General features: G+C 66.2%; 37 protein-coding genes, 1 tRNA gene, 1 other RNA gene and 3 pseudogenes. 13 read left to right on the top strand and 29 right to left on the bottom strand.

The annotated features are described in order from the left end of the window. A pseudogene (locus tag BSTEL_RS12365) lies at positions 1-384 on the top strand (MATE family efflux transporter); the annotation flags it as partial. A gap of 4 nt (positions 385-388) precedes the next feature. On the opposite strand, the gene BSTEL_RS08820 reads toward BSTEL_RS12365, so the two are convergent. The 11 genes and pseudogenes from BSTEL_RS08820 to BSTEL_RS08865 all read right to left on the bottom strand — a co-directional run bounded on the left by BSTEL_RS08820 (position 389) and on the right by BSTEL_RS08865 (position 12,701). Continuing rightward, a complete protein-coding gene (locus tag BSTEL_RS08820; RefSeq protein WP_034529716.1) occupies positions 389-2,278 on the bottom strand; it encodes a [protein-PII] uridylyltransferase family protein in 1,890 nt (629 codons plus the stop codon). 322 nt (positions 2,279-2,600) lie between these two features. Further along, positions 2,601-2,939, bottom strand: a complete 339-nt coding sequence (locus BSTEL_RS08825) for a P-II family nitrogen regulator (protein WP_034529718.1) — start codon at positions 2,937-2,939, stop codon at positions 2,601-2,603. A 1-nt stretch (position 2,940) separates the two neighbouring features. Then, the gene (locus tag BSTEL_RS08830; RefSeq protein WP_034529719.1) at positions 2,941-4,227 is read right to left on the bottom strand and encodes an ammonium transporter; all 1,287 of its coding nucleotides are present in this window, start codon (positions 4,225-4,227) and stop codon (positions 2,941-2,943) included. Positions 4,228-4,654: 427 nt separating this feature from the next. Next, a pseudogene (gene ftsY, locus BSTEL_RS08835) lies at positions 4,655-5,727 on the bottom strand (signal recognition particle-docking protein FtsY); the annotation flags it as partial. Next, complete coding sequence (locus BSTEL_RS13055; protein ID WP_420796407.1) at positions 5,708-5,983, bottom strand: hypothetical protein; 276 nt, start codon at positions 5,981-5,983, stop codon at positions 5,708-5,710. The gene BSTEL_RS13055 and the pseudogene ftsY, both read right to left, overlap by 20 nt. 118 nt (positions 5,984-6,101) lie before the next feature. Next, entirely contained in the window at positions 6,102-7,100 is a 999-nt protein-coding gene (locus tag BSTEL_RS08840) for a ribokinase (RefSeq protein WP_051923014.1), read from the bottom strand. Positions 7,101-7,149: 49 nt separating this feature from the next. Further along, on the bottom strand, positions 7,150-7,545 hold the full coding sequence (rbsD, locus tag BSTEL_RS08845; protein WP_034529720.1) for a D-ribose pyranase: 396 nt from the start codon (positions 7,543-7,545) through the stop codon (positions 7,150-7,152). A 54-nt stretch (positions 7,546-7,599) separates the two neighbouring features. After that, a complete protein-coding gene (locus BSTEL_RS08850; protein ID WP_420796408.1) occupies positions 7,600-8,481 on the bottom strand; it encodes a D-ribose ABC transporter substrate-binding protein in 882 nt (293 codons plus the stop codon). Positions 8,482-8,794: 313 nt separating this feature from the next. Beyond that, on the bottom strand, positions 8,795-9,784 hold the full coding sequence (locus tag BSTEL_RS08855) for an ABC transporter permease (RefSeq protein ID WP_034529722.1): 990 nt from the start codon (positions 9,782-9,784) through the stop codon (positions 8,795-8,797). Positions 9,785-9,850: 66 nt separating this feature from the next. After that, complete coding sequence (locus tag BSTEL_RS08860; RefSeq protein ID WP_034529724.1) at positions 9,851-11,353, bottom strand: sugar ABC transporter ATP-binding protein; 1,503 nt, start codon at positions 11,351-11,353, stop codon at positions 9,851-9,853. Positions 11,354-11,648: 295 nt separating this feature from the next. Further along, positions 11,649-12,701, bottom strand: a complete 1,053-nt coding sequence (locus tag BSTEL_RS08865; protein ID WP_034529725.1) for a LacI family DNA-binding transcriptional regulator — start codon at positions 12,699-12,701, stop codon at positions 11,649-11,651. A 399-nt stretch (positions 12,702-13,100) separates the two neighbouring features. Here BSTEL_RS08865 and BSTEL_RS08870 point away from each other — a divergent pair, with 399 nt between their 5' ends. The 9 genes from BSTEL_RS08870 to BSTEL_RS08910 all read left to right on the top strand — a co-directional run bounded on the left by BSTEL_RS08870 (position 13,101) and on the right by BSTEL_RS08910 (position 24,879). Further along, positions 13,101-13,844, top strand: a complete 744-nt coding sequence (locus tag BSTEL_RS08870; protein WP_051923017.1) for a TetR/AcrR family transcriptional regulator — start codon at positions 13,101-13,103, stop codon at positions 13,842-13,844. 116 nt (positions 13,845-13,960) lie between these two features. Continuing rightward, a complete protein-coding gene (locus tag BSTEL_RS08875) occupies positions 13,961-15,034 on the top strand; it encodes a glycosyltransferase family 2 protein (RefSeq protein ID WP_051923019.1) in 1,074 nt (357 codons plus the stop codon). 1,208 nt (positions 15,035-16,242) lie between these two features. Further along, a tRNA-Lys gene (locus tag BSTEL_RS08880) sits at positions 16,243-16,315 on the top strand. 615 nt (positions 16,316-16,930) lie between these two features. After that, entirely contained in the window at positions 16,931-18,712 is a 1,782-nt protein-coding gene (locus BSTEL_RS08885) for a C69 family dipeptidase (protein WP_034529726.1), read from the top strand. A 151-nt stretch (positions 18,713-18,863) separates the two neighbouring features. Further along, entirely contained in the window at positions 18,864-20,444 is a 1,581-nt protein-coding gene (locus tag BSTEL_RS08890) for an amino acid ABC transporter substrate-binding protein/permease (protein ID WP_034529728.1), read from the top strand. Beyond that, entirely contained in the window at positions 20,444-21,202 is a 759-nt protein-coding gene (locus BSTEL_RS08895; protein ID WP_034529733.1) for an amino acid ABC transporter ATP-binding protein, read from the top strand. Before BSTEL_RS08890 ends, BSTEL_RS08895 begins: the two co-directional genes overlap by 1 nt. A 67-nt stretch (positions 21,203-21,269) precedes the next feature. Next, positions 21,270-22,808, top strand: coding sequence for a glucose-6-phosphate dehydrogenase (zwf, locus tag BSTEL_RS08900; RefSeq protein ID WP_034529736.1), 1,539 nt, complete (start codon positions 21,270-21,272; stop codon positions 22,806-22,808). Then, positions 22,805-23,806: a glucose-6-phosphate dehydrogenase assembly protein OpcA gene (locus BSTEL_RS08905; RefSeq protein WP_034529739.1), complete on the top strand. Its 1,002-nt coding sequence runs from the start codon at positions 22,805-22,807 to the stop codon at positions 23,804-23,806. The genes zwf and BSTEL_RS08905 overlap by 4 nt, the downstream gene beginning before the upstream one ends. Before the next feature lie 176 nt (positions 23,807-23,982). Continuing rightward, the gene (locus BSTEL_RS08910; RefSeq protein WP_034529742.1) at positions 23,983-24,879 is read left to right on the top strand and encodes a 6-phosphogluconolactonase; all 897 of its coding nucleotides are present in this window, start codon (positions 23,983-23,985) and stop codon (positions 24,877-24,879) included. Positions 24,880-25,670: 791 nt separating this feature from the next. Here BSTEL_RS08910 and gndA read toward each other — a convergent pair. The 6 genes from gndA to BSTEL_RS08940 all read right to left on the bottom strand — a co-directional run bounded on the left by gndA (position 25,671) and on the right by BSTEL_RS08940 (position 32,670). Further along, positions 25,671-27,125: an NADP-dependent phosphogluconate dehydrogenase gene (gene gndA / locus BSTEL_RS08915; RefSeq protein WP_034529744.1), complete on the bottom strand. Its 1,455-nt coding sequence runs from the start codon at positions 27,123-27,125 to the stop codon at positions 25,671-25,673. A gap of 182 nt (positions 27,126-27,307) precedes the next feature. Then, positions 27,308-27,844: a gluconokinase gene (locus BSTEL_RS08920; protein ID WP_034529746.1), complete on the bottom strand. Its 537-nt coding sequence runs from the start codon at positions 27,842-27,844 to the stop codon at positions 27,308-27,310. Positions 27,845-27,851: 7 nt separating this feature from the next. Continuing rightward, a complete protein-coding gene (manD, locus tag BSTEL_RS08925) occupies positions 27,852-29,099 on the bottom strand; it encodes a D-mannonate dehydratase ManD (RefSeq protein WP_034529749.1) in 1,248 nt (415 codons plus the stop codon). Between the two features lie 155 nt (positions 29,100-29,254). Next, on the bottom strand, positions 29,255-30,667 hold the full coding sequence (locus BSTEL_RS08930; RefSeq protein ID WP_034529752.1) for a mannitol dehydrogenase family protein: 1,413 nt from the start codon (positions 30,665-30,667) through the stop codon (positions 29,255-29,257). A 68-nt stretch (positions 30,668-30,735) separates the two neighbouring features. Beyond that, positions 30,736-32,148: a glucuronate isomerase gene (gene uxaC / locus BSTEL_RS08935; RefSeq protein ID WP_034529755.1), complete on the bottom strand. Its 1,413-nt coding sequence runs from the start codon at positions 32,146-32,148 to the stop codon at positions 30,736-30,738. Between the two features lie 87 nt (positions 32,149-32,235). Further along, the gene (locus tag BSTEL_RS08940; RefSeq protein ID WP_034529758.1) at positions 32,236-32,670 is read right to left on the bottom strand and encodes an HIT family protein; all 435 of its coding nucleotides are present in this window, start codon (positions 32,668-32,670) and stop codon (positions 32,236-32,238) included. A gap of 138 nt (positions 32,671-32,808) precedes the next feature. Between BSTEL_RS08940 and BSTEL_RS08945 the strand changes: the two genes are divergently transcribed. Beyond that, positions 32,809-33,897 (top strand): LacI family DNA-binding transcriptional regulator, encoded by a 1,089-nt coding sequence (locus BSTEL_RS08945; protein WP_084686227.1) that lies wholly within the window; start codon positions 32,809-32,811, stop codon positions 33,895-33,897. Positions 33,898-34,033: 136 nt separating this feature from the next. On the opposite strand, the gene BSTEL_RS08950 is transcribed toward BSTEL_RS08945, so the two are convergent. Continuing rightward, the gene (locus tag BSTEL_RS08950; RefSeq protein ID WP_034529759.1) at positions 34,034-35,539 is read right to left on the bottom strand and encodes an MFS transporter; all 1,506 of its coding nucleotides are present in this window, start codon (positions 35,537-35,539) and stop codon (positions 34,034-34,036) included. Positions 35,540-35,632: 93 nt separating this feature from the next. After that, the gene (locus BSTEL_RS08955) at positions 35,633-36,931 is read right to left on the bottom strand and encodes an MFS transporter (protein ID WP_034529760.1); all 1,299 of its coding nucleotides are present in this window, start codon (positions 36,929-36,931) and stop codon (positions 35,633-35,635) included. Between the two features lie 594 nt (positions 36,932-37,525). Between BSTEL_RS08955 and BSTEL_RS08965 the strand changes: the two genes are divergently transcribed. Beyond that, positions 37,526-40,576: a family 78 glycoside hydrolase catalytic domain gene (locus BSTEL_RS08965; RefSeq protein WP_476574992.1), complete on the top strand. Its 3,051-nt coding sequence runs from the start codon at positions 37,526-37,528 to the stop codon at positions 40,574-40,576. Positions 40,577-40,691: 115 nt separating this feature from the next. Here BSTEL_RS08965 and trpD read toward each other — a convergent pair whose 3' ends face one another. The 3 genes from trpD to hpf form a co-directional block, all read right to left on the bottom strand. Further along, positions 40,692-41,738 carry an anthranilate phosphoribosyltransferase gene (gene trpD, locus BSTEL_RS08970; protein ID WP_034529767.1) on the bottom strand — a complete coding sequence of 349 codons (1,047 nt, stop codon included), beginning with the start codon at positions 41,736-41,738 and terminating at the stop codon, positions 40,692-40,694. A gap of 204 nt (positions 41,739-41,942) precedes the next feature. Next, positions 41,943-44,864: a preprotein translocase subunit SecA gene (gene secA / locus BSTEL_RS08975; RefSeq protein ID WP_034529768.1), complete on the bottom strand. Its 2,922-nt coding sequence runs from the start codon at positions 44,862-44,864 to the stop codon at positions 41,943-41,945. 245 nt (positions 44,865-45,109) lie between these two features. Continuing rightward, on the bottom strand, positions 45,110-45,778 hold the full coding sequence (gene hpf, locus BSTEL_RS08980; RefSeq protein ID WP_034529771.1) for a ribosome hibernation-promoting factor, HPF/YfiA family: 669 nt from the start codon (positions 45,776-45,778) through the stop codon (positions 45,110-45,112). 268 nt (positions 45,779-46,046) lie between these two features. Between hpf and rnpB the strand changes: the two genes are divergently transcribed. Then, positions 46,047-46,423, top strand: an RNA gene (rnpB, locus tag BSTEL_RS11540) — RNase P RNA component class A. Positions 46,424-46,478: 55 nt separating this feature from the next. Here the strand turns inward: rnpB and BSTEL_RS08985 are convergent. The 7 genes and pseudogenes from BSTEL_RS08985 to BSTEL_RS09015 form a co-directional block, all read right to left on the bottom strand. Then, positions 46,479-47,126: a regulatory protein RecX gene (locus tag BSTEL_RS08985; RefSeq protein WP_084686229.1), complete on the bottom strand. Its 648-nt coding sequence runs from the start codon at positions 47,124-47,126 to the stop codon at positions 46,479-46,481. Then, on the bottom strand, positions 47,101-48,321 hold the full coding sequence (recA, locus tag BSTEL_RS08990) for a recombinase RecA (RefSeq protein ID WP_034529773.1): 1,221 nt from the start codon (positions 48,319-48,321) through the stop codon (positions 47,101-47,103). Before recA ends, BSTEL_RS08985 begins: the two co-directional genes overlap by 26 nt. Positions 48,322-48,633: 312 nt before the next feature. After that, positions 48,634-48,867, bottom strand: a complete 234-nt coding sequence (locus tag BSTEL_RS08995; RefSeq protein ID WP_034529776.1) for a DUF3046 domain-containing protein — start codon at positions 48,865-48,867, stop codon at positions 48,634-48,636. 4 nt (positions 48,868-48,871) lie between these two features. Then, positions 48,872-49,390, bottom strand: a complete 519-nt coding sequence (locus BSTEL_RS09000; protein WP_034529778.1) for a helix-turn-helix domain-containing protein — start codon at positions 49,388-49,390, stop codon at positions 48,872-48,874. A 94-nt stretch (positions 49,391-49,484) separates the two neighbouring features. Next, complete coding sequence (locus BSTEL_RS09005; RefSeq protein ID WP_034529780.1) at positions 49,485-50,081, bottom strand: CinA family protein; 597 nt, start codon at positions 50,079-50,081, stop codon at positions 49,485-49,487. Between the two features lies 1 nt (position 50,082). Continuing rightward, positions 50,083-50,726 (bottom strand): annotated as a pseudogene (gene pgsA, locus BSTEL_RS09010) (CDP-diacylglycerol--glycerol-3-phosphate 3-phosphatidyltransferase). Between the two features lie 82 nt (positions 50,727-50,808). Further along, positions 50,809-52,527 (bottom strand): DNA translocase FtsK (locus tag BSTEL_RS09015; RefSeq protein ID WP_034529795.1); only part of this gene is annotated, 1,719 nt, incomplete at its 5' end.

Here is a 52,527-nt window from a genome sequence, read left to right on the forward strand (position 1 = left end):
GGAGTGGCGATCGGCGCCGGCATGATCGCGGTCGGCTTCGCCGCCGCTCCCCTGTTCTCGCCGGACGCGGCCGTCCAGTCGCTGATCGTCGTCGGCATGGTCACGCAGGGCGTGTTCCTGCCGTTGTGTGGATGGATGTGGGCGCTCGACGGCATCCTCATCGGCGCCGGCGACTACCGCTATCTGGCCGCGACGTGCGGCGCGACCGCCGTCGCGTACCTGCTCGCGCTCGCCGGCGTCGGCGCGCTCGCCGGTACGGCGGCGTTCGACGCGCCGGCCGCGCGCATGGTCGCGTTGTGGGCGGTGCTGAACGTCGTGTTCATCGGATTGCGCGCGACGTTCAACGGAATCCGCGCGCACGGCGACGCGTGGATGGGTGATTGAGCGGCTACAGGTGATAGCGGGTGGCGGCGACCATCTGCTTGACGAGGGTCTCGCGCCACGTGCTCCAGCCGTATTTCTTCGTGATGGCCTCCTCGGAGGTCGCGCCGAGCGAGGAGCCGTCCGCACGCGTCAGATCGTAGAGCATGTCGAGCAGCATCGGATCATGGCGCAGACGGTTCGCGAGGTCGGAGCCGGTGTTCGGATCGTTCGGATTGCGGCCGGTCGCGAACTCGCTCAACGTGAGATGCTCGCGCACCAGCAGCGTCACCATGCGGATCGTGTCCGCGTCGTAGCCCATGCGCTTCAGGATCACCGGCGCGTGGCGCGCGCCCTCCGCCGCATGGTCGGCGACGCCGGGGCGCTTGCCGATGTCGTGCAGGATGCCGGCGAGCAATAGTGCCGTGTAGTGCGCGTCATCGTATTGCGGCACGCGGGTGCCCGCGCCGTCCACGACGCCCGCGGACCGGCCTTCGCGGTCCGCGGCCGACGGGAATCCGATGTCGCGCGTCAGGCGCGAGACGACCTCCACGGAATGACGGTCGATCGTGTAGCGGTGCGCCGCCGACACCGACGGACGATTGCGGATGCCCAGCCATTCCGGCATCCACTTGCCGGGGATGTCGTCGAAGTCGATCTCCTCCCACACGCGAATCAGCTCGGGGCCGGACGCGAGCAACCGCACGAACAGGTCGCGCGTCGTCGCATCCCACCGGTTGCTGTGGATCGGGCAGCGACGCAGATTCTCCAACGTGCCCGGATTGATCGGCAGTCCGCGCTGCGCCGCGGCGAGCGCGACGCGCAGCGCGAGCGAGGCGTCGCGCGACGGGTCGACGCCGGGCGCGAGCACGATCTCATGCTCGTGGACGGCCACGCCGGGCGCGACCACATCGAATTTCGGCGCCTCACGACGGCCGCCGGCACGTTGCGACATCATCTGGAAGAACGCGAACCGCGGCTTCTCGTGCGTGAGCGAATGTTCGGCGCGGGAGGCGGTCGAGTCGAGCGAGAACGCGATGCGACGGCCGATGCGCGCGAGCAGCGTCTGCAGGTCGTCGATCGACTTCGCCTCGCGCTCGCCGCCCGCGGGCAGGGTCGGATCGGCGAGGCCGAGCATCGCGGCGACCTTGTCCTGATAACGCACGAGCAGCAGGTTCGTGTCCTTGTTCGCGACGAGGTGGATGCAGTCGCGCACGTCGAGCAGCCGGTCGACCGCGTCGTCGTAGGCGCCGTGCGGACGGTCGGCGAGCCAGGAGACGGCGAGCGCGGAGACGAGCACCGAGTCGCGCAGGCCGCCGCGCGCCTCCTTGATGTCCGGCTGGTTGATGTATTGGAGGCGGCCGAACTCGTCGAGGCGGCTCGTGGCGGAGCCGAGCAGTTCGGGCAGGCGTTTGCGCGCGGCCTTGCGCCAGCGTTCGAGGATCGAATCGGCGGTGGTTTTGATGAGGTCGATGTCGCCGGCGACGGGCTCCACGTCGAGCCATCCCATCGCGGCGGGCAGATCATGGTCGGTCACGGATTCGCATTGCTGGCGGGTGCGCACCGAATGGTCGAGGTCGAGGCCGGAATCCCACAGCGGGTACCAGAGCTTGTTGGCGAGCTCGTTGAGATGCGCGTCGTTGAGGGCGTGCGGATCGTAGATGAGGACGAGGTCGAGGTCGGAGCTGGGGCCGATCTGGCCGCGGGCGAGCGAGCCGACGGCGGCGAGGCCGATGCCGCGGTCCGGCACGTCGAAGTCGACGTCCGCCTTCGCCTCGTCCCACAGGCGCGTCAGGCAGTCCAACGCCAGTTCGGTGCGTTCCCGGCGTTTCTTGGCGCCGTCGCGGTAGACGCCGTCCGCGTCCGGCTGGCTCATCGCCATGAATCGTTGCTTGAGACCATCGACCGCCGATGCCATTTCGCGTGTGCTCCTTGTTGCGTTCTTCGCGCCTTCCTCTGATGAGGGAGGTGGCCGCCGAAGGCGGACGGAGGGAGAGACCTCCCCCACCCGCTTCGCGGGAGCCCCCTCCAGAGGGGGCCGGGTTGTTGCCGACTCCGGCGGACCCCTTCAGAGGAGCCGGGTATGAGCGTATAAGAAAATCCCCGCACGGCTTTGGGGGCGGCGTGCGGGGACCTTTGTCTATTTGATGGCCCAACCCCTCCCGGCGGTCAGTGAACGATACGAGCCGGGAGGAGAAGGACGTCTGTGATGATCGGACCGGATGGGACCGGCCGACCGGTCAGATCGCGGCGGAACCGGACTCGCCGGTACGCACGCGCGTCACCGAGTCGAGCGGGGCGACCCAGACCTTGCCGTCGCCGATGGTGCCGGTGCCGGCGGCCTTGACGATCACGCCGACGAGCGTTTCGGCGTCGGCGTCGTCGGACAGGACCTCGACGCGGATCTTCGGAATCAGGTCGACGGTGTATTCGGCGCCGCGGTAGACCTCGGTGTGTCCGCGCTGGCGGCCGTAGCCGTTCGCCTCGGAGACGGTCAGACCGTGCACGCCGGCGGCCGCGAGGGCCTCCTTGACGTCGTCGAGCTTATGGGGCTGAATGATTGCGGTGATGAGCTTCATCTCACCTCACCTCCTTGAGGACGGAGCTGGCAGTACCAGCAAAATCGTAGGCGCGTTCACCCTGGTCGGCAAGGTCGATGCCGCCGACTTCCTGAGCTTCGGTGACGCGCCAGCCGATGGTCTTCTCCAGCGCGAAGGCGATGATGCCGGTGATCACGGCGGAGTAGACGATGGCGCACAGCGCGATGAGAACCTGGACGACGAGCTGCTTCCAGTCGCCGCCGGCGAACAGGCCGGTGCCTTCGCCGAAGAAGCCGATGAGCACGGTGCCGGTGAAGCCGCCCACGCCGTGGACGCCGACGACATCGAGGGAATCATCGTAGCCGAGCTTGAACTTCAGGCCGCAGGCGAGGCAGGTGAGCACGCCGGCGATCGCGCCGAGCACGATGGCCCACAGCGGGGAGACGACATCGGCGGCCGGGGTGATGGCGACCAGGCCGGCGACCATACCGGAGGCGGCGCCCATCGCGGTGTAGTGGCCGGAGCGGATCTTCTCGGTGAAGCCCCAGGAGAGCATGGCGGCGGCGGTCGCGGCGGAGGTGGACACCCAAGCGTAGCCGGCGGTGCCGTTCGCGGCGAACGCGGAACCGGCGTTGAAGCCGAACCAGCCGAACCACAGCAGGAAGGCGCCGAGCATGACAAACGGGACGTTGTGCGGGCGGAACGGCTGCGTGCCGAAGCCCTTGCGCTTGCCGATGATGAGGACGATGATCAGCGCGGCGACTGCGGCGTTGATGTGGACGACGGTACCACCTGCGAAATCGTGGGCGGCGGCGCCGATGGCGGTGGAGATCGCGCCGGAACCGGACAGCAGGCCGCCGTTCCAGACCATGTGGGCCATCGGAGCGTAGTCGAACGTGACCCACAGCGCGACGAAGATCATCCACGTGCTGTACTTGACGCGCTCGGCGATGGCGCCGCAGATCAGGCCGACGGTGATCATCGCGAAGGCGACCTGGAAGGCCACGTCCACGGACACCGGGTAGTTGTTGGCGTTCAGGCCGGTCGTGGTGAACACGCCGTCCTTGGCGACCATCGAATCCTTCAGCAGGAAGCCGGAGGCCGGATCGCCGAAGATGCCGGCGACATCGGAGCCGGCGTAGGCGATCGACCAACCCCACAGCGTCCAGATGATCATGGTGACGGACAGCGCGGCCGCCTCAAGCATGAACATGTTCAGCACGGCCTTCGCACGGACCATGCCACCGTAGAAGAACGCCACACCCGGCGTCATGAGGAAAACCAGGGACGCGGAAGTCAAAATCCATGCGGTATTTCCGGAATCCATGTCTACCTCCCTCTCTTTCACATCTTCGCTCCGTCGCGCGGGCGGAGTCGTTCGTTCTTTCGTCGTCCCCCTTATGGGGGCTAACGGTTCGATAGTGAACGCCCGGATGGTTTTCGTTTCGTTACGGCAGGTTACGCGATTGTTAATCGCCGACGGGCCTCCGGGAGTGCGTGACGCGGCGGAGCGCGGCGGTTTTCCGCCGGAAACGCGAAGGTCCCGAATCATGTTTCCAACATGATTCGGGACCTGTGTCGCGGGTGCCGTGCGAGGCGCGGCGGTTCACGATGCGGACTTCGCGGGGTTCACTGGCGTATGCGGGCCGCCGTGACCACGCTTAGTCAGCTGTGACCACGCTTAGTCAGTGATGACCACCCTCAGTCAGCCGAAGGCTGACAGCTCCCGCCAGCGGGAGCGGAGGATGCCGCGGTCAGGCGAGGATGCCGTCGACGAAGCCTTCCGGGTCGAAGGGGGCGAGGTCGTCGGGGCCTTCGCCGAGGCCGACGAGCTTGACCGGCACGCCGAGCTCCTTCTGCACGGAGATCACGATGCCGCCCTTCGCGGAGCCGTCGAGCTTGGAGAGCACGACGCCGGTGATGCCGATCGCCTCGGCGAACACCTTCGCCTGGGTCATGCCGTTCTGGCCGGTGGTCGCGTCGAGCACGAGCAGCACCTCGTCCACGGGAAGGTTCTTCTCGGTGACGCGGCGGATCTTGCCGAGCTCGTCCATCAGGTTCGCCTTGTTCTGGAGACGGCCGGCCGTGTCGATGATCAGCACGTCGGCGTCCAGCTCCTTGGCCTTGGCGCTCGCCTCGAACGCGACGGACGCCGGGTCTGCGCCGTCCTTGTCGGAGCGGACGACCGGCACGTCGACCTTCGCGCCCCACGTTTCGAGCTGGTCGGCGGCGGCGGCGCGGAACGTGTCGGCCGCGCCGAGCACGACGCTCTTGCCTTCGGAGACGAACAGGCGGGCGAGCTTGCCGGCGGTCGTGGTCTTGCCGGTGCCGTTGACGCCCACCATGATGATGACGCCCGGACGGTTCGCGCCCGGCTTGTCCGCGTTGAGACGACGGTCGGTGTCGCGGCCGACCAGGTCGAGCAGCTTCTCCTTCAGGGCGGCGCGCACCTCGGCCGGATCGGCCTTGCCGGTGACGCGTGCATCGGTGCGCAGTTCGTCGACGAGCTGTTCGGACGCTTCGGCGCCGACGTCGGCGAGGAGGAGCGTGTCTTCGACGTCCTCCCAATCGGATTCGGAGAGGTTGTCCTTCGCGAGGATGTTGAACAGCGCCTTGCCGAACGGATTGCTCGACTTGGCGAGCTTCGCCTTGAGCCGTGCAAGCCTCCCGCCCACCGACTCCGGCGTCTCCACCACCGGTGCCGGCGCGGACTCGTTGTCCTCGCCCCCGCCGGCGGGGGCTGTCGGCGCAGCAGCCGGACGTGGGGGTGGTCCGGCGCAGCCTCAGCCTCCAGTGCGGATTCGGCCTCAGGCGCGGGAACGGATTTGGGAGCCGGCACGGACTCGGGCTCGTTGTCCTCCGCCCCGCCGGCGGGGGCGTGTCGGCAAAGCCGACTGGGGGTGGTCCGCGGGCCGCCCCGCGGCCTCGGGCTTCGCGCTCTCCGGCAGGTCGCGGCGCGCCTCCCGCTCCTCGATCGTCTTGTCAAGATCGCGCTTGCGCGACTTGGAGAACCAGACCGCCAACAGAATCAGGACGATCGCGACTACGGCGACGCCGACCATGGCCAATGTATTGCTATCCATGACCCCCAGTGTAACGATGGCCGTCACCCGCACCGCATACGAAACGGTTCCCTTCCCGACCGTCCACGGAAAACCGTGACCGATCGGGGAGGGAACCGTGAGTATCCCGGAGGGGCGCCTACGCGAACCTCGCGCGGATCTGCTCGGCGGTGCCGTAGGAGGCCTGCGCGCCCAATCCGGTCGCCGCGTACGCGGAGACGTAGGAGGCGAGGCGCGCGCTGTCCGGCAGGGACCGCCCGGCGGCGAGGCCGGCGAGGATCGTGCCCATGAACGAATCGCCGCAGCCGGTCGTGTCGACCGCGTCGACCTTCACCGGCGCGATGCGGTGCACGTCGTCGCCGTCGATGACGACCGAACCGTCGCCGCCGAGCGTGACGACCGCCTGCCCGTAGCCGAACCCGTGCATGCGGGCGGCGATCGCATTCCAGTCCTCGCCGTCCCAGTCGCCGTCGGCCGGCTCGTCGATGCCGAGCAGCTGCGCCATCTCGTGCTCGTTGACGAGCAGGATGTCGGAGGCGGCGATCAGCTCGGCGGGCAGTTCCGGCACGAACGGCGAATCGTTGAGCAGCACCTTCAGTCCCGCGTCGTGGCAGAGTTTCGCGCATGCGGTGACGGTCTCCATCGGCGCTTCGAGGCACAGGCCGAGCACCTTCGCCTCGGTGAGCGCGGCGGCGGAATCCGCGACGTAGGCGGGCGTCACCTTGCCGTTCGAACCGGCGGAGTAGATGATCGTGTTCTCGCCGCCCGCGTCGACGGCGATCACCGTGGTGCCGGACGGGCCGGGCACGTGCGCGACGTGCGCGGTGTCGACGCCCGCCTCGCCCAGGTGCGTCAGCAGGAAGTCGGCGTTCGCGTCGTCGCCGACCGCGCCGAACATGCGCACGTTCGCGCCGATACGCGCGGCGGCGGCCGCCTGATTGGCGGACTTGCCGCCGGGCAGCAGCGTGAGCGGGCCGCCGTTGACGGTTTCGCCGGGCTGCGGCAGGCGCTGCGTGGTCACCGTGTAGTCGACGTTCATCGATCCGATCACGGAGACGAGCGCGTCCGTGGCATCGATGTCGTACAGCAGGTCGAGCGCGGCGGCGTCGGCCGCGGGAGCCTTCACATTGTCGGTCATGTCGTCATCCTTTCCTTCTCGCGCGTGTGTGCGTTCGTGCGGCGGACGGTCAGAACGGGACGCCGCAGCGGAAGATCACGTTCGCGTAGGGCGTGGTCTCGCCGGTGCGGATCACGAAGCGCACGCCTTCGACGTTCGCCTTGAATCCTTCGTCGCCATCGTGAGGCACGTAGCTGAGCGGAACCTCGAAGCGATCCTTGACCCATTGCTCGGCGACGGTGCCGCGCGCCTCCTCGGCCATGAGGCCCTCCTCGAGCACGAGTTCGCCCTTGAGCGCGTCGAGCACCTCCTCGAAGGTGGGCACGCCGAGCACGACGGCGAGGTCGATGATCTCGATGCCCGGCTGGACGGGCAGGCCGGCGTCGGAGATGACGAAGCGGTCCTTATGGCGCAGGCCTGCGAGCGCGTGGGCGAGTTGGGCGTTGATGATGCCGTGGGTGAGCATGGTGGTTCTCCTGTTCTTCCTCGAACTGGTGATGGGATGAATCGACGGGTCGCGTCACTGGAAGTCGGCGACGTTCTCCTTGGTGACGGTCTTCACCTCGATGGATTCGGTCTTCTCGACGCTTTCGCCCTTGATGGCCTTGACCGCCGCCTCGACAGCCTTCTTGCCGAGCTCCTTCGGCTGCTGGGCGATCGTGCCGACCATGGTGCCGGAGTTCACGGCCTTGAGGCCGTCCTCGGTGCCGTCGAAGCCGAAGATCTTCACGTCCTTGCCGGCCTTGGCGCCGAGGGACTGGACGGCGCCGAGCGCCATCTCGTCGTTCTCCGCGTAGATGCCGACCACGTCGGGGTTGGACTGCAGCAGGTTGGTGGTCACGTTGAGGGCTTCGGCGCGGTCGAAGTTCGCGGTCTGCTCGGCCACGACCTTGATGCCGGAGTACTTCTTGATCTGCTTCTTGAAGCCGTCGCCGCGGTCGCGCGTGGAGGCGGCGCCCGGCGTGCCCTGCAGGATGATGACGTCGCCCTTCTCGCCAATCGCCTTGGCGAGCTCGTCGGCGGCCTGGGCGCCGCCTGCCACGTTGTCGGAGGCGATGTGGCTGGTCACTTCCTCGCCGGTGACGGCGCGGTCGACGGAGATGACGGGCAGGTTGGAGCTGAGCAGCGGGGCGACGGCCGGGGAGGCGGCGTCGGAGTCGACCGGGTTGATGATGACGGCCTTCGCGCCCTGCGACTGCGCGTTCTGCGCCTGGTTCTGCTGGGTGGCGGAATCGTTCTGCGCGTCGGAGACCATGAGCTCGACGCCGAGGTCCTTCGCGGCCTCCTGGGCGCCGTCGCGCAGATCGACGAAGAACGGGTTGTTGAGCGTGGAGACGAGCAGGGCGACCTTGTCGCCGGAGGCGGACGAGGAGCCGCCGCAGGCCGCGGTGCCGATCATCATGGTGCCGGCGCACACGATGGCGAGCGCGGCGCGGACGGTCTTCTTGAAGGCGGGGTTGGAGATGAACATCATTGTCTTCTTTCTCTTGTGGGTTGAGTTGTGGGTGTGGGTTGGAGTGAGTTGGAGTGAGTGGGTTGGTTGGGTTACTGCTTCGTTGCGGTTTGTCGTCGGGTTGGTTGGGTTGGTTTGATTGTGGTCGGTCGGCGGCGGCCGCGGATGCGGATGGAATCCGCACGGCCGCCGCTTCCCGGGGAGGAAGGAAGGGAAAAGGGAAGTGCGTTGTCGTCCGGGGCGATCGGCAATCGGCGGGCGATCAGTGGGTGTCGACCTTGCGGCGCAGGGTGTCGAAGCTCACCGCGAAGGCGATGACGAGGCCGATGACGACCTGCTGCCAGAAGGAGGACACGTTGAGGATGTTGAGGCCGTTGCGGATCACGGCGAGGAGGATCGCGCCGATGAACGTGCCGGAGATCTTGCCCTTGCCGCCGGAGAGGGACGCGCCGCCGATCACGACGGAGGCGATGGCGTCCATCTCGTAGCCGGAGGCGGCCTGCGGCTGGGCGGAGTGCAGACGACCGGCGATCACGAGGCCGGCGACGGCGGCGAACACGCCGGAGAGCACGTACACCATGATCTGGGTCTTGTGCACGGAGATGCCGGACAGGCGGGAGGCCTCCATGTTGCCGCCGACCGCGTACATGGAACGACCGATGCTGGTGAAGTTGAGGATGACGGAGGCGATGACGCCCATGATGATCATCATCACGATCGGCATCGGGATGCCGGCCACGGTGGAGCCGAAGAAGTTGACCATGCCGGAGGTGGAGATCGGGCGGCCGTCGGAGATGACGAGCGTGAGGCCGCGGGCGACGGACATCATGGCGAGGGTGGCGATGAAGCCCGGCAGCTTGAGGTACGCGTTGGCGAGACCGGAAAGCGCGCCGAACACGGCACCGGTGAGGACGCCGATGAGGATCGTCACGAGCGGCGGCATGCCCATCGAGGCGCCGGTGTAGGCGACCAGCATGCTCGAGACGGCGGCGACCGAGCCGACGGACAAATCGATGCCCGCCTCGACGATCACGAACGTCTGGCCGAACGCGAGGATGGCGACGGTGGCGGCCTGGACGCCCACGTTGAGCATGTTGGGTCCGGTGAGGAACGCCGGGGTGGCGATCGACAGCGCGATGCACAGGATGATCAGGCCGATGAGGGCGCCGTTGCGGGAGGCGAACCTCTTCACCTTGTCCATCGCGGTGGTGTTGCCGGAATCATATCCGAGCTTGGCTTCTTTGGCGGTCATTGCAGTGTTCTCCTTGTAGTGTTTTCGACTTCGTCGTCAGTTACGTTTCGTGGGGTTCGTCGCGGCTCAGCGGCTTTCGCCGGCTTCCTCGTCCATGTGGGAGACCGCGAGCGACATGACCTTCTCCTGCGTGGCCTCCTTGGCGGGCATGCCGCCGCTGAGTCGGCCGTTGCTCATCACGAGCACGCGATCGGACATGCCCAGCACCTCCGGCAGATCGGAGGAGGCCATGAGCACCGCGCCGCCGTTGGCGGTGATCTCGTTGATGAGCTCGTAGATCTCGACGCGGGCGCCGACGTCGACGCCACGGGTCGGCTCGTCGAGCAGCAGCACCTTCACGTTCGCCATCGACCACTTGCCGAAGACGATCTTCTGCTGGTTGCCGCCGGACAGCGATCCGGCCGCCTGGTCGACGTTGGCCATGCGGATGCGCAGCTTCTTCGCGGTCTCGTTCTCGCGTTTCGTCTGGCCCTTGAGGTCGGCGAACCCGAACTTCGAGGTGGGGACCATCGTGGCGAGGCCGAGGTTCTCGGCCACGGACGCTTCGAGGATCAGCCCCTGCGTGCGACGGTCCTCGGGCACGAGGCCGACGCCGGCGGCGATCGTCCTCGCGATGTCCGCCTTGGGGAGCGTCTGGCCGTCGACGGCGACGGAGCCGGAGTCGTAGGAGTCGGCGCCGAAGATCGCGCGGATCACCTCGGTGCGGCCCGCGCCGACCAGACCTGCCAGGCCGACGACCTCGCCGGCGTGCACTTCGAACGACACGTCGTCGATGGCGCCGGCGCGGGTCAGATGATCGACCTTGAGGAGCGTCTTGCCGGGCTCCTGCGCGACGCGCGGGAACTGGTTCTCGATGTTGCGGCCGACCATGAGGCGCACGAGCTCGGATTCGGGGGCCTGCGCGTCGATCGTGTCGATGTACTTGCCGTCGCGCAGCACGGTGACGACGTCGCCGACGCGGGCGATCTCGTCGAGGTGGTGGGAGATGAACACCATGCCGACGCCCTTGGCCTTGAGCTCCTCCATGATCTCGAAGAGGTGCTCACATTCCTTACGGGTGAGGGCGGCGGTCGGCTCGTCGAGGATGAGGATCGAGGCGTCCTGCATGAGGGCCTTGGCGATCTCCACCATCTGCTGGCGGGCGACGCCGAGCTCGCCCATCGGGGTGTTCACGTCCTCGTCGAGGCCGATGAGGTCGAGGGCGGCCTTCGCCTTCTTGCGCATGGCCGCGCGGTCGACGAATCCGGCCTTGGTGGGCAGCGCGCCGAGGAACAGGTTCTCCATGATCGACAGCTGCGGGACCATGTTGAGTTCCTGATGGATGACGGCGATGCCGAACTTGCGGGCGGCGTCCACGTTCGGGATGCGCACGGTCTCGCCGTCGATCTCGATGTGGCCCTCATCGGGCTGGTAGATGCCGCTCATCATCTTGATGACGGTCGACTTGCCCGCGCCGTTCTCGCCGAGGAGCACATGCACCTTGCCCGGTTCCACGGTGACCGACACACCGTCGACCACTTTGGCGGCGCCGAATATCTTCGACACCTTGACCAGAGATAGTTGCGTCATTGTCTCTCGCTTTCCTCCTTGAACCTACGTTTTCGGCGGCTGATAAACCTCACTGCTTCGTCGTCGACTCACTTCATCACTGAGGTGATTTAACGTTTTATCAACTGCGTAGTTGTGATGATATAACGTTTTATCAGCATGGTCAACCGGCGTGTCGGAAGCGCTAACACGGCAATGCCGCCGTCACCCCCATCCCGTCACATGGCCCACCCCAGCCGAGGAATCCCCGCCACACGGCACACCCACCAGCCGCGCAACCCGCGGATTCGCGCGCCTTCCCGCCGCACCAATCCCCCTATGCGGCCACGGGCGCGACGGACACGGATTTGCGCGGCATGTACACCGTGGGCACGCTGGTCGTGCGCCCCTCGCCGCACGATCCCGTGCGTATCGATTCGAGCAGCAGCGCGACGCCGCGACGCCCCATCAGCTCCGGCTGCTGCGAGATCACGGCGACGTTCGGCGTCATCAGACGGAACGCGGCGATGTCGTCGAACGAGACGAGCGAGACGTCCGCCCCCAATTCGACGCCGCGATCGTGCATCAGTCCGATGATCGTGATCGCATCCGGCGAGTATCCGCACATGATGGCGGTGACGCGCGCGTCAAGCAGTCGCGCCAGCGCCTCGCGACGCGACTCGTAGTCCGCGTCGCATGCGACGACCACGCCCGCGGCGCCGGTCCCGCCCGCGGCCGCCGGCACCGTCGCGTCCGCGCCGAGCAGGTCGCCGGCGACCGCGCGGAACGCGGTCTCGCGCTCGTTGACGGAATACGAGCCGAGCGACGGATGCGCGACGTATCCGATGCGGCGGTGCCCGTGCGCGACGAGGTCCTCCATCGCCTCGCGGATGCCGGTGTACGGATTCGACACGACGAACGGCACCGATTCGACGCCCTGGACGCGACGGTCGACGAACACGAGCGGCAGGTCGCGGCGGATCAGGGATCGCACGCCGGGCGATTCGACGCCCTGGGGCACGACGATCGCGCCGTCGATGCGCTGGCCGAGCAGGTTCTCGATGAACGCGTCCTGCCGCTCCACGTTCTCCGACGACGTGCCGATGAGCGTGGAGACGCCGTTGCGGTAGAGCTCGTCCTCCATCGAGGAGACGAGGTCGGCGAAGTACTGGTTGCGCAGGTCGGGAACGAGCAGCCCGACGGTCTTGTTGGCGGAGGAGCGCATCGAACGGGCGCGTTGGTCGGGCACATAGCCCATCTCCTGCACGGTCTTGTGCACGAGTTCGCGCGTTTCGGCGGAGAAACGGCCTTTGCCGTGCAGGATCTGGGATACGGCGGCGGTGGAGACGCCGGCCTTACGCGCCACGTCGCGCAACGTCACGAATGCCATGCTGGCCTCCTCGGTGAGACAGGTTGGTAAAACGTTATATCACAGTCTACACAACACCGTGCGGATGGTTGCTGTTTGCGCTCACATCTCTTGTCACACTTCACAGTTTAAGCCCGTCCAGTCGCCGGACCACGCAAGACACGTCGCATATCGAAACACGGCGGCGCAAACGAACCCGGACGAAGCCAGCGTTCCCGGAAGCAGCCGCCGCCCCGGAAGCGATTGCGCCGAACCTCCACCGGCGCAATGAATCCCGGAAACAGCAGGCCGTTCCCGGGATTCGTTGCGCCGGGGCATCGGTCGGCGCAACCCCACGCCGTACGAAAGGCGGCACGTCGCACGGCGACAGCACGTCGTGCGGCGACGGCTAAGCTGGGGAACATGGCCAATTCCTCACGCATGACGTCGTATCAGCGACGCGAACAGCTCATCCGCATCGGACGGTCCCTCTTCGCATCGAAAGGATTCGAATCGGTGAGCGTCGAGGAGATCGCCAGCACCGCGAAGGTCTCCAAACCGATCGTCTACGAGCATTTCGGCGGCAAGGAAGGCCTGTACGCGGTAATCGTCGACCGCGAGATGCAGGCGCTCACCGCCGCGCTCACCGCCGCACTCGACGACCCGGACATGCATCCGCGCCAGATCGTCGAACGCACGGCGCTCGCGCTGCTCACCTACATCGAGGAGAACGCGGAAGGATTCCAGGTGCTGTCGCGCGACTCGCCGAGCACCGACCCGTCCGGATCGTTCAGCTCGCTGCTCGGCGACATCTCGATGCGCGTCGAGGACCTGCTCATCGCCGCGTTCAAACGGCAGAAACTCTCCCCCAAAGGCGTGCCGTACTACGCGCAGATGCTCGTCGGCATGACCGTGTTCACCGGACAATACTGGGCGGACCGGCCGAAAGTCAGCAAGGAGCAGCTCGCCGCGTACATCGTCGACCTCGCATGGCACGGACTGAGCCGGCTCGACTCGAAACCGAAACTCATCTTCGAAGGCAAATCCGCGAAATCCGCGAAATCACGGAAAACCACGCGACCGGACACGCGACCGGACGACGACGCGCCGCGGACGTCCGTTCCGCAGGAACCGGACGACGCGGCGGGCGACGACGCCGGAACCGTCGCGACGGACGCGGCGTGACAGAACATGAACCGGATGTGCAGGATATGCGCATAAGTCCCGTCCGAGCGGGGCCGGTGCTAGGGTGAGGCGTTGAAACGAACAGACCAGACGTGAATTTCGAGGATCGTGACCTTATGACGCAACCGGCATCGACGACGGCCACCACCGGCAAGACGCTCACTACCGGCAAGACGCTCACCTTCGTGGTGCCCTCCTACAACATGGAGGAGTATCTGGAGCGCTGCGTGCTGTCGCTCACGGCGGCACGGCGCAACGACGACATCGAGGTGCTCATCGTCGACGACGGATCCAAGGATTCCACGCTGGAGGTGGCGCGCACGTTCGAACGCCGCTTCCCCGGCATCGTGCGCGCCATCCACCAGGAGAACAAAGGCCACGGCGGCGCGGTGAACACCGGCATCGCGGCGGCGCGCGGCATGTACGTGAAGGTCGTGGACGCGGACGACTGGGTGGGACCCGACTCGCTCGAAGAGGTGATGGCCGCGCTGCGCGACGAAATCGCGGGCGGCGACCCGGTCGACATGCTCGTCACCAACTACGTGTACGACAAGGTCGGCAAGCGCCGCAAGCACGTGGTCAACTTCCGTCACGCGATGAAGGCCGGCGAGCGCCTCACATGGGACGACATGAGGCATTTCGGACTCGCCGAGTACATCCTCATGCACGCGCTGATCTTCCGCACGTCCGTGGTGCGTGCGTCCGGCATGCAGCTGCCCGAACACACGTTCTACGTCGATTTCATCTACGCGTACCAGCCGTTCCCATGGGTGAAGTCGCTGCGCTACCTGGATACGCCGTTCTACCACTACTTCATCGGACGCGACGGGCAGAGCGTGCAGACCGACGTGATGATCCGACGCGTCGACCAGCTGATCCACGTCAACCAGTGCATGGTCGAGGCGACGCCGGAACGCGGAACCGTGCCGGACGGACTGTACCGGTACATGATCCACTTCCTCGCAATCGAAAGCTCGGTGGCGAGCGTGTTCCTGATCCTCTCGCGCAATCCGGAGAACTATGCGAAGAAGAAGCGGATGTGGGCCGGAATCAAGGCGTATTCGCCGTCGATCTACCATGATGTGCGCCGCAAGCCGATGTCGCGGGCGTTGAACCTGCACGGTTCGGCGGGCCGGTGGGTGATCCGGTGGGGGTACCGCGTGGCGGAGCGCGTGGTCGGGTTCAACTGATCGGGGCCGGCTGGTTCGGGCCGGGCGGGGCGGCCCGTGGGTTTACTGGACTGGCCCTGCCCGGCCGGCACGGCAGGATCGGGCAGCCGGGGCGGGCCGGGCAAGCTGGGGCGGGCTAGCCAAACAAACAGAGCAGTTCGCGAAACAATGTGGGCACTTCGTATCCGCTTCGACTCTCGGACGGCCTTCCCAGCGAAACGAACCGGATCGGACGAAGCCAAATCGCTTCGGGGGGAGGCTCCGGCGAAGCAAACCGGGCACCTGATGTCCACATCGATTCGCCAGCGAGGTTCTCCGCGAAACAACATGGGCGCGTACCGGCCGATCCGTTTCGCTTGTTCCACGATGCGCCTCCCATGGGGCGATATGGGGACACGACAGACCGCACTGCAACGATTCTGCGGGCGCAGGAGCACCCGGCACGGAGTACTCGGGCACCAGAATGCCACAGGATTCCCATGGTTTTCCCAGCATTTGCACATGGCCTCTTGAAGAGGCTGGGGTTTACTAAGAACCACGGTTGAAAAGCCGCGATAACTAAATCCCTTCTTCTCTCTTCTCTCTCAAGCCCGGTCTTCCCGCCGGGCTTTCTCTTTGGCTTCAGTCGGGCCTGCTTCAGTCGGGCCTGCCTCAGTCGGGCCTGCCTCAGTCGGACTCGGGACCTATAGGACTTTTGTGGTGCTTTAGATTCCGTTCCTAGTTGGCATGCCTTTGCCCATCCCACCCAACGGCATGCCTCCGCCCATCCCACCGGCATACATCCCCCTGCTCCACCGGCATGCCTTTGCCCACCCCACCAGCGTACGGTCTCGACGGTATTTTCCCCGGCTGCCGTCACGAACGTACGCTGAGAAATCGTCAGTGTACGTTCGTGACGATGAAGACGATTAATACCGTCACAAACGTACGCCCACGAAGGGTCGGCGGCGGCCGACGGGGGAGTCGGCGCGTCCGGACGCGGATCCTCCGGATATGAAACCGGAAACGGACCCTCCGAACACGGGAACCGGACGCGAACAAGGAAACGGAAACAAATCCGCCGGAAACGGGAAACAGAGAAACAGGAACGGGGACGGAGGAAAGAATCCTCCGGGAACGGGAACGGGGAACCGGGAACAGGGAACCGGAAACCGGAAATGGACCCTCCGAACACGGGAACCGGGTCGGCGGTTGCAATGTCCGGCCGACGTGTGTATTTTAGAAACGTTGCCCCTCTAGCTCAACGGTTAGAGCAGCGTCCTTTTAAGTCGTGGGTTGTGGGTTCGAATCCCACGGGGGGCACCGCACCCCTTGGAATCATTGGGATTCCAAGGGGGTTTTAGTTTTCTGCTTTGTCGTTTTGGACGCACTGGGACGCACTGAGCGCGAATGCTCGGCGAAGGACTCGGGTCGTGATGGACAACATGAGACAACATGAGACAACATGAGCGTTGGTGCTCGGCGTCCCATCGGCGCCGACATCCATCCCCGTTCTTGCGGAGAATCCATACCACGCAATCGCCGACGAATCAGTCAAACGGTGCTATGTGAGGAACAAGGGGCCTGACCTCGCGCACTTCTTAGGCACTTCTTAGGTACACCGGATGCTTCTTAGGTAGGTGTCTTCCGACAAGCGGGTCGCGAATCGTCCGATTTCGGCCAGTCATAACGCGGGCACCTACCTAGGAAACGCAACATGTACCTAAGAAACGGCCAGAGGGATGACCAGAAGGCTGCTCACGAGGAAATCGCCCCGGCTTCGGTGCCGCATGCGCTCGGACAACCGTTCTCCGAACCCATCGCACATGCCGCGGAACCGACCGACCACCCTCAGTCGGCATAGCCGACAGCCCCCGCCAGCGGGGGCGAGTACATCCTGCCGTCACCCACCACACCGCACCTACTACAGTGGGCAGCATGTCTTGCACCACACTTCTTGTAGGAAAAGCGGCCAGCATCGACGGATCGACGATCATCGCGCGCGATGACGATTCCGGTTCGGGCCGCTATGACCCGAAACGACTCGTCACCGTCAACCCCGAAGACCAGCCGCGCCACTATCGTTCCGTCCTCTCCCACGTCGCTATCGACCTGACGGACGCCGGCGACCCGTGCCGGTACACGATCGCCCCGAACGTGCTGCCCAACCGCGGTATCCTCGCCGAGGCGGGCGCGAACGAACGCAACGTGGCGATGAGCGCCACCGAGACGATCGCGGTGAACGAGCGCGTGCTCGCCGCCGACCCGCTGGTCGAGCTGCGGCCGGCCCACGGCGAGCCGCGCAATCCGGACGGCATGCCCAATCCCGACTACCGCCCCGAACAGCCGGGCGGCATCGGCGAGGAGGACATCATCACGCTTGTGCTGCCATACGTGAGCACGGCGCGCGAAGGCGTCAAGCGGCTCGGCGCGCTGCTTGAGCGATACGGCACGTACGAGTCGAACGGCGTGATCATCTCCGACGTGGACGAGATCTGGTACGTGGAGACGATCGGCGGCCATCATTGGATCGCCCGCCGCGTGCCCGACGACTGCTATGCGACCATCCCGAACCAGCTCGGCATCGACGACTTCGACCTGAAGGACGCGTTCGGCCCGCAACGCGAATACCTGTGCAGCGCCGACCTGCGCGAGTTCATCGCCGAGCACCGGCTCGACCGCACGATGCCGGCGCACACGTCGGCCGTCTCGATGCGCGGCACCGGATTCGGCGCGGGCGCGGGCCTCGGCGCGGCGCGCGGCGTGGTCGGCTTCGCGGCGGACGGTTCGGTGGAGACGCCGGACCGCTTCAACCCGCGCACCGCGTTCGGCACGTCCACGGCGAAGGACCATATCTACAACACACCGCGCGCCTGGTACATGCAGCGCTGCCTCAACCCGAGCGAGGACTGGGATTCGCCGGCCGCCCGCTACATGCCCACATCCGACGACATCCCGTGGTGCCGCGTGCCGGAGAACAAGATCACGATCGAGGACGTGGACCGCATCCTCGCCTCGCATTTCGAAGGCACGCCGTACGACCCGTACGGCACGACCGGTACGCCGGAGTCACGTCACCGCTACCGTCCGATCGGAGTCAACCGCACCGGCCACATGGTCGCAATCCAGTTGCGCCCGTATGCGCCGGACGCGGCGCGCGCCGTCATGTGGACGTCGTTCGGCTCCGGACCGTTCACAACGGTCGCGCCGTTCTACGCGAACGTGCGCGACACGCCCGCCTACCTGCGCGACACGACACCGACCGTCTCGACCGGCAATCTGTACTGGACGAACCGTCTCATCGCGGTGATCGCCGACGCGCACTTCTACGAGACGAACAGTCTCGTAGAAGGATACGCGGAAGGCGTGCGCGCGTTCGGCCACCGGCTGGTGGCCGAAACAGACGCGCAGGTCACGGCGCAAGTCGCGAACGGTGCAGACGGTGCAGACAGTGCAGACAGTGCAGACGATACGGACAACGCGGACGATGACGGCGTAACCGGGGACGCCGGTATCGGCGGCGTGGCCGACGACACCGGTATCGGCGGTATCGGCGGTGTCACCGTCGCAGCGAACGGCGTCACGGCGACGCTGGAAGCGGCGAACGACGCGATGGCCGCCTACCTGCGCGAGCACACGACGAAACTGCTCGACGACGTGCTGTACACGTCCAGCAATCTGATGCACAACGCGTTCGCGATGTCCGACCGTTGGGCGTGACGGACGCGACGGGCGACAACGCGACGGGCGACGACGCGGCGCAAGACCGCCGTCGCCGCCTGTCGTCCCTCACGAATCCGTAACAGCCCGGAAAAAGACCTCCCATACCGTTCATAGGTTGAACGAAGAAATGAGATAAGGGAGGACACGCATGCGCACAGCACGAAGCGACTCCGGGCTGAAAGCCGGAATGCGCGCCTGGCTGCGGCTGCTGACGGCACTGCTCGCGGCGGTCATGGTGGTCGCGGGACTGTCGGCGACGCCGGCGCTCGCCGCCGACGGCACGGAGGCCGGCGACACGACCAAGAACATGTCGACCGTGGACGACGCGACGCGCGCGCTCGCGAAGAAGGCGAAGGGCAAGACCTACACGATCGCCACCGACACCACGTTCGCGCCGTTCGAATTCCGCGAGAACGGCAAGATGGTCGGCATCGACATGGATCTGGTCGACAAGATCGCCGCATCGCAGGGATTCAAGGTCACGATCCAGTCGCTCGGCTTCAACGCGGCGCTGCAGGCGTTGAGCTCGAACCAGGCGGACGCGGTGATCGCCGGCATGTCGATCACCGACGAACGCAAGCAGGTGTACGACTTCTCTGACCCGTACTTCCAGTCCGGCGTGCAGATGGCCATCGCGAACAGCGATGACTCCGTCAAGGGCTACGCGGACCTCAAGGGCAAGACCGTCACCGCGAAGACCGGTTCCGAAGGCGAGGCCTACGCGAAGTCCATCGCGAAGAAGTACGGCTTCACCATCAAGTCGGTCGACCAGTCGGCCACGATGTACGAGATGGTGAAGGCCGGCAACGCGGCCGCCGTGTTCGACGACTACCCGGTGCTCGCCTACGGCATCTCGCAGAACAACGGCCTCAAGACCGTGACGCCGAAGGTGCCGCGAGGCTACTACGGCTTCGCCGTGAACAAGGGCCGGGACGCCGAACTGCTGGCCGCGTTCAACGTGGGGCTCAAGGAGCTCAAGGACTCCGGCGAATACGACAAGATCCTCGTCAGGTACCTGGGCGCGAACGCTTCGACGAACGCGGACACGAACAGCGTGAAGACGGTGGAACGCGTGAGCTTCTGGCAGCTCGCCGTGCAGTCGCTGCCCGCGCTCATGCAGGGCCTCAAGAACACGATGATCATCACCGCGCTCTCGTTCATCGTGGCGCTGCTGCTCGGTCTCGGCTTCGGACTGATGCGCGTGGGCCGCAACAAGGCGCTCGCGTGGATCTCCCGCGCCTACGTGGCCGTGTTCCGCGGCACCCCGGTGCTCGTGTGGGCGTTCTTCTTCTACTTCGGCGTGCCGCAGCTCGTCGGCCACGCCATCCCGAACTGGATCTGGTTCTCCGGCCTGTTCACGCTGTCGCTCAACTCGGGCGCGTACCTGACGGAGATCATCCGCGGCGCGATCCAGTCGGTCGACCCCGGTCAGGCGGAGGGCGCGCGTTCGCTCGGCCTCACCTACGCGCAGACGATGCGCCGGGTGATCCTGCCGCAGGCCGTGAAGATCGGCACGCCGGCCGTCATCAACCAGCTGGTCATCCTGCTCAAGGATTCCTCGCTGCTGCTCACCATCGGCTTCGCCGACCTGCTCTACCAGGCGCAGCAGCTGTACGCGGCGAACTTCCGCGTCACCGAGACGCTGCTCATGGTGGGCGTCATCTACTTCGTGGCCATCACGCTGCTGACCTGGCTCGCGAACATCGCCGATAGGAGGTTGAACAAGTAATGGCTGCATCGACTGAGAACACGGCGAACGAGTTCGTCGTCGACGTGCGCGACCTGCACAAGAGCTACGGCGGCACCGAGGTCATCAAGGGCGTCGACTTCCAGGTGCGCAAGGGCGAGGTCGTGTGCATCATCGGCCCGTCCGGCGCCGGCAAGTCCACGCTGCTGCGCTGCCTGAACGGACTGGAGACGCCCACGTCGGGCACGGTGGTCGTCAACGGCCACGACCTCGGCGCGAAGGACACGAACATCGACGAGGTGCGCGAGCAGATCGGCATGGTGTTCCAGCACTTCAACCTGTTCCCCAACATGACCGTCGCCGAGAACATCATGCTCGCGCCGACGCTCGTGCACAAGATGCCGAAGGACGAGGCCCGCGCGCTCGCCAAGAAGCTGCTCGCGCAGGTCGGCCTCGCCGAGAAGATCGACGCGCGCCCCGCGTCCCTGTCCGGCGGCCAGAAGCAGCGCGTGGCGATCGCCCGCGCGCTCGCGATGAACCCGGACATCATGCTGTTCGACGAGGCGACGAGCGCGCTCGACCCGGAGATGGTCGGCGACGTGCTCGAGGTGATCCGCGGACTCGCCGAGGAGGGCATGACGATGATCCTCGTGACGCACGAGATGGGCTTCGCGCGCGAGGTCTCCAGCCGCGTGGTGTTCACCCACGGCGGCGTGATCGACGAGCAGGGCACGCCTGACGAGATCTTCAACCATCCGAAGAGCGAGCGCCTGCGGTCGTTCCTGTCGAAGGTGCTGTAGGCCCACTATCCGAACATTTCCCTTAGCCGTCGGCGATACCCCGCCGACGGCTATTACTCTTATTGGTATGAGTGGGAATACCAATTGGACCAATCCGTTGCGCGATCCGCGCGACCTGCGCCTGCCGCGCATCGCGGGCCCGTGCAGTCTGGTCATCTTCGGCGTGACCGGCGATCTGGCGCAGAAGAAGCTGCTGCCCGCCGTCTACGATCTGGCCAACCGCGGTCTGCTGCCGCCGAGCTTCGGCCTGACCGGCTTCGCGCGCCGCGACTGGACGCAGGAGCATTTCATCGAATTCGTCAAGACCGCCGTCAAGGCGCGCTGCCGCACGCCGTTCAAGGAGTCGACGTGGAACAACCTCGCGGCCGGCATCCGGTTCGTGCAGGGCACGTTCGACGATCCGGAGGCGTTCGAACGACTGAGCGCCACCGTGCAGGAGCTCGACCGCGACCGCGGCACGCGCGGCAACCACGCGTTCTACATGTCCGTGCCGCCGAGCGCGTTCCCGATCGTCTCCAAGCAGCTGGCCGCGTCCGGCCTGTCGCGCTCCTCCGAAGGCGCGTGGCGACGCGTCATCATCGAGAAGCCGTTCGGCCATGACCTCGCCAGCGCGAAGGAGCTCGACCGCGTCGTCTCCGAAGTGTTCGACCCGAGCTCCGTGTTCCGCATCGACCACTACCTCGGCAAGGAGACCGTGCAGAACCTGCTGGCCCTGCGCTTCGCCAACGCGATGTACGAGCCGGTGTGGAACGCGAACTACGTGGACCACGTGCAGATCACGATGGCCGAGGACATCGGCATCGGCGGCCGCGCCGGCTACTACGACGGCATCGGCGCCGCACGCGACGTGATCCAGAACCACCTGCTCCAGCTCATGGCCCTCACGGCCATGGAGGAGCCGGTGAGCTTCACCGCGAAGGACCTGACGGCCGAGAAGACCAAGGTGCTCTCCGCTGTGCGCCTGCCCAAGGACCTCGCCGCCAACACGGCCCGCGGCCAGTACGCGAAGGGATGGCAGGGCTCGCACGAGGTCGTCGGCTACCTGGACGAGAAGGGCATCGACCCGAAGTCCACCACCGAGACGTACGCGGCCATCCGCCTCGACATCGACACGCGCCGCTGGGCGGGCGTGCCGTTCTACCTGCGCACGGGCAAGCGCCTCGGCAAGCGCGTCACCGAAATCGCCGTCGTGTTCAAGCGCGCGCCGCACCTGCCGTTCGAGCAGACCGCCGTGCGTGAACTCGGCAAGAACGCGATCGTGATCCGCGTGCAGCCGGACGAGGGCGTGACGATGCGCTTCGGCGCGAAGGTGCCGGGCGGCACCACGATGGAGGTCCGTGACGTGAACATGGACTTCAGCTACGGCCGCTCGTTCACCGAGAACTCGCCGGAAGCCTATGAACGACTGATCCTCGACGTGCTGCTCGGCGACCCGCCGCTGTTCCCCACCACCGAGGAAGTGAACCTGAGCTGGAAGATCCTCGACCCGATCGAGGAGTTCTGGTCGACGCTCGGCCAGCCGCAGCCGTACCGCGCGGGCACGTGGGGCCCCGCCGAGGCCGATGAGATGCTGGCGCGCGAAGGCCGCCATTGGAGGATGCCATGATCATCGATATGCCGAACACCCGCACGCGCGAAATCGCGCACAAGATCGACGAGCTGCACGAGGAGCGCGGCGAATCGGCGACCGGCCGCGTGCTCACGCTGCTCATCGCCACCGACGAAGGCGAACTCGAGCACGCGCTCGAAATCGCCAACGCGGCGAGCCGCGAACACCCGTGCCGCGTCATCGCGATCGTGCCGGACACGTCACGCCGCGACGGTTCCGACAACGCGGACGGCGGCGCGAAGGCGATGGAGAAGACCGACAACCCGGCCATCGATCTGACCGACGGTCCCGCGGAATCGAACCTCGACGCGCAGGTGCGCTTCGGCGCGGACGCCGGCGCGGGCGAGATCATCATCCTGCGCCCCCGCAACGGACTCATCAACCATCCGGACACGCTCGTCATCCCGCTGCTCGTGCCGGACGTGCCGGTCGTCGCATGGTGGCCGACCACGCCGCCGTCCAACCCGGCGAAGGACCTGATGGGCGCGATGGCGCGCAGCCGCATCACCGACGCGCTCCATTCCAGCAATCCCGAGGCGACGATCGAACGTCTGCGCCGCAGCTGGACACCGGAGGACATCGACCTGTCGTGGACGCGACTGACCGTGTGGCGCGGACTGCTCGCCTCGATGCTCGACCAGCCGCCGCACCTGCCGATCACGGCGGTGAAGGTGACCGGCCCGCGCGAATTCCTGCCGATGGACCTGCTGTGCGCGTGGCTGCGGCTCACGCTCGACGTGCCGGTCGACGTGGAATACGTCGACGGCGCGACGGCGGTGACCGGCGTGGCGTTCACGCGCGCGGACGGCGTCGTGTCGCTGGAACGCCCGCATGAGGATCAGGCCGTGATCTCGATGCCGGGGCAGGCTCCGCAGGCGATCTCCGTGCCGCCGCGCACGATCGAGGACTGCCTGACCGAGGAACTGCGCCGCATCGACCCGGATGAGATCTACGCCGACGTCATCAACGAAGGCTGGGATCTGATCCGTCACTAGTCCACGTTCGACAGCCCCCTCCGACGAGGGGGCTGTCGAACGCAGTGAGACTGGGGGAGAGATAGCCGGAACATGCCATCCATACCGTTCTCTCCCCCACCCGCTTCGCGGGAGCCCCCTCATCAGAGGGGGCCGAAGTTTCGAATCCTGATGACATCCTGATGAAGGAGTTTCATATGGCAACCCGTACACTCGTCGTCTATCCGGACAAGTCCGTGATGATTCATGCCGGTGCCGCGCGACTCGTTCTGGCGCTGCTGGACGCGCTGGACGAGCGTCTGCAGGACGGCTCGCGCCGCACGCGCGTCGACGTGGCGCTCTCCGGCGGCTCGGCCGCGCAGCCGCTCGGACTGATCGCGACCGATGACTCGATCGCCGCGCTGGCCAAGTCGATCGACTGGTCGCGCGTACACTTCTGGTTCAGCGACGAACGCTTCGTCGCCGTCGACTCCCCCGACCGCAACGCGGTCGAAGCGCGACGACTGCTGCTCGACGGGCTCGTGGCGGCGGGCTCGCTTCCCGAGGCGAACATCCACGAGATGCCGGCGGACACGCGTCCGGCCGCGGAGATCGAGAAGGTGACGCGCGACGCGGACAGTCCCGACGAGTTCGTGCGCTCCGCCGCCGATTCGGAGAACGCTTCGCTCGTGGACGCGGCCGCGCGTACGTACGCGGACGAGCTTGTGCGCGAGATGGGGCCGGAGCCGGTGTTCGACCTGATGATCCTCGGCATGGGCCCCGACGGGCACTATGCTTCGCTGTTCCCCGCCTCCTCCGGGCATGCCGAGGTGCAGGTGCGCGACCGGCTCACGGTCGGTGTGACCCACTCCCCCAAGATGCCGCCGTTGCGCGTCTCCCTGACCGCGCCATTGATCGCGCGTTCCCGCCACACGTGGTTCTTCGCAGCCGGAGCGGGCAAAGCGGAATCGCTGGCGCACGTGTTCGCCGCCGGTGGCGACGTGCCGAGTGGTGACGTCGTGCCGAAGGGAGACCCGGAGTACCCATCCTCGTTCGCCGGCGGCACGGACGAATTCACTTGGTTCACCACCGAAGAGACGGTGACGAAGCTGTAGCTTTCGGGGGTTTCTCGGGGGGGCTCCTCGGGGAAGCTTCGGGGCTACTCTCCGAAGCTTCGAGGCTTCCCTCCGAGTCTCCCCGTGTCTCCGAGTCTCCCGTCTTTCCAAGCGCAATAAATCCCGGAAATCGGCGGCTTCATCCGGGAATCGTTGCACTGACTCCAGCTCAACGCAAGTAATCCCGGAAAACAGCCCCGTTCTCCGGGATTTGTTGTACTGAACTGTGGTCAGCGCAAGTAATCCCGGGAATAAGCGGCTTCTTCCGGGATTTATCGCGCTGAGTCGGAGTCGGCACAATAAATCCCGGAGAACGGCCCTGTTTCCCGGGATTTATCGCATTGATGGGATATGGGGTGCCTGAAAGAGGTCCAGCGCGATATTTCCCGGGAATCCGGCCTATCGTCCGGGAATCCTTGCACTGAGCTGAGGTCAGCACAACATCTCCCGGAGAACAAGACCGTTTTCCGGGAAATGTCGCACTGAGACGAGACCAGCACAAGAAATCCCGGACGAGCGGCATGTCGTCCGGGATTTATCGCGCCGGAAAAGGGGCTACGCCTCGATCTCAGGCTTCGTTTTGTCTTGGCCGGCTATCGCCGGCCTTCTTCGATCAGCGATTACGGACTCGCCTGACGGCGAGACCCAATGCCGGTGCGGCGGCACAGCCGCCGCACACCGAGCCGGTCGGAGAGCCCACGGGGCTCTCCTCGTCCTGTCTTGGCCGGCTGTCGCCGGCCCCGAAGAGGGCCGGGAAGCCCACAGGGCTTCCCTAAGCCGGAGATCGAAGATTACTCTTCGATCTCCGGCTTACCCTCTTCGGCCCACAGCGTGTGGAACACGCCGGGCTTGTCGACGCGGCCGTAGGTGTGGGCGCCGAACAGGTCGCGCTGGGACTGGGTGAGCGCGGTGGGCAGGCGCTTGGAGCGCAGGCCGTCGTAGTAAGCGAGGGAGCTGGAGAACACCGGGGTGGGGATGCCCGCCTCGATGGCCTTGACGATCACGCGGCGCCACGCGTCCTGCGACTCGCCGATGATCCTCTCGAAGTACGGGTCGAACAGCAGCGAGGCCGGCGGGTTGTCGCCCTTGAACGCCTCGGTGATCCGGTCGAGCAGGAACTGGGCGCGGATGATGCAGCCGCCACGCCAGATGCGCGCCACCTCGGACAAATCGATGTCCCAGCCGTACTCCTTCGCGCCATCCTGGATCTCGTTGAGACCCTGCGCGTAGGCGACAACCTTGGAGGCGAACAGCGCGCGACGCACGTCCTCGATGAACGCGGCCTTCTCCTCGCCATCGAGATCGATGGTCCTGTCCGGGCCGGCCAGGTTCTCCCGCTGGGCGGCCTCGCGCAGCTCGCCGTGGGAGGAGAGCGCGCGGGCGAACACGGCCTCGCCGATCGAGGCGACCGGGGAGCCGAACTCGAGACCGGTCTGCACCGTCCACGTGCCGGTGCCCTTCATGCCCGCGTGGTCGACGACCACGTCCACGAACGGCTTGCCGGTGGCCGCGTCCTTGTGGTGCAGCACCTCGGCGGTGATCTCGATCAGGTAGGAGTCGAGGTCGCCCTTGTTCCACTCGTCGAACACGCCGGCGATCTCCTCGGCCGTCATCCCCAGGCCGCGGCGCAGGATGTCGTACGCCTCGCCGATCACCTGCATGTCCGCGTACTCGATGCCGTTGTGCACCATCTTCACGAAGTGGCCGGCGCCGTCCGTGCCGATGTGCGTCACGCACGGCTCGCCGTTCACCTTCGCCGCGATCGACTCCAGAATCGGCCCCAACGTCTTCCAGGATTCCGCGGTGCCGCCGGGCATCAGGGACGGGCCGTTCAACGCGCCCTCCTCGCCGCCGGACACGCCGCAGCCCACGAAGTGGAAGCCCTTGGCGCGCACCTCCTTCTCACGCCTGATGGTGTCCTTGAAGAACGAGTTGCCGCCGTCGACGATGATGTCGCCCGGCTCGAACACCTGCTCGAGCTGCTCGATGACCGCGTCGGTCGGGCCGCCGGCCTTGACCATGATGATCGCGGTGCGCGGGCGCTTCAACGACGCGGCGAACTCCTCCAACGTCTTGGTCGGGACGAACGCGCCCTCCGTGCCGTGCTCCTCCATGAGCTTCTCGGTACGCGACCAGTGGCGGTTGAACAACGCCACCGTGTTGCCATGATGCGCGAGATTACGGGCCAGGTTCGACCCCATCGCCGCAAGTCCGATAACACCGATGTTTGCCGTAGGCTCAGTCATTATTGTTGCTTTCCTTCGATTATTCTGAATGTCTGAATGCCGTATACGAGACGTATACATGAAACGGATATGAGGTGATGGCGCGGAGCGATACCCGTCCGCGCCGACGAAGAGGCCGTTGCTCCGATACGCATGATGGGTGGCGGGTATCGGACGATAGCCGCCACCCATCATGCGGTGGATCACCCGGCGCTGACGCCGAGTCCTTCGAGCAGCCTGTGCGCCAACTCGTCCACCTCGCCCTTGTTGACCATGCGCAGTCCGTGCTCGTCCGCCTCAAGCGGTTCGAGTGTGTCCAACTGGGACTTCAGCAGCGACAGCGGCATGAAGTGCTCGCGGTTCGTCATGCGCTCGGCGAGGTCGGCTTCGTCGAGGTCGAGTTCGGCGAACAGCACTTCGCCGTCGGCTTCGCGCAGCACGTCGCGGTAGGCGCGTTTGAGCGCGGAGCAGGTGACGATGGTCGAATGGCCCTCATGCGCCTGTCGGGTCATCCAATCCCGCAGGGACCTCAGCCAGGGCCAGCGGTCCTCGTCGGTCAGAGGATGCCCGGAGGCCATCTTCTCGATGTTCGCCTTGGGGTGGAAGTCATCGGCCTCGGCGTAGGGCCATCCGAGGATCCTCACCAGTTCCTCCGCCATGGTGGTCTTTCCGGTGCCGGCGACGCCCATGACGATGATGTGGCGGACCGGGCTGGGTTGCGGGGTGCCGGTGGTGGTCATGCGCCGATCACCACTCGTGCATGGTGCCGTCGAGCAGACGGTCGACGGGCAGCGGGGCCGGCTGGTACGGGTACTTGGCGGCGAGCTTCTCGTCGAATTCGACGCCGATGCCGGGCTTGTCGCCGGGGTGCAGGTAGCCGTCGTTGAAGGTGTAGGAGGTGTGGAACACCTCGAGCGTTTCGTCGGAGTGCTTCATGTACTCCTGGATGCCGAAGTTCGGGATGGCGAGATCCAGGTGGAGGTTCGCGGCCATGCCGACCGGGGAGACGTCGGTCGGGCCGTGGAAGCCGGACTTGACGCCGAAGAGCTCGGCGAAGGCCATGAGCTTCTTCATGTGGGTGAGACCGCCCGTGTGGGTGACGGCGGAACGCACGTAGTCGATGAGCTGCTCCTCGATCAGCGTGATGTAGTCGGACCAGGAGTTGATGATCTCGCCGATGGCGATCGGCGTGGTGGTGTGCTCGCGCACGATGCGCAGGAACTGCTGGTTCTCCTCGGCCGGAGTGGTGTCCTCCATCCAGAAGAGGTCGTACGGTTCGAGGAGCTTGCCGAAGCGGGCGGCCTCGATCGGGCGCAGACGATGGTGGGAGTCGTGCAGCAGGATGAGGTCCTTGCCGTACTTGTTGCGCACCTCCTCGAACACGCCGGGCAGCGTGTTGAGGTAGGTGCGGGCGTCCCACACCTCCTCGACCGGCACGGTGGTGCGGCGGGCGGGCTCGTAGTCGTAGCGCACGCCCTTCTCGCCTTCGCCCTTCTGCGCGTTGGCGGAGCCGGCGACGCCGTAGGTGGAGGGGATGCCGGGCAGCGCGTACTGCACGCGGGTCGCCTTGAAGCCGAGGTCGCGGTACATGTCGATGCTGTCGAACAGGCTGGGCAGGTCCACGCCGGAGGCGTGGGCGTAGGTGAGGATGCCCTTGCGGGAGGCTCCGCCGAGCAGCTTGTAGACCGGCATGCCGGCCTTCTTGCCCTTGATGTCCCACAGGGCGACGTCGACGGCGGAGATGGCGGCCATGGTCACCGGTCCGCGCTTCCAGTAGGCGCCCTTGTACAGGTACTGCCAGATGTCCTCGATGTTGTCCTCGTCCTTGCCGATGAGCGAGGGGGCGATCGTCTTCAGGTATTCGGCGGCGACGAGTTCGCGGCCGTTGAGGGTCGCGTCGCCGAGGCCGGTCACGCCGTCGGTGGTCGTGATCTTGAGGACGACGAAGTTGCGTCCGGGGCTGGTGACGAAGACTTCAGCCTTTTCGATTGCCATGGTGGTTGTTTCCTTTCTTGGATTCGGCGCGGTTCCTTCCGCGTCCGAGGTGTTGTTGGTTGTTGGTTGGATGGGTACGTTGCTGGGTATGGTCGCGTTCCGGACCGGATGTGCCGGACGGACCGGATAAACCGGAAGGCCGGACGAACCGGACGTCAGTCCGTTGCGGACTTGGCGTCCTCGGCGGCTTTGGAGACGGCTTCGATCTGGACGTCGACCGCGTTCACGAAGCGTTCGTCGGCGGCGAGGTCCTTGTCGAGGTAGGCGACCACGTCGCGCGTCGCATGTTCGCCGTGCGCGTCGGCGAGCGCCTTGACCGTGGCGAGGTCGACGTCCTTGGCGCCGTCGTCGCCGAACCGGCGCAGGAACAGGATCCATGCGGCGATGGCGCGGGCGGCCGGGCAGAAGGAGTTGCCGTCGGCCAGGGCGTGTTTGGCGGCGGGCACGATGCGCACGGGGATCTTCTGGGATCCGTCGGCGGCGATCTGCATGAGATGATGGTGGATGCGCGGGTTGGAGAACCGTTCGAGCAGTTTCTCGCGGTATTCGTCCGCGGGGATGGACAGGTAGCTGCCCGCCAGTCCCCACCATTCGTTGACCCATTCGCGCAGGGTCGGGTCCTGGATCGCCTCGGCCACGGATTCGTAGCCGAACAGGGGGCCGACGTAGGCGAGCGTGGTGTGCGATCCGTTGAGCATCCACAGTTTGCGCTGCTCGTAGGGTGCGACGTCGTCGGTGATGGTGGCGCCGGCCTCGTCCCAGGCGGGGCGTCCCTTCGGGAAGTCGCCGGCGATCACCCATTCGAGGAACGGTTCGGTGCGCACGGGGGCCGCGTCGTACCATCCTTCCTGTTCGGCGACGGTTTCGCGGTCGTCGTCGGTGGTGGCGGGCGTGATGCGGTCCACCATGGACGACGCCCAGGCGACGTTGTCGTTCGCCCAGTCCAGCAGCGTCGGGTCGACTGCTTCGATGGCCTGTTCGACGACGCGGCGGAACGCCTGGCCGTTGCCGGGGAGGTTGTCGCACGGCAGGATGGTGATCGCACCGGCGTCCGCGGCGCGGCGGGCGAGCAGTCCGGAGACGATCTTCGCGGGAATCGTGTTCAGCGTCTCCACGTTCGGGTCGTCGGCGAGCGCCTTGAGGTCGGCGGCGACGAGCTCGTTGGCGGTGTCCAGATCGCCGTTGTGGTCGCGCATGTAGCCGGCTTCGGTCACGGTGGAGGTGACGATGGCGATGCTCGGGTCGGCGAAGCGGTGGCGCAGGGCGGCCACGTCGCCTCCCGCGTGGACGGAGGACAGCGAGGAGATGACTTCGAACGAGTCGCCTTCGGGCGCCGAGGTGATGAGCGTGTACACGTCGCCCTGCGGGTCGAGGTTGTCGACCATGCGGCGGCTGCGTCCGGTGAACGCGGCGATGCCCCATTCGTCGGCGTCCGGCGCGTGTTCGGTGTACCACGCCTGGTGGGCGCGGGTGAAGTTGCCGACGCCCAGGTGGATGATGCGTTCGGGGGCCGCCGGACGACCGTGTTCGGCGCGGGTCAGACGCGGTTTCTCGGTGAAATCGGTCATGGTTCCTTTCCTTTGCTGCTTGTATTGCGATTGGTGATGAGGTTGCGTTGGACGCGGTGTCCGTCGCGTCAATCGAGTTTGAACACCTTGCGCGGCTGGTCGCGCACGGCAGCGCGCACGATGTCGCGTCCTTCGTCGAGGCTCAGGCGGTGGTCGGCGACGAAGCCGGCGACGAAGCGCGCGGTCAGACGCCGGTTCATGTCGTGGCGGGACGGGATGGAGCACAGGGCGCGCGTGTCGTCGATGAATCCGGACAATTTGGTGAAGCCGGCGGCGACCACCGTGGACTGGAAGTAGTGCAGGATCGGTTCCGGGGCGTCGATGAACCACCAGGGGGCTCCGACGTACAACGCCGGGTAGAAGCCGGCGAGGGGGCCGAGGGAACGCGAGTATTCGGTCTCGTCCATCGTGAACGCCACGAAGTGGAAGTCCGGGTTGTTCCCGTATTCGTTGAGCAGCGGCCGCAGGCCTGCGGCGAAGTCCACCTTGTCGGGGATGTCGGCACCGGTGTCGGGACCGTATTCGACGAAGTTGCGGTGGTCGTAGTTGCGGTACACGGCCGGGTGGATGGTCATGACCAGGCCGTCGTCCTGGGCGAGCCGCGCCTGGTCGTTGACGAAGTGGCGGCGCAGACGGGTGGCGTCGTCCGGATCGATGGATTCCTTGAGCGCCTTGGCGTAGAGCGTGCGCGCCTCCTCCTCGGTGAGCCGCGCGGTGCCGGCGTCGGCGTGGGAGTGGTCGGAGGCGACGGCGCCATGCTCTTTGAAGTAGAGGCGGCGGCGGCGCATCGCCTCGTGGAACCCTTCGTACGTGGTGGTGTCCACGTCGGCGGCGGCGCCCAGCGCGGCGGCCAGTTCCGGCCAATCGGCGCGCGCCGGTTCGAGGTACTTGTCCGGGCGGAAGCAGGGGGCCACGCGGGCCGGGAAGTCCTCGTCGGCGTTGACCTTGTCGTGGAGGGCGAGGTCGTCGACCGGATCGTCGGTGGTTGAGATGAACTCGATGTTGAAGCGCTTGGCGAGTTCGCGCGTGGTGAATTCGTCGGAGGCGAGCAGTTCGTCGAACTCGTCGTAGATGCGGCCTGCGGTGTCCGGACCGAACTTCTCGTCGATGCCGAACACGCGTTGCAGCGCATCTTCGAACCAGTAGCGCATCGGGGTGCCGGCGAAGGCGTTCCAGTGTTCGCCGAGCAGGAGGAACGCCTTCCTGGCCTCATCGTCCGTGTAGTCGGTGCGGTTGACGCCGAGTGCGGACAGCGGCACGCCCTGCGAGTGCAGCACGCGGGTCACGTAGTGGTCGGGCGTGATGAACAGGCTGGTGGGATTGGCGAAATGCAGGTCCTGCGCGAACCACGCCACCGGCACGTGACCGTGGGGCGAGATGATCGGCAGGTCGCGGACCTCCTCGTAGAGGTCCTTGGCGATGCCTTCGATGTCGTGATCCCCGGAAAGCAGACGTCCGTCGTCCAGAATGAACTTCTTCATTGTTTCCATGCCTTTGATTATGGGCTTCACCGTCCGTCGGGAAGCGTTGTTGCCATGCGTTGCCGTTGTTGCCGTCCGTTGCCGTCGCTAGAGTCTCGACGCGATGGCTTCGGCCATGAGACGGTATTCGGATTCCTCCAGGTACACGCGCCGCGGGTTCATCTGGAACACGCTCCCCCATTCGAAATCGTCGTCCGCGTACTTGGGGACCAGATGGAAGTGGAGATGGTGGCCGCCGTCGCCGTAGGCGCCGTAGTTGATCTTGTCCGGCTGGAAGATGTCGTGCAGGACGCGCGCCACATGGTTCACGTCGGCGAGGAACGCGTTCCGCTGCCCGTCGTCGAGGTCGACGATCTCGGACACGTGATGCTTCGAGGCGACGATGACGCGCCCCCGGTGGCTCTGTTCCTTGAACAGCACCACCTTGGATGCGGCAAGCTCGGCGATCTTGATGCCGAACGCGTCGAGGGCCTCGCCCTCATCGCAGTACGCGCATGCGTCCGGAACCGTCTGGTTGGCCATGATTCCTCCTTGAAATCGTTCGGGCCGTTGATTGATGTCTTCTATGGAACGCCTTCCGCGGCCCCCACACCGCCCGTTGCCGTCGTTTGCCAAACGTGGGGGGGCACGGGCGATCGTCGCGGCGATAGAATCGTCCTCATGGACGAGGCAGCGACCGGCCCGGCAGGAAAGGAGATCGTCATGGACGACGAACGGAAGGCAACCAACGGCAAGGTGACGATCAGGGACGTCGCGCGCGCCGCCGGGGTCAACCCCTCCACCGTTTCCCGCGCGTTCGCCCGCCCCGGCCGTGTGAACGTGGACACGGCGAAGCGGATCTTCGCCGTCGCCGACGAACTCGGCTACCGGTCCGAAACGGTGCACTCGTATCCGACTTCGGGCGACGGTGGCCATCTCAACGGACTGATCGCGTTCGTCGTGGCCGATCTCGCCAATCCGATATACGCCGAGCTGGTCAAAAGCGCGCAGCATCAGTGCCTGCGCAAAGGCTTCGGCCTTCTGGTCATCGACTCGGAGGAGAGCGGCGCCCTGGAGCAGAACGCGCTGCGACAGACCAACGTGCATATCGATGGCATCGTCCTCGCCTCGTCGCGCCTGTCCGATTCCGCCGTGCGCAAGATGGCCGAGACGAAACCCGTCATCACCATCAACCGTTCGGTACGCGGCGTGCAGTCGGTGATCGCCGATACGCATGAGGGCATCGCCCAGGCCGTCAAGCATCTGGACGAGCTGGGGCACGCGTCGATCACCTACCTGTCCGGCCCCGCGGCCTCATGGCAGGACGGCATCCGCTGGAGGGCGCTCACCGCGGCATGCGAGGCGCGCCATATCCGTCTGCGCCGCATCATGTGCCCCAATCCCACGTTCTCGGGCGGCTACCGTTGCTATGACGCGTACGCCAAGAACCCCACCACGGCGGTCATCGGATACAACGATCTCGAGGCCATCGGCTTCATCGCCGCGTTGAAGGCGCATCAGGTCGCCGTCCCCCAGCAGGTCTCGGTGATCGGCATCGACGACACGCCCATCAGTGCGCTGACCACGCCCGCCCTGACCACCATCCGGCTGCCGCGCCGGCAGATGGGCGAGGCGGCCGTCCAGGAGCTCATCTCACGCCTGCTGCACACCGCGCACGATCACACGATGGTGCCGATCCGGTTCGCGACGACGCTGGTGAACCGCGCCAGCACGGCCGAGGTCGACCGGCTCACGGCCTACGCGTCGTGACGTGGCAGAGCGCGTCACGTTCCGTAGAGGATCCGCCCCGACCGCGTAGAACATGATGGTCCCCTTCCCCGCGCGGGCGGGAAAGGGGACCATCATTGCAGCGGACATGCGGACGGATACGTGGACGCCGGCATCGTCAGCGTTCGACGGGCCACGCCCTGTCGTACGGGGTGCCGCTGAGCTGTTCGACAATCATGCGGGTCTTCGCGTCGGCGTCGGCCTTGCTGCCGCCGTTCTTGAGGCGTTCGAGCTCGTTGCGCACGATCTCGTGGTTCGCGGGATTGACCTTGAACGTCAGCGCGACGAGCAGGGCGAGCACGATCAGCGTGCCTGTGAACAGCATGAGCACCAGCGCGATGGCCATCTGCACGCCCGGGGTCTGGGTCTGCGCGCCGTGCACGAATCCGGAGCGGTCGAGGATCCAGCCGGTGGCGATGGAGGCGACGGCCACGGTGGTCTTGCGGCAGAAGGTCATGACCGCGGCGAACTCGCCGGCGCGGTTGCGGCCGGTCACCAGCTCGTCGATGTCCGGGATGAACGGGAACACGTTCCATGGCGTGAATTCGAGCGTGGCGCGTCCGATCTGGTAGAGCAGCGAGACGACGAACAGCCATGCGATCAGATGCGACGGCCTGAAGACGAACAGGCAGAAGTAGGCGACCAGCATGACGAGCATGAGCCCGTATCCGGACACGTACAGGAACTTCGGGCCGCGTTTGATCATGAGATAGCCGGCGACGAACGTCACCAGCAGTCCGACGATGGACAGCGACAGCATGTTCGCCGCGACCGTGGCCGTGAGCCCGAGGCAGAACGTGCAGAAGTAGGCGAACACCGTGTTGAACGTGTCCTTGCCCGTGAACGACAGCAGGTAGATCGCCAGATGCTTGCGGAAGCTGCGGTTCTTCAGCGTGGTCGCGTACTCCTTGACGATCTCCAGCGGGGAGACCTTCTCCTCGGTGACCTTCGCCTCCTGGCGCAGCACCTCCTCGACCGGCAGCTCCCATGTGGTCATCGTCGTCACGAAGAAGCACACGAAGAAGATGACGGCGAAGATGGCGCCGTTGATGAGGAACGGGATCGGGGAATCCTGGCCGAGGATGCGGAACAGCTGGCCGGGGATGAACGTGGCGAGGAACGTGGCGCCGGCGGAGATGAACATGCGGGAGCCGGAGAGCTTCGTGCGTTCCGTGTAGTCCTTGGTCATCTCGGTGGGCAGCGTCTCGTACGGGATCATGATGGCGCTGGAGATCACCTCGAAGGCCATGTAGGTGGCCAGATAGTACCAGAAGTCCATGCCGCCGATCCACAGGGTCACGTAGCTCAGCAGCAGCGGGGAGCCGATCAGCATGAAGAAGTGCCGGCGGCCGAAGCGCCTGCCGAGCCGCGTCTTGTGGAAGTGGTCGGTCAGAGAGCCCATCATCAGCGTGGTGAACGCGTCCACCACGCGCGAGACGCCGACGATCAGTCCGCCCTGGGTGGCGGTCAGTCCGCAGTACTGCGTGTAGAAGAACATCATCCACGCGCCGATGATCGTCATCGATCCGCCGCCGACGAAATCGGTGATGCCGTAGCAGATGCCCCTGCCGAGGGTGATTCTGCGGGGCCGGTAGAACCGGCTCACCTTCTTGTTGTCAGACACGTCAGTCTCCTCCTTTGGATCATGTGTCCATACGGGCGGGGCGTGCGCCCATCATACGGCGATGCGCGCACGCCCCGGCGTCGTCGCCGCGGCTCAGTTCTCCGCGAGCACGGCGCTGCGGGATTTCTCGGTGTTGATCATGACCACGCCGGCGAGGAACGACACCAGGATGATGCCGAAGAAGCCCCACGCGGTGGCGCCGATGTTCTCCGGCGCGACGAGCGTCGGGGTGACGATGGCGAACAGGGCGCAGCAGATGCGGGAGAAGCCGTTGAGGAAGCCCTGGATGGAGGCGCGGACCTGGGACGGGAAGGCGTTCTGGGTCCACAGCTTGTACATCGCCTCGCCCGCGAAGGAGTTGAAGATGTTGAACAGCGCGAGGCCGGCGACGATGAACCACAGGGAGCCGTTGCCCATGCCGATGCCGATGGCCATGACGGCCATGGCGACGACCTGCATGGCGCCGCCGAGGAAGAACAGCGGCTTGCGCAGATGGCTGGCGGAGATGCCGGTGAACACGGCCGACATGATGGTGGCGACGGTGAGCAGGATCAGGCCGATGCCGGTGGCGAAGGTCTGGCGGTGCGCCTCGTCCGGGATGTTCACGGCCAGCAGGTAGGTCTGGAACTGGCCCCACGTGTTGGCCAGCAGGTTCCATGCGACGTAGTAGACGCCGATGCCGATGAAGGAGAACAGGAAGACCTTGCTGTTCTTGCCGAACAGGACGGAGCTCACGCTCACCTTGACGGTTTCGCTCTCGCCTTCCGCCTTGGCGGAGGCGAGTTCACGGGCCGCGGCCTCGGCGTGGATCTCGGCCAGGGACTTGCTGAACGTGCGCCACAGGGCGGAAATCAGGGCGATGACCGTCAGGAAGACGAAGACCACGCGCGCGGAGACGATGCCGGTGGTGGACAGGAAGAACGTCACCAGATAGGAGATGAACTGGCCGAAGTGCCAGTAGATCTGGTGGCTGGAGACCAGTTTGTTCGAGATGCCCTCGTTCGGAGCGTCGGTGGACATGATGGACAGCGACACCGGCAGTTCGGTGCCGGAGGTCAGGCCCAGGATGGCGGCCGCGACGAGCAGCGACGGGTAGTTCGGGGTGAACGCCATGATCAGGGTGCCGATGGCGTAGATGAAGTTCACGTAGTTGTATACGCGCACACGTCCGATGGCGTCGGCGATGCGGCCGCCGAACAGCGAACCGAAGCCGATGCAGAACGTCATCACGCTGGACACCACGCCCACCTGCACCGGGCTCAATCCCAGATAATCCTTGATGACGGTGATGGTGGCGCTCAGACCGACGATGCAGCCGGAGCCCAGGATGCCGCCCAGACCGCTGGCGATCTGCAGCCCCTTGTACTTACCGAGTTTCGTGGATTCGCTCATGCGAATGCTCTCCTTGCCTGTTTGTTGTCCTGGCACGCGACCTTGCGATTGACCGGCGATAGAATCCCCGTCGAAAGCCCATGTCGATGATGTCGTCCAAACCATCCACGCAGATGGGTTGAATTGCCCTTCAATGTAGGGCCGGGACGGCGGGCCGGCAAACCGCGACGGCCTCCGCTCCCCCGTCCGAACGTCGCTGGAGCGCTCTCGCCCACGGGTGGAATCCAATGGGGAGAACGGCTGGGAACGAACATCGACGGTGTTCGCATGCATGCGGCAAACTGTGGCAACAAGGCCGGGGAGGCCATGGCCGCCGGCGCCGCGGGACGCCGCCGGCAGGCTGCGGCGGCAGCGGCAAATCTTGGCAATCATGCCGGTCCGCGGGTTCCGCCGGCATAATGGGGACCACGCATCCATACGGAAATCAAGCGGCAAAGGAGCTTCCATGAATGTAGCAACCAGACCGACTTCGGGCACACCGGCGTTCCAGGCGGCGTCCAATGACGAAGGCGATGGTCTGTACCGTCCGCACGAACTGCTGACCGCGCTGCGCGACGAGCCGATCGGCATCGCGCAGACGCGTCCGCGCCTGTGGTGGCAGGTGCCGGTCGTCCCCGGCGTGGGCGGCGACCAGCTGTCCTATCAGATCCAGCTGTCCCGCTCCCCCGAGGCTTCGCCGACGGCGCCCCGATCCAGAGCACGCCCGAGATCAGGTCGTCGCAGAGCACCGCCGTGCCGTGGCCGTTCGAACGGCTCACCTCCCGTCAGATCGCCTTCTGGCGCGTCCGCGTGCGCATCGGACGCGCCGGCGGCGACTCCGTGCTCACCGGCTGGAGCGAACCGGCCAAGGTCGTCGTCGGACCGTTGGGCCCGCGCGATTGGGACGACGCGACCGGCATCTGGACCGAAGGAGGCGCCTACGTGCGTCCGGCCGATCCGGGACCGGCGCTCTGCATGAACGGCACGTTCTCCACCCGCTTCAAGGTGACCGGCACGTCCGCCGGCGTGTTCTTCCGCATCTCCGTGGACTGCCAGGACGGCTACCTGTGGCGTTTCGACGCCGACGAACGCAAGCTGTACAAGGTGCATATGCGCAACGGCCATGAGAACCCGATCGCGACGGTCGATCTGCCCGACGGCATCGACCTGCACGACTACGTGGATCTGTCGATCAACGTCGACGGCAATCATGCGGGCACGTTCATCAACGACGTCCCCGTCGACTCGGACGACGACATCGCCTTCGACGGACCGTCCTACGGTTTCAAGACGGTCGCCGGCGAATCCCTCGCCGTGAAGAACGCGACCATCGTGCCCCTCAACGAGACCGAACCCGTGTTCCAGGCCGCGTACGACGACGACTCGGTCGTCCCGCCGTACGCGCATGTGGCCGACGGGGCCATGGTCATCGACGAGAACGCGTTCGGCCTGCTGGGCGACGTGCTCCCCGGCGACTACTGGGCGCTGCTCCGGCACGACTTCGATCTGCCTGACGGGCAGATCACCGGCGCATACCTGTACGCCACCGGCCGTTCCCCGTTCGGCGCGCGCCAGCATGTGTACCGCGTGTGGGTGAACGACGCGTACGCGGGCCAGGGGCCGACGCGCGACATCGGTCGACGCGCCTACGAGACCCACGACGTCACGTCGCTGCTCAAGGCCGGCTCGACCAACACCATCGCCTTCCAGGCGTGGACGCAGACCGGCGGACGCGTGCAGGCGCTGCTCGACGTGCATTATGCCGACGGCCATGTGGAGACCATCGTCACCGGCCCCGAATGGCAGGGACGTCCGGGACTCGACTGGCTGCCCTGGGCCGGCGACATGAACGTGAAGGTCAACTACTTCGTGGCGCCGCGCGAGAACATCGACGCCCGGCACGAACCGCTCGGCTGGAAGGCGCCGCATTACGCGGGCACCGACTTCCGTCCCGTCGCGCTGCGCGGCGTGGTCGACAATCTCCACGCCGACGACTCCGCCGGCATCGGACGGATCGAATACCATCCGGCATCCGTGACGAAACTGGGCCCGGGCCGCTGGCTGTTCGACGCCGGCGTGGAACGCGTCTATTCGGTTCGCGCCAGTCTCGTCGCGCCGCGCAGCCTGTCCGGCACCGAACTGACGCTGCGCATGGGCGAGGAGCTCAACGAGGACGGATCGGCACGATACGAGCTGCGCAGCGGCATCCGCTACGAGGACACCTGGACGTTGCGCGAAGGCGCCCAGACCCTGGAACACTGGGGGTACCGCTGCTTCCGCTATCTGGAGATCGACACGGTCGACGACCTTGACCTGTCCGACGCCATCACGTTCCTCAACGATGTGGTGCCCGAACCCGCGCAGGTCGGCTCGTTCGCATCGTCCGACGACGTGCTCGACGAAGTGTGGAGGCTGTGCGCCAACAGCATGATCGAGAACCGCAACGACCTGTACATGGACACGCCGACGCGCGAGCGCATGCCGTATGAGGGAGACCTGCTCACCCGAGGCCGCGGCGAGGTCGTGTACTCGCACTCCTACGACCTGCTGCGCAAGACCTGCCGGTACATCGTGCGCATCCCCGGCAAGTTCACCGAATACAAGTTCATGCCGATCCAGATGGCGTACGAGGAGTATCTGGAGACCGGCGACGCCGACGCGCTCGCCGAGGACTGGGCCCTGTACGAACGCGAGCAGGGGCTGCGTTGGCTCAACGGGGACGGTCTCATCGAAAAGGACCGCAAGACCCCGCTCAACGACGACATCATCGACTGGCCGCAGCCGAAGGAGATCGACGGATTCGAGTTCACCCGCGTGAACACCGTCGTCAACGCGTGGCAGTATGCGGCGCTCGACTACCTGTCGAAGGCCGCGGAGGTGTCCGGACGCCATGACGACGCCCGCAGCTTCCGCCGTCTGGCCGAGCGCATGCGCGATTCGATGAACCGTCAGATGTTCGACGAACGGCTCGGCGCCTACCATGACGGCCGCGACACCGACCATACGGCCATCCATTCGACCATGTATTCGGCGGCGCTCGGCGTGCCGGAGCCCGACCAGATGAAGCGCATCGGCGAATGGCTGGTCTCGGACGGTCGTCTCGACTGGGTGCCGGTCAGCTGCAACGCCGTGGCGTGGTTCCTGGAGGCCCTGTACCGTTGCGGTCAGGATCAGGCGGCGCTCGAGGTCATGCGCTCGCACAGCGAGACCTCCTGGTGGTCGATGATCCACCGTTGGGGCGCGACCCAGACGATGGAGGCATGGAGCCCGGAGATCAAGCCGAACACCACGTTCTCCCACCCGTGGGGAGCCAGCCCGATCGTGGCGATCGCCCGCTGGCTGCTTGGTGTGAGGCTCGTCGAGGCCGGAGCCTCGGAGATCCTCGTCGAACCGCATCCGGCCGATCTCAAACGCGCCAAGGGCGATGTCATCACCGTGCGCGGCCCGGTGTCCGTGGACATCGAGCAGGATGAGGACCGCACCTCGTTGCAGGTGACGATGCCGGGCAATACGAACGGCACGCTGCGTTGGCCGCTCAAGGGCGCCAAACTCGCCGACGTGACCGTCGCCTACCCCGATGGCAGTGACGGGTCGGCCGCGAAGAAGAAGGGCGACTGGCTCGAAGTGCCGCTGACCGCGGGCACGACGAGCGTCGTCATTCGATGACGCTCGGCTGACGTCCCACCTCACGGCCGTGTGATTCACGCGGCCGTGGGACTCCTTTCCTTCCTGCCCCTCCGCTCCTCGTCAGGCGGAGGGGCTTTCCACGTTCCGGAGCGGGTCAGGCCTTGGCCTGGGCGGTGGCGATCCACTTGTCGAGCAGCGCCGCGGCCTCGCCGGAGTCGACGGTCTTCTCGGCGAGCGCGTAGGCTTCGCGGAAACGTTCGGCCAGCGTGCCGTCGGAGACCAGATGGCCGTCGGCGACGATGGCGGAGGCGGCGTTGAGCAGCGCGGTGGTGCGGGCGGGCACGTCCTTGCCGGCGAGGAAGTCGCGGAACGCCTGGGCGTTGACCTCGGGCTCGCCGCCTTTGAGCGTGGCGACGTCGATCTTCGCCAATCCCAGTTCGACGGTCGGGTCGAACTCGGTCTCGGTAACCTTGCCGTCGCGGATCTCCCACACGGAGACCGGACCGGTGGGCGCGAGCTCGTCAAGACCCTCGTGCGAGGTGTACACCATGCCGGACTGGCCGTTGGCGGCGTACACGGCGGCCATGATCGGGCTCACCTCGCGCTTGGCGCAGCCGATGGCCACGTGCGCGGGCTTGGCCGGGTTGGTGAGGGGGCCGAGCACGTTGAACACGCACGGGATGCCGAGCGCTGCGCGGATCGGGCCGACGAAGCGCATGGCCGGATGGAAGGTGCGGGCGAACGCGAAGGTGATGCCCACCTCGTTGCCGATCTCCCCCACCGCTTCGGGGCTGAGTCCCAGCGGCAGGCCGAGCGCTTCGAGCACGTCGGCGGCGCCGCACTTCGAGGAGGCGGCGCGGTTGCCGTGCTTGACGATCTTCACGCCGGCCGCCGCCGCGACGACCGAGCCCATCGTCGACAGGTTCACGGTGGAGAATCCGTCGCCGCCGGTGCCGACGATGTCGGTGGTCTCGCCGGAGACGTTCAGCGGCACCGCATGCGCCACCATGGCCTTGGCCGCGCCGGACACCTCCTCCGGGGTGAGTCCGAGCTGCTGCTGCATCGCGAGCGCGGCGCCCACGGCGGCCGGGTTCGCGTTGCCCTTCATCAGATCATCGACGAACCATTCGGATTCCCCGGCGCTCAGATGGTCTCCCCCGACCAGCTTGGTGAGAATCGACTTCCATGTGATCTCTGCCATTGTTCCTCCTTGGCGCGTTCGGCGCCCGATTCACCAGTAACGCCGCTCATTGTAGTGGCCTCGGGTTTCCTCCCGCCGGAACTTCCATATAGCAGAACGCCCGGCGGCGCATACGGCCGCGATACGGAAGCGGCGGCTCCCGCCCGAAGGCAGGGAGCCGCCGCTCATCGAAGGACGGACGTCACATCATGGACGTCACCGACGTCACTTCTCGTTCTGGCCGTGGCACATCTTGTACTTGCGGCCCGAACCGCACGGGCACGGGGCGTTGCGGCCGGTGCCCGGGAACGTGCGGCCGTCGGCCCACGGGGTCTTCAGCTCCTCGTTCTTCGGACGCTTGTTGGCCGGGACCTTGCCTTCGGCGTGGCTGATCGGGGCGGGGCCGGAGATGGCGGACGTGGTCTCGCCGGCCTCGGACGCCTTCGCGGCCTCGGCGATGGCCTCCTTCTCGGTCTCGTCCTGCTCGGACTCCTCCTCGACCTCGCCTTCGGCGGCCTCGGCCTCGCTCTCGCCGTCCTCGTCGGGGCCGGCGGCCTCGGTGGCGGCGGTGATGCCGAGCTCGCTCTCGGTGGCGTCGACGGCCGCATCCTCATCGGATTCGGTGGTCGTGTCCTCGGTACGGGCGACCTCGCGGATGTCCACGTGGAAGAGCAGCTGGACGGACTCCTCCTTGATGGCCTCGACCATCGAGTTGTACATCTGGTAGCCTTCACGCTGGTATTCGACCAGCGGGTCGCGCTGGCCCATGCCGCGCAGACCGATGCCGTCCTTGAGGTAGTCCATCTCGTACAGGTGCTCACGCCACTTGCGGTCGAGCACGGCGAGCACGACGCGGCGTTCGAGCTGTCGCAGCCCCTCGGCGCCGAGCGTGTCCTCGAATTCGGCGTACTTGGCCTTCGCGTCGGCGACGATCACGTCGCGCACCGCCTCGACGGCCTTCTCGCCCTTCTTGCCTTCGGCGGCCTCCTTGACCTCGTCGACGGTCACCTCGGTCGGGATCACGGTGTTGAGCGCCTTGAACAGGCCCTCCCAATCCCAGTCCTTCGGCTTGTCGGAGCCGTTGTTGGCGCCCTTCACGTAGCTGGCGACGGTGTCGGAGATGAAACGGAGGATGTCCTCGTGGATGTCCTCGCCCTTGAGCACGGCCTGGCGCTCGGAGTAGATGACGGTGCGCTGCTTGTTCATCACGTCGTCGTACTTGAGCACGTTCTTGCGGATCTCGAAGTTCTGCGACTCGCGCGCCTTCTGCGCGGTGCGCACGCCCTTGGAGACGCTCTTGGCGTGGATCGGCTCGCCCTCCGGCAGGCCCTTGGCCATGACGCGGGCGACGAGCTGCGTGTTGAACAGGCGCATCAAATCGTCTTCGAGCGACAGGTAGAAGCGGGACTCGCCCGGATCGCCCTGACGGCCGGAACGGCCGCGCAGCTGGTTGTCGATGCGGCGGGACTCGTGGCGTTCGGTGCCGAGCACGTACAGGCCGCCAAGCTTCTTGACCTCCTCATGCTCGTCCTTGACCTGCGCCTTGACCTCGGCGAGGGTGCCCGGCCAGCGCTTCTCGTACTCCTCCGGGGTGTCCTCCGGGGAGTAGCCCTCGGACTTGAGCTTGGCATCGGCGAGGAACTCGACGTTGCCGCCGAGCATGATGTCGGTACCACGGCCGGCCATGTTGGTGGCGACGGTGACGGCGCCCTTGCGGCCGGCGACCGCGACGACCGCGGCCTCCTTCTCGTGCTGCTTCGCGTTGAGCACCTGATGCGGGATCTTGGCGACGTCGAGCAGCGTGGAGACGACCTCGGAGCTTTCGACGGACGCGGTGCCGAGCAGCACCGGCTGGCCCTTGGCGTGGCGGGCGGCCACGTCCTTGACGATGGCGGCGAGCTTCTCCTTCTTGGTGCGGAAGATGAAGTCGTCCTTGTCCTGACGGATCATCGGGCGGTTCGTCGGGATCGGCAGCACGCCCAGCTTGTAGGTGCTCATGAACTCGGCCGCCTCGGTCTCGGCGGTACCGGTCATGCCGGCGAGCTTGTCGTACATGCGGAAGTAGTTCTGCAGGGTGATGGTCGCGAACGTCTGGTTCTCGGCCTTGACCTCGACGCCCTCCTTCGCCTCGATGGCCTGGTGCAGGCCCTCGTTGTAGCGGCGGCCGGGCAGGATGCGGCCCGTGTGCTCGTCGACGATGAGCACCTCGCCGTGGGTGACGACGTAGTCGCGGTCGCGCAGGAACAGCTCCTTCGCCTTGATCGCGTTGTTGAGGTAGCCGATGAGCGCGGTGTTGCTCGGCTCGTACAGGTTGTCGATGCCGAGGTAGTCCTCGACCTTGGTGATGCCCGGATCCTTGATGCCGACGACCTTCTTCTTCTCGTCGACCTCGTAGTCCTCGTCGCGCACGAGCTTGAGGACCAGCTTGGCGAAGGTGCGGTACCAGCGGGTCACGTCGCCCTCCGCCGGGCCGGAGATGATGAGCGGGGTGCGGGCCTCGTCGATGAGGATGGAGTCGACCTCGTCGACGATGGCGTAGTGGTGGCCGCGCTGCACGAGCTCGCTCTTCTCCCACGCCATGTTGTCGCGCAGGTAGTCGAAGCCGAACTCGTTGTTCGTGCCGTAGGTGATGTCCGCGTTGTACTGCTTGCGGCGTTCGGCCGGCTTCTGCTCGGTGATGATGCAGCCGACGTTGAGGCCGAGGAAGCGGTAGATGCGTCCCATGAGCTCGCTCTGGTAGCTGGCGAGATAGTCGTTGACGGTGACCACGTGCACGCCCTTGCCTTCGAGCGCGTTGAGGTAGCTCGGCAGGGTGGCGACGAGGGTCTTGCCTTCGCCGGTCTTCATCTCGGCGATGTTGCCCCAATGCAGGGCGGCGCCGCCCATGAGCTGCACGTCGAAGTGGCGCTGGCCGAGCGTGCGCTTGGAAACCTCGCGCACGGTGGCGAACGCCTCGGGCATGATGTCGTCGAGCTTCTTGCCGTTGTCCAGCTGCTGCTTGAACTTCGGGGTCTGCGCCTTGAGCTCCTCGTCGGAAAGCGCCGAGATCTCGTCCTCGAGCGCGTTCACGGCCTTCGCGACGTTCTCGAGTTTCTTGATCTGACGGCCTTCGCCCATGCGCAGGGCCTTGTCAACGATATCTACCACTGTTCGCTCCTGTGTCGTTCGTTAGCGCCCTACATTCGCCCGTGACCACCGGCTGCCCGCCGTCGGTCCACGACGCGCATGCAGAGACACACTGCGGATTATCTTACGCGATATTGCCGATAAGCCGGCGCATTTCACCAAAATCCCCGGAATCATGTCGATGGGCCGAAACGCGGCGAGGGCCGCGCAGTATACTGCGCGGCCCTCGTCTATCGGATCGGATGTCCGGTGCGTCGGGACCGACGTCACTCGGCGGCCTTCACGTTCTCCGGGGTGTCGATCTCGAACACGCCGTAGCTCCAGCCGTGACGGTGGTAGACGACGGACGGACGTCCGGTCTCCTTGTTGACGAACAGGAAGAAGTCGTGTCCGATGAGTTCCATCTCGTACAGCGCCTCGTCGATGCTCATCGGCTCGGCGATGTGCAGCTTGCGTCGGATGACGATCGGGGTGTCGCCCACCTGCACCTCGACGGATTCGCCGGGGCCGAGATCCGAGGCGACTGCCGCGGCCGGGCTGTTGTTAGGCTCCTCCTCCGGGGTCTCCTCCTCGACGACCGGCGGCTCGACGACGCCCATGTCCACCGGGACCGGGTTCGTGTAGCCGCGGCGATGGTCCTTGCGGCGGTCGCGCGTGCGGCGCAGACGCAGCGTCAGCTTGTCCATGGCCAGATCGAGCGCGCTGAACTCGTCGGCGCTCGACGCCTCGGCGCGCACCACGGTGCGTCCGGCGATGATGGTGATCTCCACGCGCTTGGCGGTGTCCGCCTGACGCGGGTTGCCCTCATGCGACAGCACCACCTGGGCACGCTGCGCATCGGGCGCGATAGCGGTCACACGATTCATCTTGTTCTCTACGACATCACGAAACCTGGGCTTGACCTGCGTGTGACGTCCGGTAACGACGATTTCCATGTGGACCTCCCTTGACTCAAGCGGTTGCCCGCTATTTGCGTTCCGTACGGCGTCTTCACCGTCCGGGTACGCCCCATTCTAGACGAACCGGGCGTTAACGGCGGGAGAACTCGCGGAAAGATTATCGACACTTCGTCATTTTCCCGCGTCACGCCCGTAACATCCGCGTGATTGCATGGGTTTCGATCGTGTGCGAATCCGCCCTCCCCGCGTGTCTTCCAGCATGTTCCGAGGGGACGTGTCGGACGGTCGTGTATAGTGGTGCGGTCGAGACCCCTTGATGGCCGCGGCCCAAGTTCTGCATAGGACGCGGGCTGAGGAACTTCCGGGCTCCATAGAGCACGATGGCGGATAACGTCCGCCCAGGGCGACCTGAGAGATAGCGCAGCAGAGAACAGACCGCCCGTCCTTGACGGGTAAGGGTGAAACGGCGGTGTAAGAGACCACCGGGCCCCTGGCAACAGCGGGCCGCATGGCAAGCCTCATCGGGAGCAAGGCCAAGCAGATGGCGGTAAGGGCTGCTCGCCCGTGCCATCGGGTAGGCTGCTAGAGCCTGGCGGCGACGTCAGGTCGAGATGGATGGCCATCCGTGCCGCGCGTTCGCGCACGGCACGACAGAACCCGGGGTATAAGGGGTCTCACCTTATTTGTCTTGATTTTGTCTTGATGTGGTTTCGGTTCACGGATGATCCGAACCGGATTACCGGAACAGTTCCGCGGCGACGCGGCGCAGCGTCTCCGCATCGTGCCCCTTGCGCCCGCCGGCCGACCAGAACCGGCGCATGCGCACCTGACGGTCGAGGCCTTCGGTCTTGCGGGCGATCTTGCGTCCCAGCTCCCATGCGGCGTCCTCGAAGGCGCCGTCGACCGCGGCCTCGCCGGCGACCTGCTCGGCCATCGACCGCGTGACGCCTTTGCGCGTCAGTTCCGCGACGGCGCCGCGACGCCCCATCATCCTGTTCACGCAGTACCGCATCGCGCTTTCGGCGTAGTCGCGGTCATCGAGCAGACGCACCTGAATCAGACGGTCGATGACGGCGTCAACCACATCCTCCTCGTATCCTTTGCCCAGCAGACGGTCGCGCAGCGCGCCGGACGAGCGGGGCGCCGCGTCGAGCAGACGCAGCGCCGCCTCGCGGCATGCGTCGAAGTCCGCGGCGTCGTCACGCGCGACGGCCCCGTCACGCGCGGAACCGCCGCGCATGCAATCATCGGTACGGACGACGCCCGCATGCACGGCAGGGCGACGGGACGGATCGTCCCGGACCGCGGGGATGGATGGCTCCCCCATCCCCGCGAGAAACGCCTCGGCGCTGATCATGTCAGGCCTTGTCCGGCGTCTTGGCATCCGCCGGCTTCGTCTGGCTCTTGGCTGCGCCCTTCGCCGGGGCCTTCGCCGCCGTGTTGGATTCGCTGGCGGCCACCGACTCGGTGTTCGCGTCCGCCTCGGAGGCGGCCTTGGTGGCGTCGTCCTCGGCGAACTGGTCGGTCGGCTGGATGAGACCGAACTCGGCCTTGACCTTGTTCTCGATCTCCTCGGTGATGGCCGGGTTGTCCTTGAGGAACTGGCGTACCTTCTCGCGGCCTTGGCCGAGCTGGTCGCCGTCGTAGGTGAACCAGGAGCCGGACTTCTTGACGACGCCGACCTGGATGGCCATGTCGAGCGCGGAGCCCTCGCGTGAGATGCCCTCGCCGTAGAGCATGTCGAATTCGGCGGACTTGAAGGGCGGGGCCATCTTGTTCTTGACGACCTTGACGCGCGTGCGGTTGCCGATGGCCTCCTCGCCGTTCTTGATGGTCTGGATGCGGCGGATGTCGAGACGGACCGACGAGTAGAACTTGAGCGCCTTGCCGCCGGTGGTGGTCTCCGGGCTGCCGAAGAACACGCCGATCTTCTCGCGCAGCTGGTTGATGAAGATGGCGGTGGTGCCGGCCTGGGCGAGCGCGCCGGTCATCTTGCGCAGCGCCTGGCTCATGAGCCTGGCCTGCAGGCCCACGTGGCTGTCGCCCATGTCGCCGTCGATCTCGGCCTTCGGCACGAGGGCGGCGACCGAGTCGACGACGATCACGTCGAGCGCGCCGGAGCGGATGAGCATGTCGGCGATCTCCAGCGCCTGCTCGCCGTTGTCCGGCTGGGAGACGATGAGCGAGTCGGTGTCGACGCCGAGCTTGCGGGCGTATACCGGGTCGAGCGCGTGCTCGGCGTCGATGAACGCGGCCACGCCGCCCTTGCGCTGGGCGTTGGCGACCACATGCAGGGCGAGCGTGGTCTTGCCGGAGGATTCGGGGCCGTAGATCTCGATGACGCGCCCCTTGGGAAGGCCGCCGATGCCGAGGGCCATGTCGAGGGCGAGCGAACCGGTGGGGATGACCTCCACGTTCTGCTCCGGACGGTCGCCGAGCCGCATGGCCGACCCCTTGCCGAAGCTCTTCTCCACCTGCGCCAGCGCGGTGTCGAGCGCGGCCTTGCGTCGCGCGTCGAGGTCGTCCTTGCCGCCGGACGGCTGCCCCTTGCCCGATGCGGCGCTAGTCTTCTGTGCCATGGTGTTCTCCTTCACGGTTGCGGCGGGTTATCGTTCCCACGGTAGGGGGACGGCCGCCGCCACGGCAAGGAGAACCCGCCCCTGTGGTCGGAGCCCCGCCTCCGCGGCGGCGTACGGGACGCGCCGAGGGGCGATGAACCCAATCGGGACAACGGTTTTCCGCCATGGCGCGGCATCACCGCGCGCAACGCAGTTGGTTATCGCTGTGGATAACTATAGCGCACCGGCACGAACATTTGTTCGACTTCACGAAAAGTACATATATCGGCGCGTCGCCCGCGCGTCCGCATCAACGGACGGGCCATTCCCCGCTCATCGCGCGGGCATCGGCGGCGCGTTGTGATCCCGGCCCCAACGCTCGGCGTCGGGAATCCCCATCTGGTCGCACAGCACGTTCCAGACCACGCGGGGCTCCTCCCCCGCGTCCAGAGCCTCGACGACCGTCATGTTCGCCAACCGCGGCAGCTGCTGGTCGCGGGAGAGCGCCCGGCCGTAGCTGCGGCCGAACACCTCCTCGAGCAGCTGCCAGAACTCGCGTTCCCTCACCGGCTCACGCCCCGACCATGTCGAGACGGTCGGCGACCATGCGCAGCAGCTGCGCGGTGCTGACCCCCAGCGCCTCGGCGATGGAGCTGAGCAGTTCGGAACTGGCCTCCTTCTGGCCGCGCTCCACCTCGGACAGATAGCCGAGGGAGACGCCGGCCTTCTCGCTGACCTCGCGCAGGGTCTTGTGGTCGCGCGTGCGCAGGTCGCGCAGCACGCGGCCGATGGCCTCGCGCAGCGACAGCTCCGCCGGTTCGCGCGTCTCCGTCTTCGCGGCCGATTCGTCCGTCATGGCGGCGCGCACCGGGCGCTCCTCGCCGTCGGTCTCCGCCCACATGCGACGGCGGGCCTCCTCGGCCTCGGCCTTCGCTTTCTTCGCGGCACGCGCCTGGATCATCTGCTGCTGGGCGAACATGACCGCCCGGCGCTGTGCGGGGGTGAGCTCGCGCATGCGCGCGGTGCCGGGGCGGACCATCGCCGCGGCGGGCTTCATCGTCGTCTGTTCGGTACGCGTCATCGTCTCCATGGTTCCCATCCCTTTCCTACGGGGTCTCGTATCACTCGATACTGTTCCCAACAACCGGACAACGCGGACTATTCCCACAGCGAAGCGAAAAACCTCAGAATGTTGATGTGAACTGGCTCACGTTCTGCAGCACGCGCAGCACGGTGCGTTCGCGCACCTGCTGCCGGGTGCCGTCGAGACGGAGCTCGACGGCGATGGTGCGACGGCCGTGGTCGTCGGTCGCGTCGAGACGCACGGTGCCGATCGGCGTCTCCGCGCCGATCCACGTCCCGCGCGGATCGGGCGCGAGCGCGGCCGCCGCCCGGGGCAGCGACACACCGATGTAGACGAGTCCGGCGGGCTTGTCGCCGTCCGGTCCCGGGCCGGCGACGCCGGTGGTGGCAAGCCCGATCACCGTGTCGCCGTCCTCCGGCTGCGCGTACAGGCGCGCTGTCGCGATGGCCATCTGCCGCGCGACCTCGGGGTGCACGGCGCCTTCGCGGGCGAGCAGCGCGCGGTCGACGCCGAGAATCGACGCCTTCGCACGGATGTCGTAGGTGACGGCCGAGCCGAGGAACACGTGCGACGCGCCGGGGATGCGCACGAACGCGTCGGCGAGCAGGCCGCCGGTCAGGGATTCCGCGCAGGCGATCCTCAGACCATGCGATTCGCAGGTCCTCAGAATCGCCGCGGCGAACGTGTCGCGCTGCACGTCAGCGCTTCCTCGATCCGATGAACGTGTTGTACAGGTACACGCCGCCGGAGTAGAGGCACAGGACGAGCGCCACATAGAGCAGCGCGTAGGTGAGGAAGTAGTAGCGCTCAGCCACATGGGCATGGACTGCCCCCCGTCGAACACCCACAGGGGCAGCAGCAGCATGGCCAGGCCGATGCACTGGAAGAGGGTCTTGAGCTTGCCGGGCCACGCGGCGGCGATCACCTTGCCGCCGGGGCGCTCCATCACGAAGAAGCGCATCACGGTGATGCCGATCTCGCGCACGAGGAACAGGATGGTCGCCCACCACGGGAATTCGGCGAACACGGAGGCGACGACGAGCGTGCCGCAAGTGAGCAGCTTGTCGGCGATCGGGTCCATCAGCTTGCCGAGTTCGGTCACCTGATTGTATTTGCGGGCCATCCACCCGTCGAGTTTATCGGTGGAGGCCGCGATGATGAAGATGATCGCCGCGGCCCAGCGCAGGGTCTGGTCGTCGCCGCCCCACGGGCCGGCCTTCACGTATAGCACGAGGAACACCACGACGAGCACGATGCGCGAATAGGTGACGAGGTTCGGCGGGGCGTTCCATCCGTCCAACAGCGACGGTTTCTTGTTCTCTACGATCTGTTCGTCAGTCATGGTCTTCACGTTACCCGTACTGCTCTACCTCGAAAGGGGAACGGCCTGACGGGTTCCTGAAAGAATCCCGTGAGGCCGTCCGTTACGCCTGTGCCGCTCCCGCCGACTGCGGCGCGGGGCCGTCGCCGCGGATGAACGCGAGCACGGCCTGCAGATCCTGCGGCTGGACGAGCACCTGACGGGCCTTCGAGCCTTCGGAGGGGCCGACCACGCCGCGCGATTCGAGCAGGTCCATGAGGCGGCCGGCCTTCGCGAAGCCGACGCGCAGCTTGCGCTGGAGCATCGACGTGGAGCCGAACTGCGTGGTGACGACCAGCTCGGCGGCCTGCAGCAGCACGTCCATGTCGTCGCCGATCTCCTCGTCGGGTTCGCTCCCCTTCTTCTCCGCCTCCTTGGCCATCTGCTCGATGTCCTCGCGGTATTTCGGCTTGCGCTGGGTACGCACGAACTCGACGGCCTTGCGAATCTCCGATTCGGACACCCACGAGCCCTGCACGCGCTTCGGCTTCGCCTCACCCATCGGCAGGAACAGGGCGTCGCCCTGACCGATCAGCGTCTCGGCGCCGGTCGTGTCGAGGATGACGCGCGAGTCGGTGGCCGAGGAGGTGGCGAATGCGAGACGCGACGGGATGTTCGCCTTGATGAGGCCGGTGACCACGTCGACGGACGGGCGCTGCGTGGCGAGCACGAGATGCACGCCGGCGGCTCGCGCCAGCTGCGTGATGCGCTGGATCGAGCTTTCCACGTCGTTCTTGGCGACCATCATCAGATCGGCCATCTCGTCGACGACAACGAGGATGTACGGGTAGGGCGCGACCTTGCGGTTCGAGCCGGCGGGCGCGTGCACCTGCCCGGCCCGCACCGCCTTGTTGAAGTCCTTGACGTGGCGGAAGCCGAAGTATTCGAGATCCGAATAGCGCGCGTCCATCTCCTTGACGACCCATTCGAGCGCCTGCGCCGCCTTCTTCGGATCGGTGATGATCGGCGTGAGCAGATGCGGGATGCCCGCGTACGCGGACAGCTCCACACGTTTCGGGTCGACCATGATGAGGCGCACCTGATCGGGCGTGGCGCGCATGATGATCGACGTGAGCATCGAGTTGATGAAGCTCGACTTGCCGGAGCCGGTGGCGCCGGCGACGAGCAGGTGCGGCATCTTGGTGAGGTCGGCGGTGACGAACTTGCCCTCCACGTCCTTGCCGATGCCGGTGAGCATCGGGTTCGGGTCGGCGAGCGCGCCCTGCGAGCGCAGCACGTCGCCCAGGTGCACGATCTCGCGGTCCTCGTTCGGGATCTCGATGCCGATGGCGGATTTGCCGGGGATCGGCGAGAGGATGCGCACGTCGGAACTGGCGACCGCGTAGGCGATGTTGCGCTGGAGGTTGGTGACCTTCTCGACCTTGACGCCCGGAGAAAGCTCGACCTCGTACTGGGTGACGGACGGGCCGCGCAGGAAGCCGACGACCTTCGCGTCGACCTTGAACTGCTGGAACGTGGAGGTCAGGGCCCGGATCACGCGGTCGTTGGCCGGTGTGCGGGCCGCATGCGGCTTGCCTTTGACGAGCAGGTTGAGGTCGGGCAGGCGGTACGGCTGTTCGACCGGTTCGGCCGGTTCCGCGCCGTCTCCCGCCGTGGGACCGCCGGCGTTCGCGGCCATGGTCCCCGCTCCCCCGTCGACGACCTCGCCGGAGGACGGGTCGACGTGCGGATCGTATGTTCCGGCCGACGCGACCGCGTTGGCGGGCGTCACGTCCTGTTCGCCGGTGTCGGAGCCGTAGGCGCCCGAGCCGGCGCCCATCGC

Source organism: Bifidobacterium stellenboschense, assembly GCF_000741785.1.
Classification (GTDB): Bacteria; Actinomycetota; Actinomycetes; order Actinomycetales; family Bifidobacteriaceae; genus Bifidobacterium; species Bifidobacterium stellenboschense.

Coding starts and splice junctions, on each gene's coding strand:
- BSTEL_RS08820 (WP_034529716.1), bottom strand. CDS start 2,278: ATGGCATCGGCGGTCGATGGTCTCAAGCAACGATTCATGGCGATGAGC.
- BSTEL_RS08825 (WP_034529718.1), bottom strand. CDS start 2,939: ATGAAGCTCATCACCGCAATCATTCAGCCCCATAAGCTCGACGACGTC.
- BSTEL_RS08830 (WP_034529719.1), bottom strand. CDS start 4,227: ATGGATTCCGGAAATACCGCATGGATTTTGACTTCCGCGTCCCTGGTT.
- BSTEL_RS13055 (WP_420796407.1), bottom strand. CDS start 5,983: ATGGATAGCAATACATTGGCCATGGTCGGCGTCGCCGTAGTCGCGATC.
- BSTEL_RS08840 (WP_051923014.1), bottom strand. CDS start 7,100: ATGACCGACAATGTGAAGGCTCCCGCGGCCGACGCCGCCGCGCTCGAC.
- rbsD (WP_034529720.1), bottom strand. CDS start 7,545: ATGCTCACCCACGGCATCATCAACGCCCAACTCGCCCACGCGCTCGCA.
- BSTEL_RS08850 (WP_420796408.1), bottom strand. CDS start 8,481: ATGATGATCGGCACCGCGGCCTGCGGCGGCTCCTCGTCCGCCTCCGGC.
- BSTEL_RS08855 (WP_034529722.1), bottom strand. CDS start 9,784: ATGACCGCCAAAGAAGCCAAGCTCGGATATGATTCCGGCAACACCACC.
- BSTEL_RS08860 (WP_034529724.1), bottom strand. CDS start 11,353: ATGACGCAACTATCTCTGGTCAAGGTGTCGAAGATATTCGGCGCCGCC.
- BSTEL_RS08865 (WP_034529725.1), bottom strand. CDS start 12,701: ATGGCATTCGTGACGTTGCGCGACGTGGCGCGTAAGGCCGGCGTCTCC.
- BSTEL_RS08870 (WP_051923017.1), top strand. CDS start 13,101: ATGACGTCGTATCAGCGACGCGAACAGCTCATCCGCATCGGACGGTCC.
- BSTEL_RS08875 (WP_051923019.1), top strand. CDS start 13,961: ATGACGCAACCGGCATCGACGACGGCCACCACCGGCAAGACGCTCACT.
- BSTEL_RS08885 (WP_034529726.1), top strand. CDS start 16,931: ATGTCTTGCACCACACTTCTTGTAGGAAAAGCGGCCAGCATCGACGGA.
- BSTEL_RS08890 (WP_034529728.1), top strand. CDS start 18,864: ATGCGCACAGCACGAAGCGACTCCGGGCTGAAAGCCGGAATGCGCGCC.
- BSTEL_RS08895 (WP_034529733.1), top strand. CDS start 20,444: ATGGCTGCATCGACTGAGAACACGGCGAACGAGTTCGTCGTCGACGTG.
- zwf (WP_034529736.1), top strand. CDS start 21,270: ATGAGTGGGAATACCAATTGGACCAATCCGTTGCGCGATCCGCGCGAC.
- BSTEL_RS08905 (WP_034529739.1), top strand. CDS start 22,805: ATGATCATCGATATGCCGAACACCCGCACGCGCGAAATCGCGCACAAG.
- BSTEL_RS08910 (WP_034529742.1), top strand. CDS start 23,983: ATGGCAACCCGTACACTCGTCGTCTATCCGGACAAGTCCGTGATGATT.
- gndA (WP_034529744.1), bottom strand. CDS start 27,125: ATGACTGAGCCTACGGCAAACATCGGTGTTATCGGACTTGCGGCGATG.
- BSTEL_RS08920 (WP_034529746.1), bottom strand. CDS start 27,844: ATGACCACCACCGGCACCCCGCAACCCAGCCCGGTCCGCCACATCATC.
- manD (WP_034529749.1), bottom strand. CDS start 29,099: ATGGCAATCGAAAAGGCTGAAGTCTTCGTCACCAGCCCCGGACGCAAC.
- BSTEL_RS08930 (WP_034529752.1), bottom strand. CDS start 30,667: ATGACCGATTTCACCGAGAAACCGCGTCTGACCCGCGCCGAACACGGT.
- uxaC (WP_034529755.1), bottom strand. CDS start 32,148: ATGAAGAAGTTCATTCTGGACGACGGACGTCTGCTTTCCGGGGATCAC.
- BSTEL_RS08940 (WP_034529758.1), bottom strand. CDS start 32,670: ATGGCCAACCAGACGGTTCCGGACGCATGCGCGTACTGCGATGAGGGC.
- BSTEL_RS08945 (WP_084686227.1), top strand. CDS start 32,809: ATGGACGAGGCAGCGACCGGCCCGGCAGGAAAGGAGATCGTCATGGAC.
- BSTEL_RS08955 (WP_034529760.1), bottom strand. CDS start 36,931: ATGAGCGAATCCACGAAACTCGGTAAGTACAAGGGGCTGCAGATCGCC.
- trpD (WP_034529767.1), bottom strand. CDS start 41,738: ATGGCAGAGATCACATGGAAGTCGATTCTCACCAAGCTGGTCGGGGGA.
- hpf (WP_034529771.1), bottom strand. CDS start 45,778: ATGGAAATCGTCGTTACCGGACGTCACACGCAGGTCAAGCCCAGGTTT.
- BSTEL_RS08985 (WP_084686229.1), bottom strand. CDS start 47,126: ATGCCAAGACGCCGGACAAGGCCTGACATGATCAGCGCCGAGGCGTTT.
- recA (WP_034529773.1), bottom strand. CDS start 48,321: ATGGCACAGAAGACTAGCGCCGCATCGGGCAAGGGGCAGCCGTCCGGC.
- BSTEL_RS09000 (WP_034529778.1), bottom strand. CDS start 49,390: ATGGAGACGATGACGCGTACCGAACAGACGACGATGAAGCCCGCCGCG.